We start from the raw sequence: 57,671 nt of genomic DNA on the forward strand, positions 1-57,671 counted from the left end.
AAGTAGTGACTGTTTTTCCATCAATGGTTACCGTACCATCAGAAGCAATCTTGATTTCCCAAGTAGTCTTTTTGCTTAATTCATGCCCTTCTGGAGCTTTTGTTTCTGTCAGTGTATAAGTCATTTCTTTTTGCAATTTGACATTTTCCGGAAGAGAATAGGTCCCATCACCATTATCAGTTAGTAAAGTATCAATAGAATCTCCTGTTAATTTGAAAACAGCGCCAATGAGTTTCTTTTCTCCTGTAGAGGAATTTTTCGTTATTTTTAAGTCTAACGGTGTGAATTGTTTAGTATTCTTCCATGTCAGTGCATCTATTTGTTGAGAATCATATCCTGGTACAGGTAGTTCTTTGATTGTTTGGTAACTGAATGCTTGACCTTGATTATTATATTGAGGCAGTGATAATATCTCTTGATAACTTTCTCCGCTATTTGCAGATAATTTGTCGACGTCTGCACGTTCCCACGAATTTGCAGTATCTTTAGCTGGTTTAGTGATGCGGATATATCCGTTTTTCCAAGCTGCAGCATCTGTTGTATGGTTCCGTTGGATTTCAAAAGTGACTTGATCTGGACGATTAGCTGGATTATTGTCAAATTCTTCCCATAATTTTTTGATGTGAAGATTGATTCCGGGAGCTTTAGCAGATGGTATACCGAATTCAGCTAATTCGTCAGTGTCAATACTTGGTTGGAAAGTCGTCCTACCGTTCATTTGATACCAGAAATTCGGGTGGAAGTCCTCGTTTTCTGTCTGGATCCTCACTTGGTAATGGATTTGGATTTCTTGGTCTTTTCCTAAATAAATCTGATTGCTCTTGATCGTATTTCCATCTATAGAAATAGTTGGAGTAACTGTTGTAGGGTTTGTTCCCACGCTTTTGACTGAAAGTGTACCAGGTTGATAAATAAATGGTTCTGCGATTGGATCATTTATTTGTCCATTACTTACAGTTGCAGAGATCTGTACAGCTTTTTTAGCCAGATATTCAGAGATATCTGTTGCATGATCGGCTGATTCATAATAAAGGTCACCTTTTTCATCTGCTGAAACCATTTGCCGCATACGAGACTCTACTTCTGCTTTGGATAGACCAGCTGCTGGATCGCTTTGAAGTTGGATACCAAGACCATGTATCTCGATTCCTCGTTCTTTGAGCGCCATCGCTTCTCCTATAGTTGCGATAAATGTGCTGTCTATTCTTCTGGATTGGTTGTTTTGGTCAGGTGCATCATAGATTCTTGAGATTAGAGAAGTATTTCCCGGCTGATCTTGAGTATTGGAAAACTGGGTACCGTAATAATCGTTGCTTGATTGTGCGTGTACTCGCTGTACTTTATAAGAAAATGTCGGTACACCATCCGTCAGCAAGACGATCACTTTTTTATGTCCATTTGGAACGGATAGCATGTCTCCTGCATCTCTTAGTCCTTTTTGTGTAAAAGTACCGCCATTTGTCCATGAAGGTGTGATGGATTTTACTTGATTTTTACTGAATCAAATGAACCCATCTGCACAGTACCGTTACTGTACAGATGGCCTTCGCTGGAGTAGCCGACATATCCCATATTGATTTTGTCTGTGATACCGCTATCTGCTAAAGTATCGACAAAACGATCGACACCGATTTTTACTTCACCGATCCGATCATTGTCGTTCATACTTCCTGACCAGTCTACGACCAATACGAGATCAAGAGGCGTGATATCTTTTTGTACATTTCCACGGGCATTCAAATAAACATCAAACAATCCAGGTGTAGTTGTCTCCTTTGCAAACTTACGTATCGCATAGTCTGCTTGATTGCCTGTTCCCCCGTATTCGATATACGAATGAGTCCGATCATTAGGATCTCCATCCCAAGAATTTATCCCATCCCATTGATTTGATCCATTTTTATTACCTTGGTGATCAAGAACATTTGTATTTCCTGTAGGTTGCCAATTGGCTTTAGGATAAGTGCCTTGATCATCCGTCGTATACTCTGTAGGAATCGTCTGGTTAGCTGAAACAGTCATAGCTGGCAAAGACAATGTAGGCAATGTAAAGGGACTGACAGAATTTTCATTTTCTTCTGATATTCCTTCTTTTGTTTCGTCTGTATTTGGTGTTGACACTTCTGTCTCTTTCTTGTGTTCTGTCGCATCAGTAATGTCATACTCTTTATTATCGACGATCAGCTTATTTGTCTGGCTGTGATAAAGTGTTGGATCGATTGGAAGACTTAGATTGATCGTTTGTTTAGTGTTTGGAGAGATTTCCAGCGTGGTTTTCCCGCTTTTTACCTGATAAGCATAGCCATCTCCTTCCTTTCTTTCCACATCTCTTAAGTAATTCTCAACTAGACCAATTTCTTTCTCTACCTTTTCTGTACTGTTGTTATTCGCATTTAGTTTGACGTTCAGTGCTTTTTTCCCAGATTGATCTGAAGTGATTTCAGCTGAAATGATTTCTAACATCGTTGGATTATCTGTAGCTTCTGCTGTTGCAGTTACAGGCAGAATGTTCGATAAACTCAATAATATCAGCACAAAAACAACTTTCAGCTTCTTCCCTGTGGTCGTCATTTTTCCCCTCCTTTTTATTTTTTTCTGTTTTGACGTGAATAGTGATGATTATTAAAATAAATAAACGTATTTATTCTAATATGATAATTATTATACGAAGGGCACTAGAGGGAATCACACCAATTTTCATACCAATTGGTTTCATTTATGACGTTGATTCCTTTGATTAATGAGCGTTTCATTAAAGAAAAGGGTTGAGAGAGAAAAACATATGATCAGGTTGCTGGAAGGAAACTATAGAAAGATGGAAAAAATCATTCGGATTCTATCCATTTCTGACAAGTGGATGACTAAAAAAGAACTTGCCAAACGAATCGGTAGTTCGGAATCTACGTTTGTAAGGTATATCGAAGAAATCAAAATCCGCTGGGGAACGGATGTAACGATTCAGTCTTCACAAAAATTGGGGTATCGACTTGAACATTTGAATGTACCGGCTTATTTAAATGTGCTAATGGAAATGTCACAAAGTTCTACAAATAGTCGTCTATTAAATGAAATCATTGTCAATCCGGGTAAAACGATCGAGTATTATTGTGAAAAAATCTCGATTAGTCGTTCTTCTTTTACGCGTAAGTTGAAACAATGCAATCAAATTTTAGAAAGCTATTTATTAAAAGTAATCGTCGATCAAGGGTTTCAGTTGACTAGCCTGAAAAGTGAGCTCCAGCTGCGTATCTTTGTCACCTTTTTCTTTTTAAGCTACTATGGAAGACGTACTTTGCCATTTCCAATCGAAAAAAAGAAGATCAAAGAAATTATGTCAAAGAACAATTGTCAGTTGAATTTATTCCAAGAAGAAAGTCCTTATGAGCAATCTTTCTTTATTATGTATTTTGTTGTGCATCTTATGCGGGAATCACAAGGAAATCCATTCGAATGGAAAGCTGGAGACCCATATGTAAAGTTGATAAATATAGATAAAAAAGACTTTTTGATCTTGAAAAATCTTTTAGGGAAATTGAAGTACAGCAGCTATATAAAAGTAGTGAACTATTTTGTCAATACGATTTTTTCAGAATTTTCGGAGAAAGAAAAAAATGAAATCAGTGAACAGATACGAAAAAATATATCCTACTGTTCATTTTCATCTGCTGATTGCAAAGAAAAAAACGAAGAATTTGTTGTTCGACTCTTAACTCAAATTTATTTTTTCTCACGTATTTTTCCATACGATACGACTCATTTGACGATCCGTGCCACTTTCTTTGCGGAACAGATGCAACATCGCCATATACGTCTATATGCTGGATTTCGTGCAGAACTTCAATTTTATTCCACCCTACTGAATCGAAATTTGATTTATTATTTATCTAGCTATATATTTTGGATGCTTATCGGTAATCCTGAAATACACCATTATACTTCCGATAAAAAAATACTGATCGTCAGTGACTTAAGTCTTCGACATAGTCGATACATTGAAGAATATGTCAGTGATGTTCTTGCTGTGCATAAGATTCACTCTGAAACAACTGCTATCACTGAAGATCAACTTTCGAAATACAATCTTCTTGAGTATGACCTGATCGTCACGAATCAACCAATTCCGAATACCCATGTTCCTTATATGTTGATTGATGATAGTGTGTCATTCGCAAATGAAGAAGAACTGATCCGCTTATTTGAGCTATAAACAATCAAAAAACAGCTATGTATACTCTACCATCCTGATAAAAATGTCAGGACAAATAGACATAGCTGTTTCTTTTTATTGGATACCTTTTGCAATCCAACGAGATTTATAGCGAAAATCTTTTAATAGTTCTTCTTTTGTCCAGCCATTTGCAATGAGATCCGTCAATGAGTTCATTACGAGAGACATGGAGAAGTATAAGAAGCTAACTGCTTCTTCCGACGATTGAATGGTAAAATGATTAATTTTTAGTAATTCTAGCCATTTGTCGTTCATAGGAGAATCAGCAGTTAGCTCTCTGCGTTTGGTTGTCTGCTGATCATTTCTCTGGGTCAATAAGTATAATCTTTGCCAATAGATACTATTGTGATCTAAATCGCTGCACCACTCCAAATACTTTTCGATCCCTAAAAAGAAATGTTGTTTGTTTTCACTAATGAATGTCAAGATATCTTGATGGACTATATGAGAACTGCTTTTGATCGTATACAAATAAGCATCTTCTAAATCTTGAAAATATTTATAAAAAGCGCCGCGTGACATTCCCATTTTCTCAACAATTTCTGAGACTTTTACTTGGCTGATGTGCTGTGAGCAAAATATCTCTAACAATAGGTCGTCGATTCGCTGCTTCTTTGCTTTCGGCAAATTGAAAAAAGTTTCTTTTGGCATCCACATCTCTCCTTTATCTCTGATTATACGTGGATTGCCCATCCTTGTCATGAAGTACTCATTTTTTCTCTTTCTCTTCTTCTGTCAAGTACCCATCTTCCATTCGATAAACGCGATCACTCCACTGAATCATACGGACATCATGAGTAACCATAATAGTTGCTTTTTGTTTTTCATGAGCTTCCTTAACCAGTAATTTCACGACCTCATATGCATGATCGGTATCTAAACTAGCTGTTGGTTCGTCCGCTAAGATCAAGCTCGGTTCATTATATAAAGCGCGAGCAATCGCCACTCTCTGTCTTTCCCCACCAGAAAGATCTCTAGGATAACTGTTCTTTAGTGACTGGATATCTAAAGATTGCAGTAAAGAATCGCTTTTTTTGGAAACATCTTTTTTTGAAGTGACTTGATCAACTAGTTCAAATTGCTCTTTTACCGTTAAAAAAGGAATCAGATTAGAGCTTTGGAGAATAAATCCAATTTCTTGAAAACGCAGATCTGCTCGTTTTTTTTCTGGAAGTTCAGTTAATGAATGACCGTTGATCACTATTTCTCCGGAAGTCGGTGTTTGCAATCCTCCTGAAATGGTGAGAAAAGTACTTTTACCTGAACCAGAAGGACCAATAATGCTGACGAATTCCCCTTCCTTTACATAAAAATCAATTCCTTTCAAAGCTGAGACCTTTGTATGACCAGAACCGAATGTCTTGGTAACTTTTTTCATTGTCAATATTTCTTTCATTTTTATTAACCTCCTATTGCTGTAATTGGGTCTACTTTTGTTATTGTACGGATTGAAAAGAGTCCGCCTAGCATCGCGACAATGATCAAAATCCCACTATATAGCAGCCATTGGGACCAAAAAACAGCAAAAGGCATCGCACTTGGTAAAATCAGACTAGTCAGATAAGCAAACACAAGAGCAACCAGGACGCCTACCAACCCCACAATAAATGACTGTGCAACTAAAGATTTAGCAATGAAGGAATTTTTGATTCCTTGTGCTTTCATTACTCCAAAAATAGCAGTTTTTTGAAGAGTAATCACATACATAAAAATACCGACTACGGCAGCGACTACTAAGAACAAAAAGTAGATCATCGCGTTTAAGGTCATGTTTTGGGCAGAATAGCCAGGAATGCTTTCAATGAACGTCTCAATAGTTAGTAACTGTAGTTTCTTTGATGCTTTTTCTTTCGAAATTTTAGCAGAATTCTTTGTAACGATTCCATTGATTGGCTGTTCCTCTTCAGAAGCAAATGGCTGTTTTCCATACTTCAAAGCAGTCCACGTATCAAGAGATGTATAGATGACTGGAGAAACAGTGTAATAAGTTGCAGGAAAGATTCCAACAATCGTCAAAGGATCGTTGTAACTGCCAATTTTGATCGTATCTCCGATTTTATAACCTGAATCAGCCAGGTTTTGCGAGATGATAATCTCATTCTTTGTTTTGAATTCATGCCCTTTCGTGAGTTTTGGTAATAAGAATGCTTTTTTTGACGTGCCGAAAACTGTGACATTTTCTTTATTTTTTCCTTTGACTGCACCGCTGTATAATCCAATCGGGGCTTTTTCTCCTCCTTCAATATATGTCAGATCTTCTCTTGTTAATTGTGAAGCAGCAAATACTTGATTGGCGTCCTCTGATAAAACAATCTCTTGTGCATCCCAATCATCGATTGCTTTCTTGAATTCTTCAGAAAGCCCATTTGCTAGTCCAGATAACATAAATACGACATACGCAATCAAGAACATAATCCCGATGATCAAGCCATACCGTAATTTAGAATAGCGAATTTCTTTGATAGCTAGAAACATTTGATTTTCCTCCCTATGATATGTTGATAGTGACAAAATGTCACTCGTTGAATAGTGTAACTCTAAAGTGACATTTTGTCACTTCTGTTGGATTTTTTTATCAATAAATTGTCTAAGACACCTTTCCATAAAATCTTAACATGTGTCATAATAGGATTATTTAAGTCTTATTTATGTTATCCATGTTAAACTAAAGTGACCAAATGAATGAGGTGGGAAAATGTTTAAACTATTAGTAGTAGAAGACGATAAGGTATTATCCAATAATATAAAAGAAATACTCACAACAATTGGTGAGATAACACAAGTTTATAACGGTGGTGAAGGACTGTTTGAGTTGGAAAGCGGTGTTTATGACCTTGCAATCTTGGATTTGATGATGCCGGAAATGAATGGTTATGAAGTCCTAGCAAAGTTACGGAAAGAAAAAATACAGACTCCTGTATTGATTTTGACAGCAAAAGATAGTTTGGAAGATAAGATTGAAGGATTTGAACGTGGTGCAGATGATTATCTGACAAAACCGTTCTATCGAGAAGAATTGATCATGCGCGTGAAAGCATTATTGAAACGATCGCTTGGTCTCTTTGATGAAAACATTCTGAAGTATAAGGATATCAGTTGTGATCTAAAAAGTAATGAAGTATTGTATAAAGAACAAGTTTTGCCCATACAAGGAAAAGAGTTTGAATTACTCGTTTATTTTTTACAAAATAAAGGAATCATTTTGACAAAAGAGCAGATATTTGATCGGATCTGGGGATTTGATTCTGATACGACGATTACAGTTGTTGAAGTTTACATGAGCAATTTACGGAAACATCTACGCAGTACTGGACTAGATAAAGAAATCAAAACTTTACGTAATGTTGGTTATATATTGCAAGGGGTGTGATGCAATGAATGGAGATATTACACGCAAGCAGCGTAGCCGTTTTTTTGCAACGAATGTAGCTGCATTTGCTTTGATCTTTTTTCTTCTGGGGTTTATTACTTTACAGATATTGAACCAATCTGCGTATAGAGAAACGGATCTTTCATTAGAGAAAACAGATTTTGATTCTCGGACAGTACAATTAGAGATACAAAGGTATCAGCAAGGTGATCCCTTTTTGAACCCGAATCAAATGGAACAAAACAGAACAAACATGGAACAACCATTGATGGAACCATCAAATGACCGATTTAACACTCAAGTGATCTTGTGGTCTGAAAATGGTGAGATATTGAATAAGGCAGCTATTGGTGGACGCTTCAATCAGATCAAAGAATTAAAAATGGATACAAAAAATCTGAATACCATCCAAAATATTGAATTAAATGAAGAAAACGACTCATCTACCCTCTCCTTCCGCTCGATAACGAAAAAAGCAGAGACGAATCAAGTTGGTGTTGCCTATATCCAAATTTTAGAAAATACAAATCAAATCAAAAATTCATTAGCAACTTTTCGCACAATTATGATTTTGTGTATGGTTGTTTTCTGGCTTATCTCAATTGGCATTAGTTATTACTTGTCTAGTCTAAGCATGCGCCCTATCATTCTTTCTTGGAGAAGACAAAAAGAATTTGTCGAAAATGCTTCTCATGAATTACGTACACCGTTAACGATTATTCAAAATAGTTTGGAACATCTATTTACCAAACCTGATCATACCATCATTGAGGAATCTGAAAGTATTGCTCAAGCATTGTCAGAGACGAGACGGCTCACTGGATTGACTTCAGATCTGCTGACGATTGCCCGAAATGATTCTGATCAGCAGCTACTTTCAAAACAAATGATCAATACACAGGAATATATCGAAAACCTTGTTAAACCATTTCAAGAGATGGCCACCATAGACGGAAAGGAGTTTATCCTTCATAACGAGGCAACATCAGAAGTACCAATTGACGAAAAAAAGATCCATCAAGTTTTGGTTATTTTGCTAGATAATGCCTTAAAATATACGAATCCAAAAGATAAAATCATTTTAGATTCGTCTGTTAACCATAAAGAATGGCTGATTCACGTAAAGAATACTGGCCCTTCTATCAGTGAAGAAGATCAAGTAAGAATCTTTGATCGATTTTATCGGGAAGATCAATCTCGTGCGAAGGAAACTGGCGGTTACGGACTTGGATTGGCGATTGCAAAACAGATAATCGAACAGCACCACGGACAAATTTCTGTATCCAATTATCTTCCACAAGGAGTTGATTTTAAAGTCCAATTACCGTTGAAGCCTAAAAAATAATGCTTAACTCTAAAACATACTAGGAAAAGGGCTGTGACAATAATCTTGTCACAGCCCTGTTTTCCGAATAAACGGTGTTCCAGAAGTAGCTTCTTCGGAAATAAGCCGAAATTTCACAAAAATTTGAGAAACAAATTTCGTAAACTCCTTCTTATTTCTTGAAGCTGACCACTTCTGTCACAACCTCTTTAGCTTACGCTTAAGATTTTTTATTGCGGTCTTCAATGTGTACATCACCGCTTGTGTCAATATCCAATTCTTCTCGGCTAACATCTTCTGTCACTTTTTCAACGTCTTCATGTTCTTCTTTATGAATTCCCACTTCTTCACGAACAACTGTATGCTTGCTAACATCTACTTGCTCTTCTTTGATTGGGATAGTGATTGTGTCATCTTCCAAGTTTTCGTCTGTACCCTGTGAAGATGGATCTGTTACTGGTTTGCGCTCGATGACGATTTCTTCACGTTTGACCGGTACTTCTACCGTTTCAGTATCGTTGACCATATGTTTGTGGATGTCGACTTCTCCAGTGGTAACATCATGTGTATTTACATCTAATTTTTCTTCTTTTAGTTGAATCGTATCATCATCTAGATTTGGTTTGCGATCGATGTCTTCCGTCTCTTTTGTACTCATAGAATCAGCTTCGCCAGGTACGTCCATCGGATCAGTTCCTGGTGTCATATTCAATGGATCTGTTGTATTTTGAAAGCCTGTCGTGCCATCTACGTCCATTGGATCAGTGCCAGTCCCAGTCCCTAGTCCTGTTCCCATTGTGCTTGCCGGGGTAACTGTATCTTGCGTATCCATTGTGTCTTTTGTTGTTTCTGGCTGACGATAGCCTTTTACTGTGATGACAAATTTTCCAGCAGAAATATCTCCTCTATACTGATATAAAGGATCATTTTCTGGCGTAGCCGTCTCAGAATCATAGGTATCAAAAGAAAAAGTGTCTTTTATTCTTTCCCATAAAGAGCGATCTTCTTCGCCATCCATCCGATTCTCATCTGTTTCAACATCTATACCGGATAATCCGTCGAATCCCAGTCTAGTTGCTGCTTCATCAGTAGTATAAATAACGATATCATCTCGATCATACCCTTCGTTACGCAACCGTTCGATTACTGATAATGCTTCATCCCTTGTACTGTAGCTACCGATGACTGTTAAATTTTTGTCTTCCATGTAAATTCCTCCTAGCAAATAGATTTATGATTGGTATATTTTTACTTATAAATTTATTCTATAGGAGACGATTGATTTCTACAAATATTTAGATTGGAATTAGATTAAAACATTTTAATTGAAATTTTGGAATATCTATGCTAATAGCAAAATATATATCACTAAAATAGTCATTTGTGCATTTATTCCTATAGGAAATTTTTTGAAAAAATTTCTTATATTTTCCATTTATTACGATTGTATTATTTATCCAATCCTTGAATAAGCAAGCTACTTATATAGATAAATAGACTGATTCCTAGTATAATCGTTCCTATCATAGGATAAATTCCTATGTAAGGTGATGAAGCTCCAGCTATTTCTAATATTCCTTTAAGAATCATTCCGACGATATAGCTAGCCAAACCCGTATTGAATAAATTGAAAGCCAGGCGATTTCGAAAAGTATTTAATATTTTTTCGAAAATAAAAAGGAATGCCCCTCCTACCATTGGAATAACCCAGACCCATTTCAGTGCTTGTGAAGTGACCCCGTGGCTAAAATGATGATAAACCAATTGAAAGATGAAAAGAATGACTGAACTAATAAAATAACTATAAAACGTTTTTTTCTTATTCATAATTATACCCCTTTTCTTAACCTATAAAAACGATATCGCTGACAGATCGTTCAGAGTTTCCACTTCCGCCGACTGTTTGATTAATGACTTTTCCATTGAAATAAAGCGTTGTTGACCCTCCACCATCTAAATTATATGCGGTTTTTGCTCCATGATTTTTCAATACAGTTGCTAGTTCGCTGAGACTCAACCCTTGACTATCATCTGTTCGACCTTCTGAAACAACAACGAGATAATGGTTTGTTCCAACTTGAGCAATTGCGATTCGTGGATTACTTTGCATCGACTGCGACACTTCCTCATCTTCAGAAACAGTGACTTCTCCATCTTCAACTAAAGCAGGACCAAAAGATAAAACTTGTTGTACATCTTCTTCTACTAGCTTTTCAGCAGATGTTTCTGCTTCTTTTATTATTGAGAAATCACCATTTTTATCAATTACTAAGTCTTCTTTTGTTTCATCTTCACTAGGTGTATCACGATATAGTGTGCCATTTCTAAGTACATATCCTGTATCTCTAAAACCATAATAATCTCCGTTTATCGCTAAAATCGCTTGTTGTTCTTGTGCGATCGCAGATGTAGTTTCTTTGATGTTGCGTCCATACGTATTGTTTGCCAAAGCTGTTTTTAAATAGCTAGAATCGCTTACTGTAATATCAGCAACATAAACTGTGGTTTCATCAACACGTTCTGAAGATAATGTGATATTGATATTTTCATCTTGGTAGCTATTATCTGTAATCACTGGTTCAAAAGAACTTGAGTTACTCGTATTTTTTGTGTCTGTTGTCGAAGTGGAAGTCTCATTGGATACCGATTCTACTGCTGCTATTTTCTGAGGCAAAACAAATGTTTTTAATAATATATAACTTGAACTTCCTAACAAGAAAACACTCGATAGACATGCCCACATATATTTTTTTCGTAAAAAATGTTTCATAAAGATTTCCTCCTAACAAAAGACTATGCGTCTTTGAATCGAAAAACTGACAAAAAACAATAAAATATCCACAACGGCCTTACAAAGCAAAAGCGACTGAATAATAACCGAAAGGATCGACACACTTAGCCAACTTAAAATCAGTTGAAAGAGAAACAATAAGCTGTATTTATAAAAAGCAGTATGGGCTCTTTGCTTTCTGAACACATAATGTCGATTCATTTGATAATTGAAAATTCCTGATAGTACTCTAGAAAGTATGGTAGCAATCAACAAAGAAGCCATTGTATGATTTCCAATAAAAAATATAATGGAATAGAATAGTCCAATATCCACCAATGAAGAGGAAATCGAGGAAAAAAAGAAACGAATGAACGGACGATAAACAAGATAGGAATCTTGGAATATTCGAAAATGGGAACCTTTATTTCCATCGCTATATATTGTTTTGATAGGGATCGTAGTCATTCGATAGCCGATCTTTGGTAAAACTAGCAGTTGATTGATTTCATATTCAAACCGATTTCCTTCGATTTTGAGCAGTTCAGATAAACTAGAGATAGAAAATCCCCTCAGTCCTGTTTGTGTATCCTGTAAGTGGATACCTGAGGAAAGATAATAAAAACCGCTCGTCATTCGATTCCCGAAATAGCTTCGAAAGGGCGTGTTTTCATACGAAAAATCTCTTACACCCAAAAGGAATTCCTGACCAGCTAATCGATCTACTGCCACTAGCATTTTTTGGATGTCTTCGATTTCATGCTGACCATCACTGTCTGCTGTGACAACGCCAGTAATGTCTGGATAGGAATCAAGTATAACTGAAAAGCCGAATTTTAATGCATATCCCTTGCCTTTGTTGTCAAAGTAGCTAATTTTAGTGATATTAGGATGTTCCATTCGCTGAAACAGTTTTTGATAGGTTTTCCCACTTCCATCATCAACAATGATAATCGGTACGTTTACAGATTGTGCTAATTGATTAATGAAGAATACAGTGTTTTCTGTGGGTTCGTAGATTGGAATTAATAGAATAGCTGACATATACTCACCTGCTTTTATTTGAAATTGTAGTTATTGTTGCAAGTGAAACTTAAGGGCTTCTTAAAAACTAAGAGAATCACCTCTGATTTTGTAAAGACTTTTAAAAGACAGTTACATGGATGTTCGTTATCAAAGCAAGACAAATTCCCTATCGTCATTTGAGGAAATGCGGTAAAATAAAGGAAATGAACAATAACTGGAGGGATTTGTATTGGACAGCAAAACTAGAAAACAACTGCAAGAAAAATTAAAACAACGTACACATTTGCTCCCTTCCGTCTTTCAACAGTTTTTAGAAGAAAATCGCTCTTCTTTATCATTAGGTAGTCGCTATGAATATGCAAAAGATTTCCATTTGTTTACTGATTATTTGAGAAAAGTATTTTCTGAAGAAGTGGATGATCAGCTGATTATCCGTTTAGAAAAACAAGATTATCAGAATTTCTTAGCTAAAATCTATCGACATACTCGTTCGTTCCAAACTACAGCGAACCAAGAAACGGAGCAATTGTTTGAAAATAGCTACTACGGGATTTCGAGGAAGCAATATTCATTAAATCATTTTTTACGATTTTTATATCAAAAAGGAGTAATTGAAGAAGAGATCTCTCTTTTGGGTACAAGTTTACCGGAAACAACTAAAGCAGCTCCGCGATATATCGATGCAGAACTTTTCAAAGATTTTGAGCATTTGTTTATCCCGATTGAAGGCTTTCAAACAAGCAGAGAAGCTAGCTTTGAAGAAAAGAATAGACCGAGGAACCTTGCGATTACTGCCATTCTTCTGTATTGCGGATTAAAGATCCATGAAGTAGTAGAACTTAAACGTAAAGATGTATCTTTGACCAAGCAGATTCTTAATCTGAATAGAAAAGAAAACAGATTGAGTAAAGTACCAATACCAAAAGAAGCGATGCCGTTTCTAGAGAACTATTTTAAGTTAACCGCACAAAATACGGATGAAAATTCTTTTGTTTTTCGTTCCTCGCATGATCAACAAATTTCTCCTCGGACTATTCGCCAAATTTTGAGCAAAATCACAGTGTATAAGAATGTATCACCAGAATTATGCCGAAAAACCTATCGCTATTATACCGAACTATATTTAGATGATGCTGACGCGGTAAACTATTTATGTGGTAATCGATACCTATCTTCCCACTCTTTTCAAGAAATCTGGGAAAAAATGGTTGATTTTTCTTATCACGAATTAGCGGCATTCGTTCAGGTTTCTGTCACATAGGAACCTGAACTTTTTTTCACAATAAACTATATTATTGTATAAAGGTTTATGTTACGATTATCTTGAGTTTGTATATTACTTAACAAAAGATAATGGAGTGTGAATGATGGAGACCATAACGTATTCCCCTTTGAATTTATTTACGAATTTTCAAGAAGCTGCAGCTGGCTTTTCCGAGACCCCGATTATCTGTGATCAGCCGCTTTCTGCTTTTCCTGAGTTAGGACTTGAAACAACTTACAAAAAATGCTTTGAAAGTGTGTTAGATCGAGCTTATCAATTGGCCCATCTTGGTGTGAAATCTGGAGACAAAGTCATTATCTATAAGAGTTCCGCTTTTGACACATACCTTCTCGCTGTTTCTGTGTCTTACCTTGGTGCAGTGCCTGTCATGACTTCTTATCATCTACCTACAGCGACAATGGAAGTATTTATCGACCGTTTAGAAGACCCCTTCATTTTATTTGATGATGAGACAAAAAAACGAGTGGGAGAAATTTCAAACGGGACTAAGTCAAAACAGATTCCTATTTTTTATTTACTGGAGCAACCTACTTTTCCTGTTCCCCAATCGTTTTTAGCTAAAAATGAAATTTCTTATATGACCCATACTTCTGGTACAACTGGTATCCCTAAGCTTATTTGTCATTCTGCTCATTCTATGGGTTGGCGAACGAAATGGCAAAAAACTGTTTTTGCAAAAATTTCAGAAAAGAAATTAATCGCTTTTCACATTTCCCCCGTACATTCTAGATTCAATATTGGCATCTCTTCTTTGATGTCCATGGGTTTTCCTATGATGCCTTTAGCAGATGCACAAAGTTCAAAAATTATTCGTATTTTGGAAACCCACCGACCAATCGCATTAGAGACTCATCCGAATAACTTTGTTCAGTGGAGTTTTACTGCTAAAGAACATCCAGAAGCTTTCTCTGGTATCCGTTATTATCACTCTACTTTTGATGCCATAAACAATCAGACAATGGAAACATTTTTGCGAACATCAATAACACAAGATGCGGTATTCCTTCAAGTATATGGCCAAAGTGAATGTGGACCAATGATTCTTAAGGCTCATACACTGGAAAGTTTGAAAACGAGTGATGCAAGAGATATGGGCGTTGGACTGGAAGACATGACAAGCGCTCGGATCACAGATTCAGTTGGGAATGTCCTTCCTGAAAATACAGATGGTCATATACAATTACTGTCTAAAGGACGGGCTTTGACTTATTATAAGGAAGATGCACGGTTCCAGGAAAATGTTTATGGCGATTGGTGGGATAGCGGAGATTACGGATTTATGGATGAGCGTGGTCACCTATTTTTGAAAGATCGGCAAGTAGATTTGATCGAAACGATCAACAGTACATTAGCTATTGAAGACTTTTTATTAGATTCGTTAGATTTTTTGGCAGAAGTAGTGATTGTAAGGGATAAAAATCATTCTCCACAGCCGATTATTGCTTTAGCCCCTGATAAAGAAATGGATTGGAATCGCTGGTGGGAGCAAGTCCATGAACTTCCCCGTTTGAACGCCCCTATCATCCGTGACTTTGATGCAATCCCGCGAACAGCTACAATGAAAGTTCAGCGGCTTCAAATCGAGAAAGAATTAAAAACACAAAACAACTAATCGTTTTTAAGTGGTTGTGAAAAAGCTGTCCTGCATCAAGTAATAAGAACAGCCAAATAAAAGTGGTTCCTCATATTTTGCCGTTTGTTGAGCTAATATCGAGGACCAGCTAATTGAAGACCGTTTATTGGAAAAAGGGAATGTGACACGATTTTTGTCACATTCCCTTTTCGCTTCTTTTAAAAATTGGATGAGATAAAAATATGCCAATTGGCTGTTTTTCTTTTTTGAAAATTTCGTTATACTCTTATTCATGGAGGGAAATGTTATGAAAAGAATCTTGACGATTGGTGGTTCTGATCCATTTGCTGGCGGAGGAATCCAAACAGACTTAAAAACTTTTGAAGATTTTGGTCTATTCGGGCTAAGCGCCCTGACATCTATAGGGGTACTAGATACGAATGGGCGATTTATCTTGGAATCTATTCCTTCAGAATTGCTTGAACGACAGTTGGCTTCAATTGATCAAATGACTACATTAGATGGAATCAAGATCGGGTTATTAAATTCAAGTGAAGCAATCATGGTTGTTCGAGACTTCATAAAAGCAAAACAAAATATCCCAATCATCTTAGACCCTGTTTTGGCATTCAAAGAAACTGAATCTGTGATCAATCAATTGTATATTTCACAGCTCATCGAAGAACTTTTTCCACTTGTTACGATGATTACGCCTAATTTGGCAGAAGCTGCTTTACTTTCTGGTCAAGCTCTCCCCTCTTCGTTGATAGAAATGATCCATCTCGCTAAAGAGCTCACTGCTTCAGGAGCAAAGAAAATTGTAATAAAAGGCGGCACAAGGATGGCTGGCGAACAAGCTGTGGATCTTCTCTATTCAGTTGACCATCAGGAGGTGTTTTCTCAGAAAAAAGTCGACACCCCAACAGTAAATGGTGCCGGTTGTGCCTTTTCTTCTGCAATAACAGCGAATCTTGTATTAGGATTAGATGTTTCAAAAGCCGTAGCAGAAAGTAAAAAATTTGTTGCCCATTGTATTTCCAATGGTGTGCTGATGAATGATCATACGGGAAGCGTCTGGTCTGGCGGTATCCAAAAAGGAGGAACGATAAATGAAAACTAAACAACTAACAATCTATGCGATGCTGATTGCGTTGACCGTTGCACTTTCATTAACTATTTTGATCCCTGTGCCGGCTACGAACGGTTTTGTGACATTATGTGAGGCTGGAATCTATACTGCTTCTTTTCTTTATGGTCCAATGGGTGGATTAGTTGTCGGTGCTTCCAGTGGACTATTAATCGATTTGATTTCAGGGTATCCGCAATGGGCTATTTTTTCATTAGTGATTCACGGATTACAAGGATATGTTGCCGGATCTTTCAGTAAATCTTCTACTCGCATGTGGCTATTTGGTCTTTTTTTAGGAAGCTTAGTTATGATCGTCGGCTATGGTATCGCCGGTTGGATTTTGTATGATTGGCCGGCTGGAGTGGCTTCTATCCCAGGGAATATCTTTCAAAATCTTATCGGTATGGGCCTTGCCTTTCCTATAACTGCAAGTCTTCAACGTATTCAAGCACGGAAGCAATATTAATTGAAAAGAAGGTTTTAGAGAATGAAGTTGTCAGAAAAAGAATTGAAAGTTCAATTGACTGAAATAGTTAATGACGTATTGGCTGAGGCACACTTGAAAAAAGGAGATCTCTTTGTTTTAGGGTGCAGCACAAGCGAAGTCGTCGGTGGACATATTGGAAAAAATTCCAGTGCGGAAGTTGGTCAGTGGATCATTCGTACGTTAAAAGAGCTATTAGATCCTAAAGAAATTGCGTTAGCTGTCCAAGGTTGCGAACATCTGAATCGAGCATTGGTGGTAGAACGAACAGTGGCAGAAGCAAAAAAATTCGAAATCGTCTCTGTTATTCCTGCATTACATGCTGGAGGTGCTTGTTCTGTTGCTGCTTTTGAGCAGTTCAATGATCCTGTCGAAGTAGAGCATGTAATTGGGCAAGCCGGCATCGATATCGGTGACACTTCGATTGGTATGCATATCAAACATGTCCAAGTGCCTGTCAGACCTCGTTTGAAAACCTTGGGACAAGCCCATGTGACAGCCCTTCGCTCTCGTCCTAAATATATCGGTGGTCCTAGAGCAAATTATTAAGATGGGTAAATCAGAAAAACTTCCTCGGAAAGTCCAACTATTGAACTTTAACGAGGAAGTTTTTTAATTGTTTGTTTTATACAGACAAGCTTCATAAGGTGCTAGTGTTCCTTTTTTTTCAAAGTTTCCGTTAGAAGAATTTGACAAGAGTAATGTCCATGACTGATCTGCTTCTTTTGGGAGTTCATAGTCAGCAAATGATTCTGTCAAGTTTACCATAATAAGATACTGTTCATCTTCTAAATCTCTTTCATAGACATATAGTTGTGGATGTTCATGAAGATACTCTTTAAAAGAACCGTATATCAGGCCTCTATTGATTTGTCTAATGCGGATCATGTTCTTATAGAATTGCAAGATCGAATCCGGTTCATGTTCTTGTTGTTCTACATTGATCGTTTTGGTATTTGGATTAGTGATCATCCAAGGCTCCTGTGTAGAAAAGCCAGCATATTCTTCTGAAGTCCATTGCATGGGTGTTCTGCTATTGTCTCTGGTGGTTTCACGAATAATATCCAATGCTTCTTCTCTTGTCTTATAATCCGGAAATCCAAGTAGTCTTTCGTATAGTCTTTTCGAATCCACTGCATCAACTTGATCGATCGATTCAAAAGGCATATTCGTCATTCCAATTTCTTGTCCTTGATAAATAAATGGCGTTCCTTGCAAAAAGAAATACATCATAGCAATTGCTTTTGCAGACATAGCCCAAAATTCGGGACGGGTATCTCCGAACACAGAAACGGCACGAGGAACATCATGGTTTTCCATATATAAAGCGTTCCATCCGATACCATCTAGGGAAGTTTGCCAAGCACTTAATGCATGTTTTAACTTAAGGACGTCTAATTGCCCTTCTTTTTCTTGCTGCCAAATATGGATATGATCGAATTCAAAGATCATATCGAAATAACCGTCTTTTCCTACCCATTCCGGCCCTTCTTCTGCAGTGACGCCGCTTGCTTCTCCGACTGTCATGATATCGTATTCTTCGAAAACATGTTTCAAATCAGTCAAATGTTCTTCGATTCCCGAGACATTCTGAAAGGGTGAAAAAAAAGGGTTCTCTGTGGCTTTTACTGAATATTCATCTTTTTTTACATGAGAAATCGCATCTAAGCGAAATCCGTCTATCCCTTTATCTAGCCACCATCGAATCATATTGAATAGTTCTTCTTTCAATTTCTCACTTTCCCAATTTAAGTCTGGTTGTTCTTTCGCAAAGACATGCAGATAATACTGTCCTGTTTCGTGAGAATATTCCCAAGCAGAGCCGCCGAAAATCGATGTCCAATTATTTGGTTCTTTGCCATCTACTCCATCGACCCAAATGTAATAATCTCGATAAGGGCTTTCTTTGGATTTCTTCGATTCTTCAAACCATTGATGCTGATCCGAACTGTGGTTGATGACAAGATCCATAATGACTTTGATTCCCAGTTCATGTGCTTCTTTCAGCAATAAATCAAACTCTTCCATCGTCCCGAATCGCTTTTCTATGTCTTGATAGTCACTTACGTCATAACCATTATCGATAAATGGAGATTGATAGATTGGATTGATCCAGATAAATCCGATGCCAAGATCTTTCAAGTATCCAAGTTTTTCGCGGATCCCATTGATATCTCCTTGTCCATCGCCGTTGCTATCTTTGAAACTGGCCGGATAGATTTGATAGCCTACTGCTTCTTTCCACCATTTTTGTTCTTGTATCATATCGTTTCACTCCTTTAACGGTCCCTCTTGATTATAACCGATTCTATTTTAGAAGTATCCTTGTTACCGGTAACTAGAAACGAAAAGCTCAACGAATCTGCTAAGTGCGTTCGTTGAGCTTTATTTTATCATAGATAACGGGCAATCAATTGAATCATTTGCTTGGGAAATTCATTTAGGTCAGTAATATCTACAAAACGGCTTTCACCGTAGATCGACTTGATCTCTTCTTTGTCTTGACCAATAGCTGCGGAAACAAATAATATGCCTTGACGCTCGTATTCTTTCAAAACAGACTGGATGTCCTCTTTTGCTTTTTTGCCAGTATAATCTGGCAACGCCTTTGGCTGACCGTCACTAATATTAAGCAACAGTTTGGTTGTGGCGGATTGTCTGTTTAATTTTTCTGCTGCTAAACGAAGTGCCGCTCCATCACGATTGTTTTGTCTTGGTTTCATAGTGACTAATTTTTCATTTAACCATTGAAACCCGTCTTCAAATTCTTTATAAGAAAACAAAGAAGTTTTTTCTCTTGCTGAACGGTCTGCTGTATCCCCGTAAATCAACAAGGGGATATCAACTTTCTTAGCAAATTCTGCAATAGCAATCGCTGCTTTTTTTGCCGCTTCGATCCGATCATCCCGTATCATTGATCCAGATTCATCGATCCGCACAGCTACCGCTAAGGAAGGTTGCTCATGTGGCGGGTTCTTTTTGTCAAAATTTCTCAAATCACCATATGCTACTCTACTTGCGTTAAACCGCTGTCCTTCATATTTTCCCTTTTGGTACGTCTCTGTTTGTTCATTATCCAGTAATTCTAAAATTTGTCGGCTAAGTGATTCTACTATCGGCATGACTTGCATTTGTAGCTCACGTGCTTCTTGCGTTTTTCCTTGGAAAGCTGGTCGGTGAACGATGAGACCTTCTTTTTCATGAATCGTTTCCTTCATGATTTGCCGCGCTTCTTTATTTAATTGCTTCTTGATTTCCTTATCATGTGTTTCCATGTCAGAGGCAGACATTTCTTGGGAATCCTCTTCTGTTTGTTGTTGTTCCTTCTGATTTTTCCCTTCGATATCGCTCTTGCGTTCTTTTTGCATTTGAGGAGGCATCTCGTTTTTTTCTGTTGTTTTCTCTAGTCTCTCTGCTCCCTCATTTGGTTCTTCAGCAGACAGTTGTTTCTTTTCATCTAAGCGCAAAGTTTCTTCAGCATCTTCAGTGATGTTTCGTTCGTTTGCTTCTTCGGCGCCGATAGTTCTTCCTTTTGCATGCTCAGATTGAGGTTCTATTTGAGGATAGCCCCATTTTTCTTTTCTCAAAATGTCTTGAAGTTCCAATAGCAATCCACTCTCAGACAAAGCTTGCTCAAGGATCGCCAATTCATCTGGATCAGTGGATAATTTATACAAAACTTTTGGATAAATCGACTGGAGTAAATCTTGTCCTTGCTTATAGGTATTCGCCCAATAAAAATATGAACGCATTCCTGCTACACCTTTGATGGCATTTGCTTTTGCAGTTTCATCCAATAAACGGATAATCTCTGCCATCTTCATAAGGAGTTCTTGATTTTGAATCTGGGTTTTCGCCATCGCACGTTCTGCCATGACTTCTAAGGCAGGAAGATCCATTTTTTCCGCATGCTGCATCCGATCTCTTAAGGATTCATTTAAGGGTCGATTTCCTTGATAGTTTCGATTTGTGGTAATGACAATAATACAATCTGGATGGCGACGAATGATTCCTGTTGGCAAATTCAATATCCCATTGGGTTCGAGCGCTGAGTTAAGTGCCACAAGAACAGAAGCATCACGGATGACAGTCGGCTCTTGGATCTCTAATAGATATCCTTTTTCGATCGCTCGAACGATTTCAGAAGGATAATAACTATAATGGATTGCATCTGGATAATCGGCTTCGATTCTTTGAACTAACTCTGCTAATTTTTCTTTGGCAGAAAAAGAATCAATGCCGTAATGGTTCTGGATCAGTGTCAGTACAGCTTCAAGTGTATCTGTTTGGTAAATAGCTTCCAGCAATTCTTGGTCTTGTTCTTTATCGGAATCTACTACAGGTAATAAGGCGCCGAACACATCTGATTTATCCATATCTGCAAAACATGTCACTTTTGTATAGGGAAGTTGCAAATCAGCAGATAGTGCTTTTGCTAACTGTGTCTTACCCGATCCGGCGTCTCCTTCTAAAAGAACGTTACTGATTTTCATTTCAGGATCTTGCCAATTTTCTTTGATTTCAGAGGCGATCCGCCACTCTTCTGCACTTGTCCGATGGCTTTTCGGTTTCTTCCAGATCATTTGCTTTTCTAGCCGTGAAAAGGTCCGGTTTTCTGTTAGTGAGAAATTCTCCATGCTTCTCTTCCCCTTTTGATCATCTCTGTCTATTAATATCCTAACTCATCTAAAAGACGTTTTAAAATACGGAATCGTTCCCCAATCAGTTCTCCGTCTTTTTGTAGTGTATCGTAATACAAAATAATGTCTTCATCGATCTTTGGATTTTTGGTATCTACCTCGACTGTCATCCGGTTTCCCTGCAAACCAATGATGTCCACAACTGGATTTTCTGGATCATAGAATTTTTCATAACGATAAGCATCTTGAAAGTATAAACTTCCTTGTGCAGCTAAGATCGCTAAATCTAAAATACGTGTAATTGGTAATTCTTCTGATTGTCGAGACCATTTTTCTCCAGTATGTCGCCATACTTTGCCTGATATGTCGACTTTTCCACGGTCATTCCATTGAGCGAGACCCAAAGAAAGACCTTTTGCGTCCGTATTCAATGCATTTCTTCCATCAACTTTATCGTAGTCTTCTACAACGAGCACTGGTTTATGTTTTAAATTTGTAGGTATTTCCATGATTTTAATTCCTCGTCTTTCTATTTTTAGTAAATTAGTAAATCAGTAGTTTACTAATTTACTAAACTATATGCGACATTATAAATGACTGAAGAGAGAAATGCAAAGAAAAAGAGCCTGTTTGTTAGAAATACATAAAAACATCATCTTGCTCTTCTGCACGTTCATTTATCGCGTGAATAAAGAGCAAGATGATGTAGAATATTTTTGGTTTGTTTTTTGAATAAAAGGAATTATTGCGCTGAAATGGCGATGCCGATGGCTTTTTCGCCTAAATGTGTACCAATGACTGGTCCAAAATGACCAACTTCGATTTCTGCATTTGGATATTTTTTCTGCAATTTCTCTTTTTCCGCAATCGCTACTTCTAAATTGTTTGCATGTATCACGTAAAGTTTGACTGGCGGTTGTATTTCGTTATTTCTTTTGCCAATGATTTCTTCAGCCCGAGCAAATGCTTTTTTACTTGAACGGATTTTTTCGAATAAAACAATTTTTCCTTCAGAAAATGTCAGGATCGGTTTGATTTTCAATAGGCTACCAATCAGTGCAGCGCCATTGGTCAATCGCCCTCCCCGTACTAAATTGTTCAAATCATCTACAATTAGATAAGCGTAAGTATTATCTCGAATTCGATCGACATGCGCAAGTATCTCATCAAGGGGCTGACCTTCATCATTTAAGTCTAAGGCAGCTTCTACCATATGTCCCATCGGCATACTAGTGATCTTAGAGTCATAAGGAATGACCGTTACTCCACTGATATTGTCTTTCATCGCAAATAAGGTGTTGACGAAACCAGAAATACCTGAAGAAAGATGGATACTTAAAATCGTGTCATACCCTTTCTCTTTCAATTCCTCATATAAAGCCAAAACTTCCCCTACGACAGGTTGTGAAGTAGTAGGAAAATCTTTACTGTTTTTTAAAAGTCCATAATATTCATCCGCTTCGATATCGATTCCTTCGTTATAAATTTTCCCATCCATAATCAAAGGGATTGGAATCACGAATAAGTCGGGATGGTTCTTGATACGTTCCGGCAGATACGCCGAACTATCTGTAACTACTGCAAGTTTCATGTGTTTAATTTCCTCGTTTCAAAGAATTTTTCCAGACCTCATAACTATATCATAAGTAAGATTAGATATGAAACTAAAATTGGAAAATAGAAAAACGACAAGCGTAATCATACGAATTGCCGTTTTTCTAGCGACAGCAAAAAGACGACTAGTTAGCCTATTCTTTGCTTCCGCTACGATGTTTAACATTTTTCAACATTCGGAACCCATTTTTTCCGAATTGAGAAAATAAAAATACTAAACCCCCAATACTTCCTAAAGCCACACAATAAACCATTGCATAACTTTTTGATTCCATTGACAATCGCTGATTCAGCAAAAAGAAAATGATAAAACATACCGCAAGCATAATCAAGGTAGATCGGAAAGTTTTTAAGAAAAAACTGCTGATTTTTGCTAAAGGTGCTATTCGGTATTCTTTGCACATAAAGTGATAACCACGAACAAAGACGATGCCGAATGCCAAGCCATTTGATAAGCTCATCCCGTATCCGCCAACTAGACCTAGTCCGATTACTTGGAAGATGACTTTCAGGATAATTGCTTCTACAGTTAGTCGAATCGCAAAACGATGGTGGTTCAGAGATTGAAGCATCGTAGACAGAATCGTGAATAAAGAGAAAAACAAAGAAGCTAACAAAGCCATTTGGAAATAACCAACACTTTCAGGATCATAACCAAAAAACAATGTGTATAATGGACCAGCTAATAAAGACATCCCGGTCAATGAAGGAAGAAGGATCAATAACGCAATCGAAAAACTGTCTCCTACTGTCTTTTCGATTTGTAAACGATCTTTTTTCTTCATTGTGCTTAGTATTGGCAAACTACTTATAGCAACTGTTCCTACCATGGAAATCAGGATCAATGTCAGTTTGTTTGGATTAACAGAAGCACGACTGAATAAGAATTCCAGTTGCTGATCTGCAATATCTGGACGGAAAAAGTGAAGCAGTGGTTTCATCGTTACTTGGTCGATCATCTGAACGATAGTAATGACGGAGCCGACAAAAATGAACGGTAGTGTTTCCCGAATGATAGAGACAGAGGCAGATCGGTTTTCTCTTTCGAAGTAACGGCTGGAAATCAAAAAGTCTTTAAGTTCAAAGAAGTCTTTTCTGCGTCCGACGATATACATATGGATAATCGCAGCTAACCCGCCAAAGAAAGAAGCAACTGTACTGATCAATACAGCTTCTAATATGGTTCCGTCAGTCAATACGCGCAAGTAATAAGTACCAGCCAAGATAACGATCACTCGTACAGCTTGTTCAATAATCAAAGAAGTTCCATAAGGTCGTAAATCGTTTTTCCCTTGGAAGTATCCTCTCATTGCACTCAAAATCGGGATAGCAACCAAAGATGGGCATAAACTTCGGATAGCTAGTATCCCGTTGTTAACGTTAGCGATTGGACTGATTCCGGCTAATAAAGGAGCAAATAAATACATCAACGCAGCAGAGGCGATACCGATGACGAACATAATATTGATCGTACTTCGAAAAATCAGCCGACAAGCAGCGTTATCTCCTTCTTTTGTTGCTACAGCTACTTTTTTTGCAATCGCATTTGGAAATCCGACTGTACCAAGCATCAGGAACAATCCATATGGAAGATAGCCAACATTGTATAATGTCGTAGCAAGCATACCATCTTGATTGTTCCCCATCATACTTAGCCAGGGAATCAAATAGACTACCCCTAAAACTTTACATAGAAGATTAGCAAAGGTTAGCCAAAATGTTCCTTGCATCAATTTTTTATTCATCTAATTTCCCTCAACTATTCTTTCATAAAATAAACATCTTCCCTATTATAGCAAAAAAACATAGAAGGACAAATCCCTCTTTAATTCTTAAAACAAAAAAGAGCTTGCATCATAAGTCAACACTAATCTTTTTCTCCGAATAAATGAACTTGCATCCACAATTGGCTGATGCAAATGCAGTTTGGATAGATCAGTTTGAACAACTTATGTCGCAATCTCTGTTTTTTTAGGGAATAAAACAGTTTAAAGCATGGACAGTAAAAAGACAGACGCAAGTCCTGTCAAAACTGACAATGCCATCGAACGTGTTTTGTAAGCCACACCTGCTACTAGAATCATTGCAGCTATTTTGATATTCCAAGCAATATCCAGATGTTCATGAGTAATGAAGACATCTTTGAAAGCTAACGCCGCAAACAATGCTACTGGTACATACTTCATCCAGTCACTAAACCAAGATGGCACTTTTCGATGAGTAAAATAAAGCATCGGGAACAAGCGCGGAATATACGCAACGATGAACAGACAAGCAACTAAAAACAGCAAATATAGTTTAGTCATGATGGTTGGCCTCCTGTTCCGGGAAGTTGAAGAGCGGTTCATTGACATCTTTGCCGCGATCCCTTAGTTTCTTGGCTTTTTCTTTTTTAAATGCCTTCTCCAACATAAATCCGGCAAATGAAGCAATAACAGTAGCTGCAATCAAGCCGAATGTGTTTTGGAATAATACCATGAAGATCACTCCTAATACACCTGAAAACAAACCTGTAAAGATCAGTAGTGCGTTTTTCATTTGCATGACAAACATAAATATGAACATAGCAGTCAAAGCAAAATGGACAAGGTCAGCATCTACACGAATCACCGAGCCAAAAAAATTACCGATCATGTTGCTACCGGCCCATGCAGCCATTGAGAACCAATTGACATATAAAGCCTTTCTTTTGTTCCAAGAGGGGTCAGTTGAGAACTTTAAGTAGTTCACCGCATAGTTTTCATCATTCAGGGATTGAGAAAAGACAGCTAAAAACGTCCGCTTTTCTTTTTTCATAAAACCGGCAAGACTTGCTCCTAATAATGTATAGCGTAATTCTAAAAAGAAAACCATCAATAATGTCGTTGCAAATGATGCTTGCGTCGTAAGCATAGATGCAACTAAAAACTGCGCGCCGCCGGAAAAGACCAGAATCGATAACAGCCCTGATAAGAGAGGATCAAATCCAACTTTTTGCAACAATACTCCGCAAGCTAATCCCACTGGTATATAGCTTATACAAAGCGGCATCACTGCATGCAAAGCTTGAAGCCATGGCGCACTTTTCTTTTTGTTCATTAAAATATCTCCTTTAATTACAACAAATAAACAGCGGACTCATTGTAACATAAATTCGCTAAATTGTAGCCGTTTTATTTAAAAACAAGATTATATTTTTCTCATTTTTGCTTCAATTCATGAACATACGTTTTATTTGTGAGAATAATTTGGGTCATATTTATCTGTTTCAATGTATATATACATCTTCTTGTCAGGAAGAGACTGACGCATATTTTTTTCAATATCATTGATGATCGAATACGTTTCATTTTCTTTGTTTCCAACAATATCTGCTTTTGCAGCGACTAAAATTTCCGTTGGACTTAAATGAACGGTTTTGATATCAATTAGCCGACTGATCTCAGGTCGTTCAAAGGCTAACTTGATTTTTGATAAATCGCTTGCTGTCACACTTTCACCAATGATCAGACTATAAAATTCTTTTGCTAGGAAAATCGCAGCTCCCATCAGTAAGAAACCTATCAGTAATCCGCTGATAGCATCAAATGCAGCAATCCCGGTTGCATAAGTCAAGATTGTTCCCACTAAAGCCAAGACCAAACCGATTACAGCACACAAGTCTTCCGTAAATATAATCAGTATTTCACTATGTCGACTTTCGCGCAAAAAGCGCATCGTGGAAAGATTTTCAGTATTCAATTCTTTGATTTCCTTCATTGCGACACGCAAAGAACTTCCTTCGATTACCAAACCAAATAACAAAATGGCAATGACAATGATTGGATTACCAACTTCATGGGATGGATGCGTCAATTTTTCAAAAGCTTCCATCACCCCTAGTGCTCCCCCACCGAAGAAAAGCATCATTGCGACGATCGTACTAAAAAAGTATTTTGCTCGGCCTTCACCAAATTGATGCAAGTCGCTCTGACCTTTATTAGCTTGTTTATCGCCAAATAGCAGCAAAATCTGATTACTACAATCAACGATACTATGGATGCTTTCATTCAGCATGGCGGCACTGCCACTGATTGCATAGCCGACAAATTTGCTGATAGCGACTAGAATATTAGCCCCTAGAGCAGCAATTACGGAAAACATTCCGCTTTTTTTAAAATTTTCCATATTCTTTTCCTTCTTTCATCAAGTGAACTGGCTAAAGTGCGGCAATATCCGCCCTTTAACAGTTTTTATGAAACTTATAGTTTAGATAAATTGAAAATGACCGATTGTCCATTGTTCAATTCGATCTCTTTTGCCCCAGTAGTAGCACTTTTCCCATCCACAGTAAACATCCAATAGGTTTGATTCTTTTCATCCTGAGAATGCCCTTCAAGCGAAGTGATGAAGCCATCATTTTCCTCGACTTCAAAATTTTGTTTCAAAATAGTCAGCAAAGTTTCTCCTTTTTTGAAAGTCACTTCTTTTTTCAAAAAGTTTTGACCATTTTCTTGTAACGTGATCGTTGCTTTTTGCGATGTTTTTACTTCCTCCTTTTGGTTGGAAGTCGATGGTGTGTTGGTTGTACTACAGCTTGTCAACATGAGTACACTGACACTCATTGCAAGCAGACTATAAATTATTTTTTTCATTTTTTCCTCCTGAATGATTGTAAAAACGTTTGACGACTGGCAGAAAAACAAGGAAGAACACAACATTACCTATACTGTGCATCAGATCAAACGACACCCCTTGAAGGTAATAGACCCAAGGTTGAGGTAAATGATAGAGGAGCGTATCGAAAACAGTCATCCCTATTCCATAAACTATACCTGCTAGAAAAAAGCAGGTTCCTTTTAACCAGAGATTCCTTCGGATTGTTCTTCTCGAGCAGAAAATTGAAAACAACGCCAGAACGACGGTATAGCTGAGCCACTGACCGAAGACCCATGGCCCCACACCAAAATAAAAACTGCTGATTGCGATAGAAAGACTCATGACAATTAGCGCATCTTTCAAGCTTAAGTAAAGAACTATAAACAAAAAAATAGCAGTCATTGGCTGGAAATTCGGAATAAATTGAAAAGCGATCCTACCTGCTACACAAGCAGCAGACAATAAGCTAAGCTGGGCGATTTTATTTGTGGACATTCTTGATGTAACTCCTCCTTCACCAGCAGATGATTCACGTTCATTCAGTACATACAGAAAAGACTTGTGACAATTATTCTGGATAACTGCCGCAAGTCCTTTGGAACAGAATTATCTGAATGACCTCTGGTAATCCAACTTATCCAATCAGGACTTTCTCACCATTAACGGAACCAAGAATTCGTAATTGATAAAGAAATCAATGACGGATCGTGGGTAATCTCCAGATGAGATCGACAAGACCGTTTGATCTTTTTCGTTTGTTGCTATCGTTAAAGACTGTCCTTTATCTAATCGTACTTGATAAGTAGTTTCGTTGATCTTTTCCATATCATAGGATGGATTTTTCATCGCCACGATAAAAATATCATCCAATACTTCATTCGTCAATTCAAATTCGCTCTGAAGGTTCAAACGAAGTGGCTTCGTATTGTCTAGTAGTGTCTGATTAACTGTAAAACCAAGTGTTCTAGCGTGGGCTAATAATTGATTCAATTTGTGATTGAAAATCGTGATCTGTCCTGCTGAGAATACTCGATCAACTGACCAGTATCGGATCAAAGAAAGCACTCGATCATCTTGGACATCGATTTCCATCGTCTCTGGTGATACATTTAGAAGACTCATCGATTCCACTTGGTATCGTTGATCGATGGTCGGTAATACAAAGGAAAAGACTAATTCGTTTTGTCCATTCAACGTATAATTGATAGAGAAATGTCTTGTTTTCCATGTGTCATAAGCTGAATTTGATCGTTCCAGACCAATATCATTCAACGGTTTCAGTAATTCATATGTGAAGTATTCGATCAGACTTGTCTTTCCAATCGTTGAGATCGGTTCTTCATTCAATATAAAGCGGTCATATGATTCTAATAATTCGGGAAAATCTGATTCAATCAAATATTTTCTCATACGTAAATCCGCTAATTCTGCTTCCGCTGTTTCAATCAAACTGACGATATCTTGATGATCTTGCTCTTTTCCTTCTAAATACCCGGGATTTTCAGATACTTCATAAGCATGCGTGTTTTCTGAAGTATCCATATTCGTCGGAGTTACTTTTTCTTTTTCATGGATTTTTGTTTCTTCTGGCATAGGGACTTCTTCTGTGTCATCCAGTGGCTTACTTGTTTGTTCCTCTAATGAAGTGTTCGTTTCTTCATGATCTTCTGTCTGTGCTTCATTTTTTGTCCATTCTGCTTCATCGTGTTCATTCATACTCGGAACCTCCTTCATTAGATTGATTATTAGGATTTTCATTACCAAGATAATTCATCAAGAATTCATGGATTGCTTGACCAAACCCCTCTTTGCTACCGAAATAGCGACTGATTTGCCGTTGCTCTTTTTCTACGATGGCTGCGCGAAGTTGGTCCGCTCTTGCTTCTTGTTTCAATGCTTCTTTTTGCTGCTGGATTGTTTCAGGTGTCTCGATATAAGGAAGCCAGCCTAATTTTTCATTAGATAGCACTTGCTTCTTCTTCTCTAATTCTTGAATTTCTTCCTCGATTTTCTTACGATTCAAGAATCCTTTATTATCGTCCAAATCAGTCATCTGCCGATTGATTTCTTTTATCTGTTCGTCTAGACGTTCGATCTCTGTCTGGGCTGTGATCACCTTCGCGTCTAGCTCATTGATTTTTTTGTCATAGTCCGTTGTCTCCGGTTGGGAATATTTCTCCCACTCTTCATCGATCCTAGGCAAAACAAAAATTTCTGGCAAACTTGCATCGATACCAATTGTAGGGCGATCATGGTAATAAGTGCCGATTTTGTAATAGCTCATCGTTGGTGAGATGCTTTCTACTTGTTCCATAAAAGGAAATTCTTGCAAAAAACGATCATGGATCTTACGCATCAGCAATTGGTCAATCTCGTGATTTTCATTTGAGCTTCGTTTTAATTCTTCGTTCAATCGGCCGTTGTACAAACGGTAGATCTCAGGAATATCTTCTTCGCGGACAGCTTTTTCAAAAGCCTGTAAATCTTCTAATAATTGGGAAAGATTCATGCTTGCTTTTTCTTTGATATCATAAAAAGAAGACGATTCTTTTGCTGTATCCTGATTCGTGCTCGTCTCCTCTAGTTCGCCTTGCTCATAATTTGTGTTTGTATCTGGCTCTTTCATACTACTTGCCTCCTCTTACTCATCTGATTTTCACTTATTAATACTTCAATAGTACCATTTTCTGTAAAAAATTGTTATAAAAAAGAGCGGGCAATGCTCCATAAAACAGGCTGCACCAAAATTTGGCACAGCCTTTTTTTCGATCAACTAGTCTTTGATATCTGATTCATCTGATAGGACAGAATCGAATGCAATGACTTTTATCATATTCTTTTATTTACTAGGCAGATCTCTTGTTGTGAAATGAATGCGCTGATGGTCATCACGAGTTAGTTGCGTTTCTTCGTTTAAATAAGTAAACGTCAATTGTTCTAATTCGGGATCTTCAAGCATTTTTTCATAACCGGTAAAAATCGAACGGATATAGTGTTTATATGCGTTTTTCTTTTTCTGTCTTTTTTTCATGTAGCACCTTCCTTATCAAAAACTATCATACCAATGAATAACTATCTAGACAAGTTGGTTTAAACCATTTTCTTTGTTTTTTTGAGGAATTTTGCTCTTCCAGTTGACGAATCCAAAAAAAAATGAAAAAATGCTTTAGTACTTAAGGAGGGAACCCAGTGAAAAAAATTGGTTTTGATTCAGAGAAATATATTGAAGAGCAGTCCGCGTATATTTTGGAACGAGTGAACCACTATGATAAGTTATATTTGGAATTTGGTGGAAAGCTAGTGGATGACAAACATGCAAAACGTGTACTTCCAGGATTTGAAGAAGATGCGAAAATCAAACTGCTACAAAAATTAAAAGATCAGGCTGAAATACTGATTTGCGTCTATGCCGGAGACATTGAACGTAATAAGATCCGCGGTGATTATGGGATTACTTATGATATGGATATCTTGCGGCTGATTGATGAATTACGTGGTTATGGATTATTGATCAACAGTGTCGTTATCACTCGCTATAGCGGCCAGCCTGCCACGAAAGTCTTTATCAATAAACTAGAAAGACGAAATATCAAAGTCTATAAACATTCAGAAATCGAAGACTATCCAGTCAACGTAGAAAAAATCGTTTCAGAAGATGGGTTTGGGAAAAACGAATACATTGAAACAACTAAACCAATCGTTGTAGTGACAGCTCCTGGACCAGGAAGCGGAAAACTCGCTACTTGTTTGAACCAACTGTATCATGAAAGCCAAAAAGGACATGCAGCTGGTTACTCCAAGTTCGAAACTTTTCCAGTATGGAACGTTCCGTTGAAACATCCATTGAACATTGCCTATGAAGCAGCCACAGTCGATTTGAAGGATGTCAATATGATCGATTCCTTCCACTTTGACGCCTACAATAAAGTAGCTGTAAATTATAATCGAGATGTTGAAACCTTCCCTGTAATCAAACGTATTATTGAAAAAATTACTGGTAAAGAATCTGTTTATCAATCTCCTACTGACATGGGTGTGAATCGTGTAGGATTTGGTATCGTGGATGATGCGGTTGTCCAAGAAGCTTCTAAACAAGAAATCATCCGCCGCTATTTCCAAACAGAGTGTGACTTCAAAAAAGGATTGATTGACGAAGAAGCAGTTAATCGAATCAAACTGATTATGGAAGAAGTCGGATTACGCCCTGAAGACCGAAACGTTGTCGTTCCTGCCCATGATTATGCAGATAAAATTCAAGAACAAAGTCCTACAAAAGATCCTTCTGCTGTGATTGCAATCGAATTACCAGACGAAGTCATTATTACCGGACGTACAAGCTCATTGATGGATGCGTCAGCGGCAGTCATCTTAAATGCAGTAAAACATTTAGCGCATATTGCAGATGACATTCCTTTATTATCACCATTAGTTCTTGAAACAATACAAGGATTGAAATCAAAGACACTTCATTCCTCTTTGGATGCACTAAGCATCAATGAAGTCTTGATCGCTTTATCAATCAGTGCAGTAACGAATCCAATCGCTCAAGTTGCTTATGATAAACTAGCTGAACTTGAGGGAGCACAAGCCCACTCCACTGTGATGGTCAATAAAAATGATGAACAAACATTGAAAAAACTAGGAATCGATATTACTTGCGCACCTGTCTACCCTTCAGAAAATCTATACTACCAATAGAAAAAATTCACTTATAAAGGATGAAAACGAAACTATTAGCATTAGCTTAAACAATAGTTTCGTTTTTTTATAGCCATCACTAAGTGGATACACTTCTTGTCCCTTCTTGAGAGATATTCAGTTTGAAAGAAAAAACAAGAGTGTGATAAATTTTATTTCTCATACTTTAACTTGCTTTCTCTCTCTATTTGAAATACGAAAAAACAATGGAACATCAGTTTTTTTAGCGTCTTTTATCTGTTTTTTCGATTTATTTTGGTTGCTTTATATTCTAATGGAAAATGAATGCGTTTTACTCTAAAAAAGTAATGAAAATTTCACTAAAGATTAGTATTTTATTTACAAAACAGGTAAAATAAAACGGAATTTGGAATAGGAGTGATTATTTGAGTTATTTATTAGGTATTATTGGTTTATTTGTCACATTAGGTCTTGCTTTTTTGATCAGCAGCAACAAAAAAGCAATCAAATTGAAACCACTAATTGTGATGTTCGTTTTACAGCTTGTTCTTGGTTTCGTATTATTACGTACAACTTTTGGTACAGCGGTTGTTTCTGTATTGGCAAAAATGTTTGATCATCTTCTTGCTTTTGCTGGGCAGGGTGTTGACTTTGTTTTTGCCGGTGTAGCAAATAAAGGAAGTGCACCTTTCTTTCTTTCCGTATTGATGCCAATCGTATTTATTTCTGCTATTATCGGGATTTTACGCTACATCAAAATTCTTCCATTGTTTATGAAAGCTGTTGGTCTTGGGTTAAGCAAAATCAACGGAATGGGCAAATTAGAATCCTACAACGGAGTAGCTTCTGCTATTTTAGGGCAATCGGAAGTATTTATTTCCATAAAGAAGGAATTACCTTTCTTATCTGAGAAACGTTTATTCACCATGAGTGTCTCGGCTATGTCTACCGTGTCTATGTCAATCGTCGGATCTTATATGGCACTAATCGATTCTAAATATGTGATCACTGCCCTTGTTTTGAATTTATTTGGCGGATATATTCTGGCTTCGATTGTGAATCCCTATGTATTAGAAGAAAAAGAAGACGAACTAATTATTGAAGAAAACAAAGAACAGACCTTTTTCCAAATGTTGGGAGAATACATTCTTGATGGTTTCCATGTGGCAATCACGGTTGCTGCCATGCTTATCGGTTTTGTTGCCTTGATTGCTATGATCAATGCTATCTTTCACGGGATATTCGGTATTACTTTCCAAGAGATCTTAGGTTATATCTTTGCCCCTCTTGCCTTCATCAGTGGAATCCCATGGAAAGAAGCAGTGGATGCTGGTAGTATCATGGCGACTAAATTGGTTACAAATGAATTTGTTGCTATGACAGAATTAGCTAACGGTCATTTCCATTTTACTGAACGCACAACAGCGATCATATCTGTTTTCCTTGTTTCATTTGCCAACTTCTCTTCTATCGGGATCATTTCCGGTGCGATGAAGGGGTTAAACGAAGAAAAAGGAAATCTTGTTGCAAAACATGGGTTGAAGATCTTGTTAACAGCGACTTTAGTCAGCTTTTTAAGTGCTATTGTGACTGGATTACTGGTATAATAAACAAAAAAGCAACGTTGCTTTCAAAAGCTTTGGAAATATTTCCAAAGCTTTTTCAGTTGCTCAAATATCAAAGGAGAAATGATGATGAATTATTGCTATGTGTTTATCGGTCCTTCTGGTTCTGGGAAAACTTCGCTCGCAGAAGCTGTTTTTCAGCCGGAACAAAAGATCATTACTTACACGAATCGATCACCAAGACCTGGAGAAAAAGATCAAGAGGATTATTATTTTGTATCTGACGATACATTCAATCAGATGATCAAGCGAGACGAATTTGCAGAGTGGGATCAATATGCTCAACATAAATATGGTTCCAGCAAAGCAGAGATTACCAAAAAACTGAAGGAAGGAAATTGTTATGCCGTTTTGACGGCAAATGGTTTTTGGCATTTATACGAGTATTTTGGCACGGTAGTCCGTCCGATCTTTATTACGATTTCTAAAGAAACACTACAATCACGCCTGAAAAAGCGTGGAGATTCACCCGAACAGATTTCGGCCAGAATGGCAGTTTATGTAGAAGACTTAGCTCAACTGGAACGGTTGGCAGCTATTCCCACACTTTTAGTCGTGTCAAACGATGGAGCGTTCCAAGAAGCAGCAGATAAAATAAAAAAAGGATTATTGATAGAAACAGATTAGCTAAATATCCATAAGATAAGCTGAGAGGCCGCGACAAAAATGGTGTCACGACCTCTCGATGAACGGTGTTTCAGAAGTAGCTTCTTCGAAAATTATTTCTTGAAGATCACCACTACTGTCCCACTCTCTTAGCGATCAGCTAGTTGTTTTTCGTATTATTAAGTCTTCATCCTTGTGAAGATGCTTTTATACTCACTTGATTATTTTTTGATACGCTTTTCTTTCACCATGTTCAAAAGGGAATTCAATCATCCCTTGATAAGTGAATCCAGCAGAATAGATGGTCTTTTCCATCGGTTCATTAGCTGGATAAGTATCGATACGGACATCTTGGATATCTTTGCTGGCTGCAATCGTCAACAAATGTTCTAAGAACGGTTTTGCTAGTTTTTTCCCTCGAGTACTTTCTGCTAAAGCAACACGATGAATCGATAAATAAGGACCAGTTGATTCTTTCCAACTACCATCTATTTTTGTGTAAACGGGATCCACGCCTGAGACTAATGCAGCTGTTCCAACAATTTGATCTTCGACTATTAATACATAGCTTTCTTTTCTTTCAATATCGTTCAAAATCGTTTCTTTTGTTGGTTTCTGCCCGTTCTGCCATTGGGGAGAGCCTTGCGAAGCAATAAATTCCGCTGCAGCATCAATAATTTTTACCACTTCTTCTACTTCTTCTTTTCTTGTTAGCCGAATATACACATCCAGTTACCTCTTTTCTGTTTCTTTTTCATTTATATTCTCTAATTTTTGAATCACTTCATACAGTTCAGGAACTTTTGAATAACTTCTAAGCCAATTTTTTGGATGATCCAGTAGTTGATTGATAAGTTCCAAATGATGCATTAGCGACCATTTTTTCAATACTCCGAGTCCTGGAAATTTTTGTTGCTGGTAGAGAGCCAGTAATTCAATCATTCCTGAAGTGATTAAGAGCTGATGATGGTGACGCATGATCCATTTTTTCATTTTATCTCCTGCTTCAAGAAACTTCAATGCTTGATCTTTAGCGGAATCATTACTGTCAGAGACAAAATGCTTTACGCGGATATTACCGTAAGCATCGATATACGTTAGATGGATAGCAAGCGCTCGGCTAGGAAACCCTTTATCGAAATAACGGCTGCCTTCGATCGTGAAATCAGAAAATCCACTATATCCGTCTTCGTGGAAAAAAAGATAGTCATCGCTAAAAAAGTCGTCCGTTTTATCTGCATAACTTTCAACATGCTTTCTCGTTTGAAAAGAGTCACGGATCACAATTTTGTTTTCGGGCAGCCAGATGCGAAAGCGACTAGCATCTGGTATCAAGAATTTCGAATCGACTCCTGCCAGCTGTTTCCATACCTCTGCGTCTTTTGGGTAGTGTTGTCCATCGAAAATCAGAAACGTTGGAGGTGAATCCAGTACGTCGTTAAGATTTTCTGGCGTTAAAATCTGTGCAGAGACGACAGAGCTATGTTCCTTGACTGTCCAACTGTGCACATGCTGATCGAATAATTTAAATTGTCCTACTTGGGGATTTTGGATCACAGCGATTGGATGGTGCTTTTTTTGAAATAATTCGATCACGTTTTTAAGCGTAGCGGAATCACGTACTGGTTCGATCACCGGTTGGATTTTATTGGAGAGCAATCCTCGCGACAATGCTTCTTTTAATGCTAATAGGTCAAATTGTTTTCCTCTTAAATAAGGATAGTACATATTTTTCACTCCAATGGCTCTGTGGGCAACCGCCGGATCTGCTGTTGTTGCCTTAAGTATTCATAATCATGTTGAAGCGCCGCAACTTCTTCTTGCAACTCATTGATTGCCTGACTAGCTATTTCCTCTAAAAACCGTTCATAATATCGTTCGTTAGAAAATGGATCTTGGTTTTCTGAACGTCTTTTCAATTCTTTGTACAATTGATCTGTTGGAAAATATTTTACGCCTCGCTCCATTTGCTTTGCTTTTCTTACTTCTCTGAATAAAGAAGCCATAAAACGGTTTGTCAAAGCTTCTTCCGGTACAGCAAGCTCCTTCTTTGCTGCTTTTTTTGCAATCATAAATGTACCAGATGCAGGCATTTCCTCTTCGATCGTGTACGGGCGATATACTAGTACACCTATTCCTGTAGGGATCTCTGTTTTCACTTCTTCATATAGTTTACTTGGCAAAACAAAATAATTATAATGCCCGACAAATGACAGTTTGGCTGTAGAACGAAAATCTGCTTTTGTCACTTTCAGCTCATAGCATCGCCATTCTCGGCTTCCATCAAATTTTGTCAAGCAGCTAAGCGTATCTACAATTCCTTGGTCATCAGGCATCGTGACTTCTTCTACGACTAAGCCGCCCTGCTCGATGCAATATTGGTATAATGAGGATTCTATTTCGATGGTTTGCGGGGTTTTCATGTTTTTACCTCCGAACATATTTTCGTCTTACATTTTACATGAAATGATTTTAAAATACTAGACAGAATACACAAGAAACAAAAATAGAAATGATGCTTGCCACGCTAGCACCATTTCTATTTTTCAGATTGACTGATGGACGGAACGTTTTTCTAAATACTGTTGCACTTTTTCGATCCCGATACAAATGATCCAATAAATCAGTGCAACTAAAATATAAAGAGAAAAATAGTCGAATGTCCGACCACCTATGATCTTTGCTTTTTGAAATATTTCTGGCACTGTGATCGTTGCCGCTAATGAGGTACCTTTCACTAAATCCATAGCTACGTTACTGAGTGCCGGTACCGAGATTCGAAAGGCTTGCGGTAAAACGATATATTTCAATACCCCAAAGAAAGAAAAACCAGAAGCTAAACCAGCGTCCCACTGACCTGAAGAAACGCCTGCTAGTGATCCTCGATAGATTTCACCAATAAATGCACTGCTGGTAATCGTGAAGCAGATGACTGAAGCCGTTAAGGCACTTAATTGATAAGGTAACCCGAAATATAGCAAGAACAGCAAGACTAGTGCTGGAATACCTCTAAAGAACGATAAATAAAAACGAATAAATACATTCAGAGGTAGCCAATCCAAAAGACCTAGAACTGTCAAAAGCAATCCTACCAAGTTTCCTAAAACAAAAGACACGAAGCCAATCCCTAATGTGTATACCAAGCCTTGCAGTACGAAAGGAAGTGAAGTCCACATGAGGGAAAAATCAATGAGAGGAAAGTACATCAATCACTCACCGACTCAGTCATCGTTTCTTTCGGTTTGACTGAAACATCAGTTTGAAAATATTTTTCAGATATTTTCTTTGTCGTTCCATCTTCTTTCATCTCTTTTAATACGCCATCGATTTTCTTTTTCAAAGCATCATTTCCTTCTTTCAATAAAAAACCACTTTCGTTTTCATTGAAATAAACGTTCTCCAAGATTTTTACGGGGATATCTGGTAAAGCAGATACGGCCATTTTCTGCAAATAATAATCATTTAGAATAACGTCTGTTCGACCGTTTGCTACATCGCTTAAATATTGATCATTCGTGGCGTTATCGTAAGTGACTAGTTTAGCTCCGTGTTTTTCCGCTAAACGCATATAGCTAGTATTGGGTTCGCCAGCTGCTTTTTTTCCTTTAAGATCATCAAGTGAGTGGATTCCTGAATCATCTTTTTTTCGTACGATCATACTGTCAAATGAATATTTGAAAGGCTCTGAAAGGGAGAATTTTTTTTCTCTTTCTTTTGTGATACCAAAATCGTTCGCAGCAAAATCTGATTCTCCTTTTGAAACAGAAGTGATTTGTCCATCCACATTGTATTCTTTAAAGGAGATCTTGACATTTAAACGTTTGGCTACCTCTTTCGCCAAGTCTACGTCATAACCAACTAATTCATTTTGATCATTATAATAAGAAGCGGGAAATAGTGTGCCAGAAGTTGCTACTACCAATTCTTTCTTTTTTTCCACATTACTCCAGCTGTGATCTTCTTGGTTAGCGGCAGCTGTACCGCAAGCGCTTAAAATAAAAAAGACGCTAGTTATTAGAGCAAACAATCTTTTTTTCTTCATTTTTTCTTCTCCTTGTTTCTGCTATTTCCATGGATTTGGTAAATGGAACTGGTGACTTGCTTCAAATAGATAGCCGATTTGAAGCAGCAAATCTTCTCTTCCTCTGGCGGACATAAATTGAATCCCGAGAGGCATGTTTTCTTTTGTCAAATGAGTAGGCAAGCTGATTGCTGGTTGTCCAGTCAGATTAGCCAATTGTGTATAAGGTGTGATCTTCAAGCTTTCCTCAAACATAGAAGAAACAACTTCTAAAGCTTGTACTTCAGAACAATCATGGATGTGTTCCATCTGTGCTCTTATCGTATCACTTTGCAAATCTTCGCTGATTTTAGGGGCAGTAAATGCAGTCGTTGGTGAAAGGAATAAATCATATTCTTGATGCAAGTGTTCCATGACAATTGCTGCTTCATCCCATACATGCAGAGAATCAATGTAAGTAGCGGCAGAAAGTTTCTGACCATATTGGAACAAAGTCCAAGAGATCGGCTCAAGTTCTTCTTTTCTGACAGTTCGCTGGATGCCTGCTTCAATCGAGTGGATCATTGCTGCTGTCTCTGCGCCATTCATCTGATAATAAGACCTAATCAGTTTACGACCATCTAGTGGGTAAGGAATCTCCGTCAAATCATGTCCTTCTTTTTCAAGGAAATCTACAGCTTTTTTTACAGCAAGTACTGCCTCTTCACTAATCTGTGAGTGGATCGGTGAATCAACACAAAAAGCTATCTTCAAATGTTTTTTTCTTGGATGTGTTTGCCACTCAACTGGCGATACTTGATATGGCGCACCGGAATGGATGCTTCTCATCCCATAAAATAAAGCCTCCGTGTCTCTCATAGAAACCGTCAAACCGAAATCAATAGCAGCTCCTTGCCATCCTCGCCAAGCATATGGACCAACTGGCATCGTCCCTCGCGAAGGTTTCAGCCCAATCAATCCGCAAAACGAAGCGGGTATTCTAATAGAACCACCACCGTCACTAGCGCCACCTAAAGGAACGATTCCCGCTGAAACTGCAGCAGCAGCGCCTCCACTTGATCCGCCAGGTGTACATTCAAGGTTCCAGGGGTTTCTTGCTGGGCCATAGATGACGGGGTCTGTAATATTTTTGAAACCAAACTCTGGCGCATTGGTTTGTCCAAAAGGAACTAGCCCTATCGCTTCTGCTTGCTGTACATAATTGGATGTATGAGAAGCTCGATGTGTTTCAAATAAACGAGATCCTGAAGTAGCTAGCCACCCCTTTTTTTCTTGACCGAGCATTTTTAAAGGGAATGGAATACCTGCCAATGGTCCTTTTTCTGACTGGGGAATCAATCGTTCAGTGGAACTATTCTCGAATGGTTCAAGTGCAACAAACGCATTCAATTCATGATTTTGTTTTTTTATTTTTTTCTGTACATCCTCAGCTAATTCTTGAAAACTAAATTCTTTTTCTTTAAGTCCTTTCGCTAATTCTGTTGCATCTTTCATAGTATCCTCCTTTTTGCCCCTGTTATTTTCCCACAAGTTCGTCTAACATACAATGAGTACGCTTGCACATGAATGAACAGACGAGTGTTTTTTATAAAAAAAGACGAAGATCAATCATGACCTTCGTCTTTTTGCTATGAAATGTTGCGTAATTTGCCTTTAAATTCGTCAATTGACGTATATCCTTTTTCTGACATAATCTGCGTTAATTCTTTTATGATTCTAGAAAAAATTTCCGGCCTTTCTTTATGAAGCTCGGTACCAATCTGTAACATGCTTGCGCCACATAGCAGATGTTCAAATGCATCTTGTCCTGTCCGAATCCCACCTGTACCAATGATTTGGATTTCTGGTTTCAAACGCGTATAAAAAGCGCGGACATTTGCTAAAGCAGTCGGCTTGATATACTCTCCCCCAATGCCGCCGAACCCTTCTTTTGGTTTGATGACCACTGCTTCTTTGTCTGTATCGATATACAACCCGTTACCCACACTGTTGATAGCATTGACATATGTCAACGGGAACTGATTCAAGATATCTGCCATCTGATCAAAATGAGCAAAATCAAAATAAGGAGGCAATTTGATCCCTAACGGCTTAGAAAAGATGCTGAATACTTCTTTCAATGTTTCATAAGTGGCCTCAAAATCGTAAGCTAGTTGTGGTTTACCAGGCACATTTGGACAAGATAAATTTAGTTCAGTAATCCCCTTGAATCCACTTTTTTCTATTTCCCCAAGCATTTCCAAGTTTTCTTGGACACTCATCCCGGCGATCGAAAAAAATAATGGTTGATTTGGTTTTTTCTGCGCTTTTTCATACGCAAGAGCATACTCTAGATAATAAGAAAAGCCTAAGTTTGGAAGCCCCATAGAATTGATACTGCCTAAAGGAACATCAAAATAACGTGGTTCGGGATTTCCTTTTCGTTCATTGATTGTACAGCTCTTAGTGATAAATGCTCCTGCTTCTGAATGAGCCAGCTCGTCTAATTCCTGGGTAGTCATGCAGTGTACACCAGATGCATTCATAAAAGGGTTAGCAAAGGTATGATTGGCAAAGGTCGTTTCTAAACTCAAGTAAATCGCTCCTTCAAACAAGTTATTTTATCTAGTGTATCATGACTAAAAGAAAAATCAACTCTTGTTTTTCAACGTATTTCTTAATCACCCTGTTCGGTTGATAGCACTTCCCCTGTTTCACTATTAATCTTGACTGATGTACTTTGATTACCATTTTTTACTTTGACTTCCCAATAAGTAGTACCTAGATCTTTATCCAGATCCCAATCTGTTGCTGTACCGCTTCCTACTTTATCGACAGCAATCTTTGCTGCTTCCTCAATTGTAATTAATTTATCAACAGCTAGACCATCTTCTTTTTTCTTTTGACCAGTTTGATCCTCTCGATCTAGCGTTTCTGGATTCTCTGTTTCCATTTTTTCATTCTGAGCATCAATTCTTGCTTCATATTCTTTTTGATCATCGACACCTTCTATCTTGTAGAAGTAAGATCCCCAATCACTATCTAGTTCCAAACTAGTAATAGCAGTATCTGGATACTTATCTTTAAACAATTCAATCGCACGAGCTGCAGACACTTTGATAGCTGACTGGCCCATTGCCTCGCTCGAATTCTTTGTTTGGCTAGACGAAGATGTACTTGCGTTTGTTGAGGATTCCGATACCTGAGAAGAGCGTTGTTCACTACTTGAAGATGTATTCCCAGATGTTCCTTGATTGGTGTTTGATTGACAAGCAGCTAAAAACAAAGCCGCAAATAAACTAGTATAAATAACAGTTTTCTTCATTGATTTTATCTCCTTTATTATAAAATAGTATTCTATACAAGTATAACGAAGAAAAAATTTTCTGTCATGTTTAAAAATTAAAGAACAACGTTATTATTATGAAAATAAAAAAGAAGCTAAGCTTTAGAGACAACCCTAGAAGTTAGACTAAAATCTCACTTCGGGAGCATCATAAAACTTAGCTTCCATTTATTAAATAATTAAATAGCTTTTAAACTGCCTTTTTATATCAATTATGCACGATGCATTGGGATATCATTATTTCCAGGTTGAACAAGCAAATATTGAATTACATCGATATTGCTTGACTCAAATGACGCTGCACAAGCTTGTAAATATAGATCCCACATTCGATAGAAGGAATCACCCATTTCTTTCGTGACTTGATCTTGGACTTGATGGAAATTTTTTGTCCAATGCTCTAATGTCAATTGATAGTCACGACGCAAACTTTCTAAATCGATCAATTGCAAATCGTTTTTTGTAATATTATCAACTAATTCAGTAACCCCAGGAACATAACCGCCAGGGAAAATATATTTATTGATCCAAGCATTTGTCGCACCGCCTTGTTGTCGACTGATTCCATGGATCAAAGCTGTTCCTTTTGGTTTCAATAAATCTTTTACGACTTTGAAATAACCTTCAAGATTTTCAGAACCTACATGTTCGAACATACCTACACTTGTGATATGATCAAACGTTTCGCCTTTTAGTTCACGGTAATCCATTAATAATACACGGCATTTATCTTCTAAATGTTCTTCTTTGATTTTTTTTGTGATCAAATCGTATTGTTCTTCACTTAGAGTAATCCCAGTTGCTTTGACGTTATATTCTTTGGCAGCAGTGAACATCAATGTTCCCCAGCCGCAACCGATATCAAGCAACGTTTCGCCTTCTTTGATAAAGAGTTTGTCTAAAATATGATGGACTTTATTGATTTGTGCTTGTTCCAACGTATCTTCAGGTGTGTTGAAATAGGCACAAGAATAAGTCAAAGTTGGGTCTAGCCAAAGTTTATAAAAGTCGTTACCTAAGTCATAATGCGCATGGATATCTTCTTTGTTTTTTTGTTTTGTATGTTTTTCTTTCTTTGGCAGCCATTTTAGATAATCTTTTCCTCGTAAAAAGCTGTTTGATTGCTGATAAGCATCGTTGATTAATGCTTGGATACTTCCCTCGATCTCGATTCGATGATCCATATAGGCTTCTCCTAGTGCCAAAGAAGCGTTGCTTGTAATCTCTTTCATTGGGATTTCTTCATGGATATTGATTTTGATTTGGGGAGGAGTGTCCGTATCTCCGTATTGTTTCGTTGTACCGTCCCAATAATTTACTTCGACAGGGAGCGAGAAAGAACGTGAAAATAATTGGTTGTATAAAGTTTTCTCTAACATGATTTTCCTCCTTAAAAAAACTACCCTATTACGTTAATACTAAAAAAGAAAAGAATCAACTAAGAAGTTTAATTTTTTCAGAAATTTTTCAAAAACTACTTTATTTTTCATTTTTTTCACATTCATTGTCGCACAAATCACTTAAACTTGTCATTCGACACGCTTATCTTTGAATTTTGTCTTAGCAAAAACCCATAAAAGCAGCAAGACAGTTATCATTGTTTGGACACTTAGCATCAAGATAAAGTCAAAGTGGATAAACCCTACAACTGCTGCTACCATGGATCCTATCCCCATCACATTCAGCATCAAATTTGCACTCTCTTTGAATGTATGAATGGATGAGAGTTGGCTTTTTCTTGTCATCCACAAGAAAAAGGAAGCACCGAATAAAATGAGACTCGTCATGATAAATAGGACAAGACCAAGACTTAAACTATAAGATAAAATGATTGTTGGACGATTACTGGCATAAAATTCTCTTTCTAAAAATCGTTGGAAATCTTCCGGCGTACGTACAGAATCCGGTTGGAAAGATGGACTATAATTCATCGTATAGCGGCGTATACCAGATTTATCCTTTTGTTGGATCACCCATTGTTCCTTCTCAAAATCAATAAAAGTTCCATGATCGGATTGTTGTTTCTCAGATAAAGACACACCTACCAAAATTTCAGGGGTCACAGCTATCGTTTGTTGCGATGATTGTAACCCAGTTTCAGATAATTCAAGTTCAGAAAATTTTTTGGTTCCTTGTTCATCGATCAACGAATGAACGGATAGAAATTGTTCTAATGGAATCCCTTGGATCTGATTGGCATAAAAAAGAGTCACAGGCATGACCATCAAGGAAACTAAAAATACAAATATCAAGAAAAATTTGGGCCATGATAATAGTTTGCGTCCCGCAAACACTTGAGTTGGCGTACGTAAAGTGGAAAAATAATTTAACGGAAATGTTTGCATGATCCTCTGCTCCTATCCTTTTGTCCCGCCAGATGTCAGGCCGGTTACAAAGTTCTTTTGTAAAAAGAAGAATAATAGACAAATCGGTAAAGCAATCAAAATTGCTCCAGCAGCAAAGAGGGAGACCCTTTGATTTGTCACGTCAGAAATAAATGTTTGCAGGCCGACAGCAACAGTCTGATTTTCAGGTGTTCGGAGCAGGAACTTCGCTAGCATGAAGTCGCCAAAAGGTCCCATGAATGCCCATAATGCTTGAACGGCGAGCATTGGTTTGACAAGAGGTAATACAATCTGGAAAAAAATCCTGAAATGCCCTGCCCCATCAAGTTTAGCAGATTCATCTAAATCTATTGGTACTGTGTCAAAGTATCCTTTCATCAGCCAAGTATTCATTGGAATCCCACCGCCTATATAAATCATCGTCAAGAACCAATACTTATCTAGTGCCTCTAATAAGAAAGCCATGACATAAAAGGCAGTCAATGCTGCCATAGTCGGTACCATCTGAATCACTAAAAAGAACATCAAACTTGATTTGCGGCCGATAAAACGATAACGGCTATACGTATAACCAGCTAAAGTTACTACAGTTACTTGTACGATCATCGTTAGGACAGAGATGATTAACGTATTTTTATACCACGTCCCGTAAAGTGTTTCACTGAACAGCCGCGTGAAATTCCCTAAAGTCCAGTCGCTTGAAAAATCCAAACTGAAAGCCGCAATGTTTCCTGACTTGAAGGCAGTACTTGCTGTGATCAAAAGTGGATAGATAATAATGACTGATAACAGTAAAAGAAAAAAGTAAGTAAAAAAGTGAGAAAGCCGTTTTTGGAATCGTGCACTCGAATGAAATTTTTTCATTGTTTAATCCCCCATATTGAACGCATTTGTCTTTTTGAACACTAGCAAAGATACGCAGATAACGATGATGGAGATAATCAACGTAATGGCTGAAGCCATAGAATACTGTGGAGAAGTTCCAGTCGTAAGTTTATAAATCCATGAAATCAGGATATCTGTAGAACCAGCTCCTCCACCCACGCTTCCGGGCCCTCCATTGTTAAATAGGTAGATCATAGAAAAATTATTGAAATTCCCAGTATATTGGGTAATAAACGTTGGTGCCGCAACTAGAAATACAGCTGGCAGTGTGATATTTGAGAAACGTTGCCAAGCATTTGCTCCATCGATTTTTGCTGCTTCATACAAATCTTCAGAAATCGACTGTAAAATCCCTGTAACCATTACATAGATATAGGGAAATCCTAACCATCCTTGAACTAAGATGATTGCCACTTTAGTCCAGTTCGGGTCCGTTTTCCAAGAGATTGCACTGATATCTACAAATGGAAGCTGGTTTATGAAAGGAATAACTTGAGTATTGATGGCACCTACGCTATCGTTGAATATATTCGAAAAACTCATGATAGTAATAAACGCTGGGACCGCCCACGGTAATAAGAAAATGATACCGAAAATACGTTTAAATTTAATAAATTTTTGGTGAGCAACAACCGCTGTGAGAATACCAAGGGTGATTTGTAAAGTTGTTGCACATAACGTCCAGATTACGGTCCATGAAAAGACTGCAAAAAAAGTATTGCGATATGAACTCAAGAAGAAGATGCTAAAAAAGTTTTTAGCCCCTACCCAATCAATCAAACTGGCTGGTGGAATATGATTAAAGTCATAATTGGTAAATGCAGTAAATAATGTGACTAAGACTGGGAAAATGATGGTAAAAATCATGAGAAGATACGCGGGAAGTGTCAATAGATAAGGAAAACCTTCATCACCTATATTATGTATGACTTCCTTCATCGTTCGATTGATTTTTTTCCCTTCTTTACGCATCCTTGCTACTCGATAGGCGTCTAGAAGATTCAAAGCGTAAAAAATCAAGAAAATGATTGTAATGATGAATTGCAAAGTGCCTTCAATCAAAATAAATAATGAATGATCTTCCATTGGTATACTTCCCAAAGTAACCAATCCTATCAATGCATGAAATCCGCCCAAGAACATCTGACCAATGAATAGGACGAATATTGCGAAAAAAACGATACCTTTAAAAGTTTGGCCATTTACAAACTGCCCCATACCCGGAATAAGTGAACAAAGCGTGATTTTTTTTTCGTTGATCTGGCTTGTTTTATCTTGCTGCATCTGAATGCCCCCTCTAAACTTGCTAAACCGCAAACTACTTTTAAGATAATGGCAACAAGAACAAGATAATTTTCCATCTCGCTCTTGCCACCTCTATCTGAAGCACCTGTTCCATTTTTTTATAAAAATGGACGGTTATCATTTTAATCAGTATTTTTGTTCTATGGCTTCACTGATTGTTTTCACTGCTTCATCTGCGGATTCTTTTGGTGTTTTTGAACCTGATGCTGCATCGAACATCAAGTTTTCTGCACCTGTCCAAACTTCACCCATTTCTGGGATGTTTGGCATTGCTTGAGCTGTTTCATATTGTTCGATCACAGCTGTTGTTAATTCATCGTTTTTAGCCTTGGCTGTTTCCCGAGCTTGTTGATTTGCAGGGATTTCATTTACCATTTCAAAGAATTTCTCTTGATTCTCCTGATTCGTTACATAATCGAGCCATTTTTGAGAGAGATCTTTATTTTTAGCATAATTGCTGACTACCCATCCTTTTCCTCCGCCAAATGGTTGATAAGGCTGTCCATTGTTTAGAGTAGGAATTTTTGCAACACCATAATTGATATTGTTTTCTTTGTATGTTTGCGCTTGCCATGGGCCGTCAATAATTGCTGCAGTTTTGTTGGACATGAATTGCTGGCTGGCGAAGTCTCCTGCACTTTTTATGTCTTGCATTCCCTTAGGCCAAACATTTTGGAACCAATCTGTTGCATAAGAAATTCCTTCTACAGCACCTGCATTATTCAAACCGATATCAGAAGGATCTGTACCATCATCACCGAATACATAGCCACCGTAACCTGCAATCAAACCATAGGAATAATAAAAGTCAGTCCATTTAGCTAAAAATCCTGTATTTTTTCCTGCTTCTGACTCAAAAGCAAAACGACTGTCTTTGGATAGATTTTCCAAATCTTTAAACGTCGCTGGTGCTGTATCGACTAAATCTTTGTTATAGTACAAAACAAGGGTCTCGATTACTGCAGGTTCTCCATAGATTTTTCCATCATAAGTCACTTGGGCTTTGTCTGTTTCATCGTAAGCTGATTCATTTCCCAGTTTTACTTCCGCCAGATGTCCTTGCTGTCCTAACGCACCGATCCGGTCATATGCTGCCATCATAACGTCAGGTCCCTTTCCAGCAGGCCCATCTAACGCTAATGATTCTAACTGATCGAACATGTCCTTTTCTACCAGCTTGATCTTCACATCGTTTTCTTTTTCGAATGTATCTTTTATTTCGTTTATATAATCTTTATATCCAGAATCAACGGAGACTGTTAACGTTTTCCCTTCTTCCGCTTCCCCTTCTGCTGAAGAATTACCATTGCCACAAGCCGCTAATCCGCCTAAGATTCCTAAAGAGACTAACCCTAAACCTAACTTTTTCGCGCTTCTTTTTTTCATCTTCATTTCCTCCTGTGTATTCAACGTGCTGTTACACCACTATTATAATGGGCACAAATCTTTATTTGCAAACGCTTTCTTTCTGTTACCGGTAACAGTTTTCAACACATAATCAAAAATCCGTATTGCTGTATCTCTGCTTTCCCATCTTCTAATAACTGACAATTTTGACTAAGAATAACCTCATTTTCCTGTTCTACTATCCAAGGTTCTGCTGACTGATTGAAGTAAATATGGATAATCTGCCCCTCTAGTTCACGTACAAAATAGAGCTTATCTTCACGATCATTTACTATTAACCATTGGGTAGCCCCTTCAGAAAGAATCTTAGACAACTGTTTCCTAAGAGAAACGAGTTCTTTTATAAAACCAAACAGTTCTAGATCTTGTTTTTCTTTTTCCCAGACCATACATTTTCGACAATCCGGGTCTTCTCCACCAGTCATCCCTACTTCTGTCCCATAATAGATACATGGAGATCCTTTTTGAAGAAACATAAAAGTCATCACAGATTTCATCAATTCCTTGTTCCCATTACAAAGAGTTAAGATCCTTGCAGTATCATGAGAATCTAATAAGTTAAATGTCCCTTCGTTCACCTGATCTCTGTAAAGCATTTGCTGATGATTCATTCCACTGACCATTTGCGAAGCTGTAATTTTCTTTTTTGCAAAATAATCTTTAATTGAATCTGTAAATGCGTAATTCATTACTGCGTGGAATTCATCCCCTTGCAGCCAGGCCTGTGAGGAATGCCAGATCTCTCCCAGGATATAGATATCAGGTTTGATGACTGTAACTTCTTCTCTAAATTTTTTCCAAAAATGATGATCCACTTCATTAGCAACATCTAGTCGCCATCCATCAATATCGAATTCTTTTATCCAATAGGTGGCAATATCTAATAAATATTTTTGAACCTCTGGATTTGCTGTATTTAGTTTGGGCATGAATGGAGTAAAAGCAAAAGTATCATATGGGATATTTTCAGCAGTTTCTGGCACATCAGTCATCTGATAGGAATCTACTGGGAAAAAGCGGATATGGAACCAGTCTTTATAGATTGATTTTTCTCCGTTTTCGAGTACATCTTGCCATTGGGGCGAATGGATTCCCATATGATTGAATACAGCATCAAACATGATACGTATCCCTCTTTTATGTGCTTCATCAATTAAATTTTTTAAAAGTTTTTTATCTCCAAACGCGGGATCGACTTCATAATAGTCGATCGTGTCGTACTTGTGATTGGATGTAGCTTTAAATATGGGACAAAAGTATATTCCGTTGATACCCAGGTCTGTCAAATAATCCAGATGATCCATCACACCTTGTAAATCCCCGCCAAAGAAATCTTCACGATCTGGATCTTTGCTTCCCCAAGCCAAAGTATGATCGGGATCATTTGCTTTATCCCCATTTGCAAATCTTTCAGGAAAAATTTGATACCATACTGTTTCTTTCACCCATTCTGGTACAACGAAGCGATCAATTTGATGGAAATAAGGCATTCGAAAATAAAAATTTGGTTCAACAATCACATTTTTTCGATAAGGAAAAACACCTTGATCACCATAGAAACAATCCGTGCTGTCTTCTCCAATAACATGGAACGCATATTGTAATCGTCTTGTTTCACTTGTCAATTCAACTTCCCAATAATCATGAACATTTGTACTTAAACACTTTTTAATTGGTCGTTCTTTTTGATACCATTTTTCAGTTGTTATGGTATACGGATCTCCGCTTAACACATATACTTTTTTGATATCATTCTTCCGAGTACGAAGCCGGATACGGAATTTTGTATTCGTATATAGAAATGCATATTCACTTTCCGGTCGATGATAAATTGCAGCTGTGTCCATTGATTTCCTCCTTGCGATTTAATATTACGTCCTCACTATAAGTGATAGAGATAGAAAAGACAACGTTTTCAAAAATGTTATCGGTAACAGTTTTTTTGGCACTTTTCTATTACTTTTTAAGCGAATTCAACAGATAGATTCAAAAACTTTTAAAAGTTTTTGAATCTATTTTCTACCTATTTCGAGTTCTATAATTATCTTAGTTTATCTGTTTCTCTGCTCTCTATATTCGATCTTCCTAATCGAAAAAGTTTTTTAAGAGTTTTTGTTTGATCGAGTGATTTCAGATAAGATGAGTTTCCTAAATTAGCCAAGCCTAATTTTTTTATTAAACGAAGTTAACTTATAGTGAAAAATAAGTTATAATAAGATAAGAATACTATTAATCAACTAAAGGAAGTGGATAAATGAAAGAAACAAGACAATATATATGGACATATGCCAAAATTATTTTTGCCCTCTTTATATTAGGAGTCGCTATAAATATGTTTTTAGGGCCTCATCATATCGCTGCTGGTGGTGTCAGCGGACTAGGAATATTACTGGAAGCTGCTTTCGGTTTTGACCGTGCTATAGTCATTTTAGTATTGAATATCGCTATGTTAGTGCTAGCTCTTCTGTTTTTAGGTAAAAAACCTTTTTTCAAAGTGCTTTTTGGAAGCTTAGTTTTTCCTTTGATCATCGCGGTAGTACCAGAGATGATGATTACTTCAGATCGGTTGTTATCTGTCATTTTTGGAAGTGCGATTTTTGCTTTAGGAGTGGCCATCTTATATAAAAATAACTCTTCCAGTGGTGGCACGACGATCCCTCCCCTCATTTTTAAAAAATATTTCCACTTGAACACTTCGATCGGCCTGTTTCTTACAGATGCTTTCGTCGTTTCTCTCAATCTGTTTGTTTTTGGAATAGAAGAATTTCTTTACGCTATCTTATCTATTGCAATCACTTCAATCGTCATGACCTATATCGAAACAGGGATCAATCGGAAGAAATCCGTCATGGTTATGAGCGAACATTCTTTGGAAGACATTCGCCTTCGCTTAAGTGCTGAAATCGGACGCGGGCTTACCTTGCTGGAGGCAAAAGGCGGCTATAACCGAAAGTCAAAAGAAGTGTTATTGATCGTTGTGACCGATCATGAATTCTCTCGAATGAAACCTCTGATAGAAGAAATTGATCCAAGCGCCTTTGTCATTGTCAACAGCGTAGCAGAAGTAATGGGACGCGGATTTACTTATCATCCAATCGAATGAGTTGGTAAGTAATCAACCCTATTATTTTGAATGCGTTTTCTTTAACTGGTATAATAATAGAAGAAATAAGTAAATGTTCGATTGAAAAAGAGAGGAGAATTTTATGCATAAAGGAACAGAAATCGATTTTGTATTAAATGATAGTTTGAAAGCTCTAAAACTTTATCAAACGATCTTTGATGAAATAGAACTGATTGAGGCAACAGAGTATCCTAGAGGCAATAATGAAGTCATTTTTTCCTTGTATGGCACGCGGTTCCATATGCTGGATGACAATCCGCCCATTGGTCTGACTGCCCCTACTGCTGAACATCCAAATACGATCTGGTTCAATATCATCGTCTCTGACATTAAGGACACACATAATAAAGCATTACGAAATGGCTGTGTAGAGATCCAAGAAATGACAGAAATGATGGACTTTGGTGTGACCAATTCGATGTTCAGGGATCCTTTTGGTTATTTATGGATGCTTCATCAGGTTCATCGTGAAGTAAGTTTTGAAGAAAGAAAACAACTTTTTGAAAAATATATGTAAAGTTTATGATGGGATTAGTTCTTGTCACTGATATTTTTTTGTAAATATTCTTATTAGAGGAAGCAAGTTTGTTCCATGTGCTTTCTCTTTTTTCTTGAATAATCAATTTCTTTGCTTTTTATAATTAAATTGTGTACAATCTAATTGCATCAAATATAATAAAAGGTGGTAATCTTATGAAAAAAATGTATTCTACAAAAATGATCAACACAGGCGGACGTTCTGGAGAAGTCCATAATCCTGATCACACATTCGAATTAAATATTGCAGCTCCTGGTAAACGTGTTGAAAACGCAACAAATCCTGAACAATTGTTTGCAGCTGGTTTCAGTGCCTGTTTCAACAGTGCATTGGAGTTGATTAAACAACAAAAAAATATTTCTGGCGCTTCTACTGTCAGCGCACAAGTTTCTCTTTATTCCGAAAGTGAAATGAGCTTTGTCTTAGGCGTAGAGATTGAAGGATCTATCGAAGGCCTTTCTCTAGAAGAAACCCAAGAATTATTAGAAGCTGCACATAAAGTGTGCCCTTATTCAAAAGCGACAGCTGGAAATATCGAAGTTACTCTGAAAGCTGTTAGTGAATAGACTTTTTTGTGTAAATCCGCTATGATACACTATAGTGAAACAGCGGAGGTGGAAAAATGGAAGATCTATATTTAGCTAATCAAGTATGTTTTCCTTTATATGCCGCCTCTAAGGAGATCATCAGGCACTACACTCCCCTTCTCAAACCGCTGGATCTTACCTATACCCAGTATCTTGTGATGCTAGTTTTATGGGAAAAGAAAAAGACTACAGTGAAAGAGCTAGGAAATGATTTGTGTCTGGATTCTGGTACGCTAACCCCCTTACTGAAGAAGTTAGCAGAAAAAAATTATATCAAGCGTCAGCGTGAAACGGATGACGAAAGAATCGTAAATGTTACGCTCACTTCTCAAGGAGTTGCGTTGCAAAAACAAGCAGAAGGTATTCCACAAAAGATCAAGTCTTATCTTCCGCTTGAACAGGAAGAATTGGATACACTGCAACATCTGACCCGAAAAATGATAGATAATTTTCATCAAGACCAGAAAAAGGGCTGAAACTGCTAGATGAACGATTTTATGAGGAAAACCAACTCATAAGATAACGTCATTTAGCGGTTTTTCTTTTTGCTCTTTCCCTTTCTTATTTTCGTATTCCATCATATAATGAATAACGTGTTTATTTTTGTTATTTGGAGGTTGTCAAATTGTCCGTTTATCAGCGTTTTTTGGCGAATGAAAAAATACGCCGCCTCACTGTTTTATTATCTGTCATTTTTGTACTTTTCTTAGTAAGAAGTATGATTACAACCATTTTACTCACATTTATCTTTACTTACTTGATGATCCACCTTGTTCAAATCATTCAGCGATTTGTCCGAATCCCTACAGGTATTTTAGCCATCATGATTTATACATTGATCGTTTATCTTATCTATCTGGCATTCACAAAGTATATCCCGATGCTTATTCATCAAACATTCGATATGATCCAATCTGTTATTGATTTTTACGAGCATCAACCAAAAGATGCAGATCCAGTTTTACAGTACATCCACAATTATATCGAGCGGAACGATTTCTTTGAACAGCTTCAAAATGGCGCGTCAATTGCGCTTGGCTATTTACAAGATATAGGAAAACTGGCAGTGGCGTTCGCTATGTCGTTCATCTTAAGTTTCTTTTTTATGATTGAAAAGCAAAAAACGATTTTTTTCTCACGGTTATTTCTAAAAAGTGAGTTTTCTTGGTTCTTTCAAGATCTATATTATTTCGCCGATAAGTTTGTCAATACATTTGGTTTAGTATTAGAAGCTCAATTTATTATTGCTCTTTTAAACACCCTGCTCACAACTATTGCCTTGGCCGCATTTGGCTTTCACCAACTGCTGAGCTTAGCAATTATGATATTCATTCTAAGTCTGATCCCAGTAGCAGGCGTTATTATTTCTTGTATTCCTCTATCTTTCATTGCTTATTCACAAGGAGGAATCAGAGATGTTGTTTACATCCTGATGACGATTTTGGTTGTACATCTGATCGAATCTTATGTACTGAACCCAAAATTAATGTCTAGCAAAACAGACTTGCCGATTTTTTATACATTCGTGGTCTTGCTTGTTAGTGAACGATTCTTTGGCGTTTGGGGATTGATTGTCGGCATTCCGATCTTCACCTTCTTTTTAGATGTGCTGAAAGTGAAAAAGATTCCGAATCATTCACCAAGAGAAACAGATCTCCTTTAAATTAAAAATGAAGAAAGATAAAAATTAGAACGACCCTAAATATCAGATTTAGAATCTGCTATTCAGGGTCGTTTTATTAATATTACTTTTTCGTTTGTAAAAATGTGTTCTCCGACATTCTTCAAATGTCAGTGTCATCTATTTTGTTTAAATCTTTTTACAGAAAACATCATTGTTATGCCTAATAGAATGATTCCGCTCCACAGTATGACTTTATTTTGTGCTTCTCCAGATTTTGGCAGCTGTTTATTTTTCGTATCAGGACTAGCAAGGATTGTATCTTTGCTACTTTTTAAAGTCTCAGCTGGGTGAGGGTTATCAAATCGTTGTGTTTGTGTATTCTGCTTCTCTTTATTTATTTGTTGAATGGTTGTATCTATTTTTTGACTCTCTTTCTTTTCATCCTTTTGGGTGCTTATCTCTTTTGCCGTTATATTTGTTTCAGGTGTTTTTTCTGGCATTTCTGGGGACACATCTGGCTTTTCTTCAGGAACCCTATTTGGTGGTTCTGGAGTCACATCTGGTTTCTCTGGATTCTCGGTTTCATTATCTGTGCCTGGTTTTTCTTCGGGAGTTGTTTCAGGTTTTGATTCATTGTCTGGCTCCGGCTTCATTTCTGTATCAGGCTCTTCACCAGATTCTATTTCCGGTTGCTGTTCTCCGTCTGGATTTTCTGTAGGCGGTATATCAGGCTTGTTTTCATTTTCTGGTTTATCCGTTGGTTCCCCAACAAGATCTCCTCCTCCTGAGTCGATTGCTGAATCTTGCTCAACTGTCTGCCGTTGACTATACGGCGTCAAATAATGAAGATCGTTCGGTAAGCCATCTGCTACTTTGACAGTAAACAGTGCTGGTTTTAGCAAGTCCTGATTTAATGTGACGGTGAAAGTAAATGTTGCTTGCTTGTGTTGGATAGACAAAGTATTCTCGTCGTAACTGATCAATAAAGCAGGGTCAACATTCTCAAATGTAACAGCTGATTGTCGTATCGGTGCTAAGTCTCCCGAATAATCAACTGTTGCTTTGATGGTCGCTGTTTGTCCTTTTTTCAATTTTGTGACACCTGAATTGAAGGAAGAAAATTCATCTTGGAAAGTAATTCGATTAACATTGGCCCATTTGGTTTCTGCCCAATTTGCTGTTCCTATCTCCTCTGTATGCACTGTCTGATTTATAGTAAGCGATAAGCTTAAGGCTGTAAATGTTGAGATTAAGATGGTTGGATATCTCATAACTCTCTCACTCCTTGATTTTTTTGTATGCAAGAAATAAGATAGTAGAGATTGTGCCTATATGTTTACTGTCTTTTTGTCTAGATTCATGAAAAAAACAGTAATATTTTCAAGTTTTAACAATTTAAGTAAAAAGGAGCGCCCTTCATGCAAACCCAAGAAGCGATAAAAACGTATCTTTTAAAGAAAAAAAGCAATACAAAATTAGATATTTTTCTTTTCCTGTCTGAACATCGTTTCTTTATTACTACACAATATTTAGCAGATCATTTCCATATGTCTGAATCAAATTTTCTATTATACATCAAAGAATTAGAACAAGATTTTGAGCGTCTAAATCTAACAGAATTGCATATTGATAAACAAAAACCTTTTTTGAAGTTGAATTTTGAAGGAATTGATCCGGCTTATTGCTACTATCGTCTATTTGGAAGGTACTGCAACGAATCGGTCAGTTATGAGATCTTGACTTCTTTGTTCAGTTGTCAGACAAATTCGATTATCAGTTTAAGTCAGCAAACGAACTATAGTGCCTCTTATCTGTATACGAAAATGAAAAAAATCAATGCATTTTTAGCATTGTATGGTTTGTCTGTCTCCTTTTCTAATAATGGAAGAAAGTCCTTTTCTGGAAAAGAAGTACAAATCCAATATGCAGCATTAGATATTTATTGGAATATCTTTTCAAGTACTGCTACAGATTTTTATGATGAAGAACCACAGGTAGTTGCTTTTATGATGAATACTTTTTTTAAAAAAGAGGTACTTGACCGACTGAATAGCGGTATGATGGATAAATTATATTTGCTGTTGAAAATATGTAAAGAGAATTTTCCGGCTACTTCTGTGAAAGGTGTGCAAAGAGAGTTTGAGGAGTATGAATATATTGACTTTTTTATTGATCCCTCTGTCGATATTTTGCGTCCCAATCTGCCAATTTGTCGCGAACAACGCATCCTAGTGAATATTTTAGCTCGGCTCTCTATCACGAAAATCGAATCAGAAAAAACAAGTTTGGAGCAATACGAACTTTTAAGAAAAGCAAATGTTCCTCATGTTCTTTATTCAAGAAAAATGGTGGAATCCTTTTGTACTGTATTTGATTTGTTTATGCCTGAAAAAGAAAAGATTCTTTACTCGTTGGCGTTCGCACGAAATAAACTTTATAATGGATTTCTTAACTTCAATCAACCAAATACGCCCCTTCCTACTTTTATGCTTTATCAAGAGCATAACGTATTGAAAGAAATCCAAACAGCTATTGAACGATTTTACATGGATTTCAGAGAACAAAATCAACATATGCTGCCAGATATTTTAGAAAAAGAAAATGTGCTATGGATGGTCGAAGATCTAGTACATTTATATGATCGTTACAAAAAACAACCGCTGATCGTGATTGGTGTGAACTATACGCGTGATTTTTATATCAGTAAAGATTTGATTGTTAAGATAGAACAAATTTTTTCAAATGAATCGATCAAAATACAAAACGATTTTATGGAGAACTGTAACATCGTTATCAGTGACTGCCCTTTGAAACAGTTGCCTTCCCACATCAAAAAATATATATTTTAAAGGGAATCATCACACCAGAAGATTGGAAAAAAGTGATTATGAGGATTTCAGAATATATTTTTGAATTAAAAGAAGAGGCTCTTATGAACCAATCGGAAAAAGAAAATCAAGATAACCTCTAGTTCCTAGACCAAAGAAGTGACATAAATCCGTATACTGTTGAAAAGCATACGGATTTATGTCACAAAAATTTGAATATCTTTTTCTTTTACATAATAAAATTATAAATTATTTACTGGTTTTCTTTACGTTCGTTTCCTTTTTCAATTGCTTCCCATAATCCATTTAGATATACCGCACCTAATGCTCGATCATATAAGCCATATCCTGGTCTTCCTGTCTCATTCCAAATCATTCTGCCATGATCAGGGCGGATGTATCCGTCAAATCCGTTGTCATACATTGTTTTTAGTATACGGTACATGTCTAATGAACCGTATTCTGATTTATGCGGTGCCTCATAGAAATCTCGATTATCTAAAAACTTGATATTTCGAACGTGAGCAAATGGGATCCGGTCTCTTTGGCAAAATTCTGCTAAAATTTCATACACATCATTTTCTGGATCTTCTGCAATACTTCCTGTACAAAGAGTGATTCCGTTAGAAGGACTGTCTACTACTCGGCACAACCAATCTAGGTCTTCTCGATTCTTTACGATTCGAGGTAATCCAAAAATCGAGTACGGCGGGTCATCTGGGTGTACAGCCA

The 57,671-nt window shown here is 37.3% G+C and carries 52 protein-coding genes and 2 pseudogenes (1 of these 54 running past the window's edge); 17 read left to right on the forward strand and 37 right to left on the reverse strand.

All coding sequences use genetic code 11. From position 1 onward, the window contains the following. Positions 1-2,571: pseudogene (locus KFO35_RS03755) on the reverse strand (VWA domain-containing protein); the annotation flags it as partial. 211 nt (positions 2,572-2,782) lie between these two features. On the opposite strand from KFO35_RS03755, the gene KFO35_RS03760 reads away from it, so the two are divergent. Continuing rightward, complete coding sequence (locus KFO35_RS03760) at positions 2,783-4,207, forward strand: AcpB/EbpR/MafR family transcriptional regulator (RefSeq protein ID WP_461401759.1); 1,425 nt, start codon at positions 2,783-2,785, stop codon at positions 4,205-4,207. A gap of 75 nt (positions 4,208-4,282) precedes the next feature. On the opposite strand, the gene KFO35_RS03765 is transcribed toward KFO35_RS03760, so the two are convergent. From KFO35_RS03765 to KFO35_RS03775, 3 genes are read right to left on the reverse strand one after another with little or no spacing between them, the layout of a single operon-like run. Then, the gene (locus tag KFO35_RS03765; RefSeq protein WP_002315018.1) at positions 4,283-4,930 is read right to left on the reverse strand and encodes a TetR/AcrR family transcriptional regulator; all 648 of its coding nucleotides are present in this window, start codon (positions 4,928-4,930) and stop codon (positions 4,283-4,285) included. Positions 4,931-4,937: 7 nt separating this feature from the next. Beyond that, positions 4,938-5,624: an ABC transporter ATP-binding protein gene (locus tag KFO35_RS03770; RefSeq protein ID WP_002329199.1), complete on the reverse strand. Its 687-nt coding sequence runs from the start codon at positions 5,622-5,624 to the stop codon at positions 4,938-4,940. A 5-nt stretch (positions 5,625-5,629) separates the two neighbouring features. Beyond that, a complete protein-coding gene (locus tag KFO35_RS03775) occupies positions 5,630-6,703 on the reverse strand; it encodes an ABC transporter permease (protein WP_070704597.1) in 1,074 nt (357 codons plus the stop codon). A gap of 220 nt (positions 6,704-6,923) precedes the next feature. Here KFO35_RS03775 and KFO35_RS03780 point away from each other — a divergent pair, with 220 nt between their 5' ends. Beyond that, entirely contained in the window at positions 6,924-7,598 is a 675-nt protein-coding gene (locus KFO35_RS03780; protein WP_002315015.1) for a response regulator transcription factor, read from the forward strand. Between the two features lie 4 nt (positions 7,599-7,602). Beyond that, positions 7,603-8,943 carry a sensor histidine kinase gene (locus tag KFO35_RS03785; RefSeq protein WP_002290385.1) on the forward strand — a complete coding sequence of 447 codons (1,341 nt, stop codon included), beginning with the start codon at positions 7,603-7,605 and terminating at the stop codon, positions 8,941-8,943. A gap of 199 nt (positions 8,944-9,142) precedes the next feature. Here KFO35_RS03785 and KFO35_RS03790 read toward each other — a convergent pair whose 3' ends face one another. The 4 genes from KFO35_RS03790 to KFO35_RS03805 form a co-directional block, all read right to left on the reverse strand. Beyond that, a complete protein-coding gene (locus KFO35_RS03790) occupies positions 9,143-10,129 on the reverse strand; it encodes a DUF2382 domain-containing protein (protein ID WP_002315014.1) in 987 nt (328 codons plus the stop codon). Between the two features lie 242 nt (positions 10,130-10,371). Further along, the gene (locus KFO35_RS03795) at positions 10,372-10,749 is read right to left on the reverse strand and encodes a hypothetical protein (protein WP_002292434.1); all 378 of its coding nucleotides are present in this window, start codon (positions 10,747-10,749) and stop codon (positions 10,372-10,374) included. A 16-nt stretch (positions 10,750-10,765) separates the two neighbouring features. Then, complete coding sequence (locus tag KFO35_RS03800; RefSeq protein WP_128492047.1) at positions 10,766-11,692, reverse strand: phosphodiester glycosidase family protein; 927 nt, start codon at positions 11,690-11,692, stop codon at positions 10,766-10,768. Between the two features lie 12 nt (positions 11,693-11,704). After that, a complete protein-coding gene (locus KFO35_RS03805; RefSeq protein ID WP_070704591.1) occupies positions 11,705-12,736 on the reverse strand; it encodes a bifunctional glycosyltransferase family 2/GtrA family protein in 1,032 nt (343 codons plus the stop codon). Positions 12,737-12,947: 211 nt separating this feature from the next. Here KFO35_RS03805 and KFO35_RS03810 point away from each other — a divergent pair, with 211 nt between their 5' ends. The 5 genes from KFO35_RS03810 (at position 12,948) to KFO35_RS03830 (ending at position 17,738) form a co-directional block, all read left to right on the forward strand. Next, positions 12,948-13,979 (forward strand): tyrosine-type recombinase/integrase, encoded by a 1,032-nt coding sequence (locus KFO35_RS03810; protein ID WP_002315011.1) that lies wholly within the window; start codon positions 12,948-12,950, stop codon positions 13,977-13,979. A gap of 103 nt (positions 13,980-14,082) precedes the next feature. After that, entirely contained in the window at positions 14,083-15,615 is a 1,533-nt protein-coding gene (locus KFO35_RS03815) for an AMP-binding protein (RefSeq protein ID WP_002315010.1), read from the forward strand. Between the two features lie 268 nt (positions 15,616-15,883). After that, complete coding sequence (locus KFO35_RS03820; protein ID WP_002315008.1) at positions 15,884-16,696, forward strand: hydroxymethylpyrimidine/phosphomethylpyrimidine kinase; 813 nt, start codon at positions 15,884-15,886, stop codon at positions 16,694-16,696. After that, entirely contained in the window at positions 16,686-17,171 is a 486-nt protein-coding gene (locus KFO35_RS03825; protein ID WP_002290784.1) for an ECF transporter S component, read from the forward strand. Before KFO35_RS03820 ends, KFO35_RS03825 begins: the two co-directional genes overlap by 11 nt. 21 nt (positions 17,172-17,192) lie before the next feature. Further along, a complete protein-coding gene (locus KFO35_RS03830) occupies positions 17,193-17,738 on the forward strand; it encodes a TIGR01440 family protein (protein WP_002290783.1) in 546 nt (181 codons plus the stop codon). A gap of 63 nt (positions 17,739-17,801) precedes the next feature. On the opposite strand, the gene KFO35_RS03835 is transcribed toward KFO35_RS03830, so the two are convergent. The 13 genes from KFO35_RS03835 to KFO35_RS03895 form a co-directional block, all read right to left on the reverse strand. Continuing rightward, positions 17,802-19,454 (reverse strand): glycoside hydrolase family 13 protein, encoded by a 1,653-nt coding sequence (locus KFO35_RS03835; protein ID WP_002315007.1) that lies wholly within the window; start codon positions 19,452-19,454, stop codon positions 17,802-17,804. A gap of 128 nt (positions 19,455-19,582) precedes the next feature. Continuing rightward, positions 19,583-21,826: an AAA family ATPase gene (locus tag KFO35_RS03840; protein ID WP_002315006.1), complete on the reverse strand. Its 2,244-nt coding sequence runs from the start codon at positions 21,824-21,826 to the stop codon at positions 19,583-19,585. A gap of 32 nt (positions 21,827-21,858) precedes the next feature. Then, on the reverse strand, positions 21,859-22,338 hold the full coding sequence (locus KFO35_RS03845; RefSeq protein WP_002290778.1) for a DUF6530 family protein: 480 nt from the start codon (positions 22,336-22,338) through the stop codon (positions 21,859-21,861). 233 nt (positions 22,339-22,571) lie between these two features. Continuing rightward, entirely contained in the window at positions 22,572-23,420 is an 849-nt protein-coding gene (gene fakB / locus KFO35_RS03850) for a DegV family protein (RefSeq protein ID WP_002315005.1), read from the reverse strand. A gap of 157 nt (positions 23,421-23,577) precedes the next feature. Continuing rightward, positions 23,578-25,188, reverse strand: a complete 1,611-nt coding sequence (locus KFO35_RS03855) for a polysaccharide biosynthesis protein (protein WP_002315003.1) — start codon at positions 25,186-25,188, stop codon at positions 23,578-23,580. Between the two features lie 243 nt (positions 25,189-25,431). Beyond that, a complete protein-coding gene (locus KFO35_RS03860; RefSeq protein WP_002290769.1) occupies positions 25,432-25,749 on the reverse strand; it encodes an AzlD domain-containing protein in 318 nt (105 codons plus the stop codon). Further along, on the reverse strand, positions 25,742-26,521 hold the full coding sequence (locus KFO35_RS03865) for an AzlC family ABC transporter permease (RefSeq protein ID WP_002306712.1): 780 nt from the start codon (positions 26,519-26,521) through the stop codon (positions 25,742-25,744). The genes KFO35_RS03860 and KFO35_RS03865 overlap by 8 nt, the downstream gene beginning before the upstream one ends. A gap of 132 nt (positions 26,522-26,653) precedes the next feature. Beyond that, positions 26,654-27,589, reverse strand: a complete 936-nt coding sequence (locus KFO35_RS03870) for a cation diffusion facilitator family transporter (RefSeq protein ID WP_002315000.1) — start codon at positions 27,587-27,589, stop codon at positions 26,654-26,656. A 74-nt stretch (positions 27,590-27,663) separates the two neighbouring features. Continuing rightward, positions 27,664-28,056: a DUF4430 domain-containing protein gene (locus tag KFO35_RS03875; RefSeq protein WP_002329215.1), complete on the reverse strand. Its 393-nt coding sequence runs from the start codon at positions 28,054-28,056 to the stop codon at positions 27,664-27,666. Then, positions 28,037-28,555, reverse strand: a complete 519-nt coding sequence (locus tag KFO35_RS03880; protein ID WP_002290764.1) for a hypothetical protein — start codon at positions 28,553-28,555, stop codon at positions 28,037-28,039. The genes KFO35_RS03875 and KFO35_RS03880 overlap by 20 nt, the downstream gene beginning before the upstream one ends. A gap of 147 nt (positions 28,556-28,702) precedes the next feature. Continuing rightward, positions 28,703-29,776 carry a hypothetical protein gene (locus KFO35_RS03885; protein ID WP_156271871.1) on the reverse strand — a complete coding sequence of 358 codons (1,074 nt, stop codon included), beginning with the start codon at positions 29,774-29,776 and terminating at the stop codon, positions 28,703-28,705. After that, positions 29,769-30,686, reverse strand: a complete 918-nt coding sequence (locus KFO35_RS03890; protein ID WP_002290761.1) for a coiled-coil domain-containing protein — start codon at positions 30,684-30,686, stop codon at positions 29,769-29,771. Before KFO35_RS03890 ends, KFO35_RS03885 begins: the two co-directional genes overlap by 8 nt. 213 nt (positions 30,687-30,899) lie before the next feature. Further along, on the reverse strand, positions 30,900-31,091 hold the full coding sequence (locus KFO35_RS03895; protein ID WP_002290760.1) for a hypothetical protein: 192 nt from the start codon (positions 31,089-31,091) through the stop codon (positions 30,900-30,902). Positions 31,092-31,249: 158 nt separating this feature from the next. On the opposite strand from KFO35_RS03895, the gene KFO35_RS03900 reads away from it, so the two are divergent. The 3 genes from KFO35_RS03900 to KFO35_RS03910 all read left to right on the forward strand — a co-directional run bounded on the left by KFO35_RS03900 (position 31,250) and on the right by KFO35_RS03910 (position 34,971). Next, complete coding sequence (locus KFO35_RS03900; RefSeq protein ID WP_002314997.1) at positions 31,250-32,758, forward strand: DUF1846 domain-containing protein; 1,509 nt, start codon at positions 31,250-31,252, stop codon at positions 32,756-32,758. A gap of 386 nt (positions 32,759-33,144) precedes the next feature. After that, a complete protein-coding gene (locus KFO35_RS03905; RefSeq protein ID WP_002314996.1) occupies positions 33,145-34,326 on the forward strand; it encodes a NupC/NupG family nucleoside CNT transporter in 1,182 nt (393 codons plus the stop codon). Between the two features lie 87 nt (positions 34,327-34,413). Next, complete coding sequence (locus tag KFO35_RS03910; RefSeq protein ID WP_024635212.1) at positions 34,414-34,971, forward strand: guanylate kinase; 558 nt, start codon at positions 34,414-34,416, stop codon at positions 34,969-34,971. A 192-nt stretch (positions 34,972-35,163) separates the two neighbouring features. Here KFO35_RS03910 and KFO35_RS03915 read toward each other — a convergent pair whose 3' ends face one another. From KFO35_RS03915 to KFO35_RS03980, 14 genes are all read right to left on the reverse strand, one after another. After that, positions 35,164-35,676 (reverse strand): GNAT family N-acetyltransferase, encoded by a 513-nt coding sequence (locus KFO35_RS03915; protein WP_002335053.1) that lies wholly within the window; start codon positions 35,674-35,676, stop codon positions 35,164-35,166. A 6-nt stretch (positions 35,677-35,682) separates the two neighbouring features. Beyond that, positions 35,683-36,678, reverse strand: coding sequence for a sce7725 family protein (locus tag KFO35_RS03920; RefSeq protein ID WP_156271873.1), 996 nt, complete (start codon positions 36,676-36,678; stop codon positions 35,683-35,685). Positions 36,679-36,683: 5 nt separating this feature from the next. Further along, positions 36,684-37,373, reverse strand: coding sequence for a hypothetical protein (locus KFO35_RS03925; RefSeq protein WP_025477249.1), 690 nt, complete (start codon positions 37,371-37,373; stop codon positions 36,684-36,686). Between the two features lie 123 nt (positions 37,374-37,496). Beyond that, positions 37,497-38,156, reverse strand: a complete 660-nt coding sequence (locus KFO35_RS03930) for an amino acid ABC transporter permease (RefSeq protein WP_002306693.1) — start codon at positions 38,154-38,156, stop codon at positions 37,497-37,499. Next, a complete protein-coding gene (locus KFO35_RS03935; RefSeq protein ID WP_002306692.1) occupies positions 38,156-38,992 on the reverse strand; it encodes a transporter substrate-binding domain-containing protein in 837 nt (278 codons plus the stop codon). The genes KFO35_RS03930 and KFO35_RS03935 overlap by 1 nt, the downstream gene beginning before the upstream one ends. 21 nt (positions 38,993-39,013) lie before the next feature. Then, on the reverse strand, positions 39,014-40,465 hold the full coding sequence (locus KFO35_RS03940; protein ID WP_156271875.1) for an amidase: 1,452 nt from the start codon (positions 40,463-40,465) through the stop codon (positions 39,014-39,016). 134 nt (positions 40,466-40,599) lie between these two features. Then, the gene (locus tag KFO35_RS03945; RefSeq protein ID WP_002314991.1) at positions 40,600-41,544 is read right to left on the reverse strand and encodes a dihydroorotate oxidase; all 945 of its coding nucleotides are present in this window, start codon (positions 41,542-41,544) and stop codon (positions 40,600-40,602) included. An 83-nt stretch (positions 41,545-41,627) separates the two neighbouring features. Next, positions 41,628-42,275, reverse strand: coding sequence for a PepSY domain-containing protein (locus tag KFO35_RS03950; RefSeq protein ID WP_156271877.1), 648 nt, complete (start codon positions 42,273-42,275; stop codon positions 41,628-41,630). 233 nt (positions 42,276-42,508) lie between these two features. After that, positions 42,509-43,675 carry a class I SAM-dependent methyltransferase gene (locus tag KFO35_RS03955; protein ID WP_002314989.1) on the reverse strand — a complete coding sequence of 389 codons (1,167 nt, stop codon included), beginning with the start codon at positions 43,673-43,675 and terminating at the stop codon, positions 42,509-42,511. A gap of 150 nt (positions 43,676-43,825) precedes the next feature. Continuing rightward, complete coding sequence (locus KFO35_RS03960) at positions 43,826-44,641, reverse strand: maltodextrose utilization protein MalA (protein WP_002309215.1); 816 nt, start codon at positions 44,639-44,641, stop codon at positions 43,826-43,828. A gap of 12 nt (positions 44,642-44,653) precedes the next feature. After that, positions 44,654-45,505, reverse strand: coding sequence for a sugar ABC transporter permease (locus tag KFO35_RS03965; protein WP_002290731.1), 852 nt, complete (start codon positions 45,503-45,505; stop codon positions 44,654-44,656). 3 nt (positions 45,506-45,508) lie between these two features. Further along, on the reverse strand, positions 45,509-46,810 hold the full coding sequence (locus tag KFO35_RS03970) for a carbohydrate ABC transporter permease (RefSeq protein WP_002290728.1): 1,302 nt from the start codon (positions 46,808-46,810) through the stop codon (positions 45,509-45,511). A gap of 147 nt (positions 46,811-46,957) precedes the next feature. Further along, positions 46,958-48,217 (reverse strand): extracellular solute-binding protein, encoded by a 1,260-nt coding sequence (locus KFO35_RS03975; protein WP_002306680.1) that lies wholly within the window; start codon positions 48,215-48,217, stop codon positions 46,958-46,960. Positions 48,218-48,318: 101 nt separating this feature from the next. After that, a complete protein-coding gene (locus tag KFO35_RS03980) occupies positions 48,319-50,085 on the reverse strand; it encodes a glycoside hydrolase family 13 protein (protein ID WP_002314987.1) in 1,767 nt (588 codons plus the stop codon). A 407-nt stretch (positions 50,086-50,492) separates the two neighbouring features. Here KFO35_RS03980 and KFO35_RS03985 point away from each other — a divergent pair, with 407 nt between their 5' ends. The 5 genes from KFO35_RS03985 to KFO35_RS04005 all read left to right on the forward strand — a co-directional run bounded on the left by KFO35_RS03985 (position 50,493) and on the right by KFO35_RS04005 (position 54,150). After that, entirely contained in the window at positions 50,493-51,341 is an 849-nt protein-coding gene (locus KFO35_RS03985; RefSeq protein ID WP_002314986.1) for a YitT family protein, read from the forward strand. Between the two features lie 103 nt (positions 51,342-51,444). After that, positions 51,445-51,879, forward strand: a complete 435-nt coding sequence (locus tag KFO35_RS03990) for a VOC family protein (RefSeq protein WP_002314985.1) — start codon at positions 51,445-51,447, stop codon at positions 51,877-51,879. A 176-nt stretch (positions 51,880-52,055) separates the two neighbouring features. Beyond that, positions 52,056-52,466 (forward strand): organic hydroperoxide resistance protein, encoded by a 411-nt coding sequence (locus KFO35_RS03995; protein ID WP_002290719.1) that lies wholly within the window; start codon positions 52,056-52,058, stop codon positions 52,464-52,466. A gap of 56 nt (positions 52,467-52,522) precedes the next feature. Continuing rightward, positions 52,523-52,963 carry a MarR family winged helix-turn-helix transcriptional regulator gene (locus tag KFO35_RS04000; RefSeq protein ID WP_156271879.1) on the forward strand — a complete coding sequence of 147 codons (441 nt, stop codon included), beginning with the start codon at positions 52,523-52,525 and terminating at the stop codon, positions 52,961-52,963. A gap of 149 nt (positions 52,964-53,112) precedes the next feature. Continuing rightward, entirely contained in the window at positions 53,113-54,150 is a 1,038-nt protein-coding gene (locus KFO35_RS04005) for an AI-2E family transporter (RefSeq protein WP_002319949.1), read from the forward strand. A gap of 134 nt (positions 54,151-54,284) precedes the next feature. Here the strand turns inward: KFO35_RS04005 and KFO35_RS04010 are convergent, their stop codons facing one another. Continuing rightward, positions 54,285-55,382 (reverse strand): LPXTG cell wall anchor domain-containing protein, encoded by a 1,098-nt coding sequence (locus tag KFO35_RS04010; protein WP_002319950.1) that lies wholly within the window; start codon positions 55,380-55,382, stop codon positions 54,285-54,287. Positions 55,383-55,529: 147 nt separating this feature from the next. On the opposite strand from KFO35_RS04010, the pseudogene KFO35_RS04015 reads away from it, so the two are divergent. Then, positions 55,530-57,082: pseudogene (locus KFO35_RS04015) on the forward strand (helix-turn-helix domain-containing protein). Between the two features lie 110 nt (positions 57,083-57,192). Here KFO35_RS04015 and uxuA read toward each other — a convergent pair. Beyond that, positions 57,193-57,671, reverse strand: partial view of a mannonate dehydratase gene (gene uxuA, locus KFO35_RS04020; RefSeq protein WP_231401909.1) — the 3' end only. 565 nt of this gene lie beyond the right edge of the window; the window shows 479 of its 1,044 coding nt (coding positions 566-1,044); its start codon lies beyond the right edge, outside the window — the gene reads right to left on this strand; its stop codon occupies positions 57,193-57,195.

The sequence above is a fragment of the Enterococcus lactis genome (assembly GCF_015751045.1).
Taxonomy (GTDB): domain Bacteria; phylum Bacillota; class Bacilli; order Lactobacillales; family Enterococcaceae; genus Enterococcus_B; species Enterococcus_B lactis.

What these genes read in the sequence shown, in the direction of transcription:
- KFO35_RS03855 (WP_002315003.1), bottom strand. Translation starts at nt 25,188, where the DNA reads ATGAATAAAAAATTGATGCAAGGAACATTTTGGCTAACCTTTGCTAAT.
- KFO35_RS03765 (WP_002315018.1), bottom strand. Translation starts at nt 4,930, where the DNA reads ATGACAAGGATGGGCAATCCACGTATAATCAGAGATAAAGGAGAGATG.
- KFO35_RS03760 (WP_461401759.1), top strand. Translation starts at nt 2,783, where the DNA reads ATGATCAGGTTGCTGGAAGGAAACTATAGAAAGATGGAAAAAATCATT.
- KFO35_RS03785 (WP_002290385.1), top strand. Translation starts at nt 7,603, where the DNA reads ATGAATGGAGATATTACACGCAAGCAGCGTAGCCGTTTTTTTGCAACG.
- KFO35_RS03995 (WP_002290719.1), top strand. Translation starts at nt 52,056, where the DNA reads ATGAAAAAAATGTATTCTACAAAAATGATCAACACAGGCGGACGTTCT.
- KFO35_RS03975 (WP_002306680.1), bottom strand. Translation starts at nt 48,217, where the DNA reads ATGAAAAAAAGAAGCGCGAAAAAGTTAGGTTTAGGGTTAGTCTCTTTA.
- KFO35_RS03840 (WP_002315006.1), bottom strand. Translation starts at nt 21,826, where the DNA reads ATGGAGAATTTCTCACTAACAGAAAACCGGACCTTTTCACGGCTAGAA.
- KFO35_RS03910 (WP_024635212.1), top strand. Translation starts at nt 34,414, where the DNA reads ATGAATTATTGCTATGTGTTTATCGGTCCTTCTGGTTCTGGGAAAACT.
- KFO35_RS03830 (WP_002290783.1), top strand. Translation starts at nt 17,193, where the DNA reads ATGAAGTTGTCAGAAAAAGAATTGAAAGTTCAATTGACTGAAATAGTT.
- KFO35_RS03890 (WP_002290761.1), bottom strand. Translation starts at nt 30,686, where the DNA reads ATGAAAGAGCCAGATACAAACACAAATTATGAGCAAGGCGAACTAGAG.
- KFO35_RS03795 (WP_002292434.1), bottom strand. Translation starts at nt 10,749, where the DNA reads ATGAATAAGAAAAAAACGTTTTATAGTTATTTTATTAGTTCAGTCATT.
- KFO35_RS03935 (WP_002306692.1), bottom strand. Translation starts at nt 38,992, where the DNA reads ATGAAGAAAAAAAGATTGTTTGCTCTAATAACTAGCGTCTTTTTTATT.
- KFO35_RS03875 (WP_002329215.1), bottom strand. Translation starts at nt 28,056, where the DNA reads ATGAAAAAAATAATTTATAGTCTGCTTGCAATGAGTGTCAGTGTACTC.
- KFO35_RS03815 (WP_002315010.1), top strand. Translation starts at nt 14,083, where the DNA reads ATGATGGAGACCATAACGTATTCCCCTTTGAATTTATTTACGAATTTT.
- KFO35_RS03885 (WP_156271871.1), bottom strand. Translation starts at nt 29,776, where the DNA reads ATGAATGAACACGATGAAGCAGAATGGACAAAAAATGAAGCACAGACA.
- KFO35_RS03990 (WP_002314985.1), top strand. Translation starts at nt 51,445, where the DNA reads ATGCATAAAGGAACAGAAATCGATTTTGTATTAAATGATAGTTTGAAA.
- KFO35_RS03865 (WP_002306712.1), bottom strand. Translation starts at nt 26,521, where the DNA reads ATGAACAAAAAGAAAAGTGCGCCATGGCTTCAAGCTTTGCATGCAGTG.
- KFO35_RS03805 (WP_070704591.1), bottom strand. Translation starts at nt 12,736, where the DNA reads ATGTCAGCTATTCTATTAATTCCAATCTACGAACCCACAGAAAACACT.
- KFO35_RS03880 (WP_002290764.1), bottom strand. Translation starts at nt 28,555, where the DNA reads ATGTCCACAAATAAAATCGCCCAGCTTAGCTTATTGTCTGCTGCTTGT.
- KFO35_RS03775 (WP_070704597.1), bottom strand. Translation starts at nt 6,703, where the DNA reads ATGTTTCTAGCTATCAAAGAAATTCGCTATTCTAAATTACGGTATGGC.
- KFO35_RS03780 (WP_002315015.1), top strand. Translation starts at nt 6,924, where the DNA reads ATGTTTAAACTATTAGTAGTAGAAGACGATAAGGTATTATCCAATAAT.
- KFO35_RS03860 (WP_002290769.1), bottom strand. Translation starts at nt 25,749, where the DNA reads ATGACTAAACTATATTTGCTGTTTTTAGTTGCTTGTCTGTTCATCGTT.
- KFO35_RS03985 (WP_002314986.1), top strand. Translation starts at nt 50,493, where the DNA reads ATGAAAGAAACAAGACAATATATATGGACATATGCCAAAATTATTTTT.
- KFO35_RS03940 (WP_156271875.1), bottom strand. Translation starts at nt 40,465, where the DNA reads ATGAAAGATGCAACAGAATTAGCGAAAGGACTTAAAGAAAAAGAATTT.
- fakB (WP_002315005.1), bottom strand. Translation starts at nt 23,420, where the DNA reads ATGAAACTTGCAGTAGTTACAGATAGTTCGGCGTATCTGCCGGAACGT.
- KFO35_RS03970 (WP_002290728.1), bottom strand. Translation starts at nt 46,810, where the DNA reads ATGCAGCAAGATAAAACAAGCCAGATCAACGAAAAAAAAATCACGCTT.
- KFO35_RS03820 (WP_002315008.1), top strand. Translation starts at nt 15,884, where the DNA reads ATGAAAAGAATCTTGACGATTGGTGGTTCTGATCCATTTGCTGGCGGA.
- KFO35_RS03925 (WP_025477249.1), bottom strand. Translation starts at nt 37,373, where the DNA reads ATGAAAACCCCGCAAACCATCGAAATAGAATCCTCATTATACCAATAT.
- KFO35_RS04010 (WP_002319950.1), bottom strand. Translation starts at nt 55,382, where the DNA reads ATGAGATATCCAACCATCTTAATCTCAACATTTACAGCCTTAAGCTTA.
- KFO35_RS03845 (WP_002290778.1), bottom strand. Translation starts at nt 22,338, where the DNA reads ATGGAAATACCTACAAATTTAAAACATAAACCAGTGCTCGTTGTAGAA.
- KFO35_RS03960 (WP_002309215.1), bottom strand. Translation starts at nt 44,641, where the DNA reads ATGCAAACATTTCCGTTAAATTATTTTTCCACTTTACGTACGCCAACT.
- KFO35_RS03870 (WP_002315000.1), bottom strand. Translation starts at nt 27,589, where the DNA reads ATGGAAAATTTTAAAAAAAGCGGAATGTTTTCCGTAATTGCTGCTCTA.
- KFO35_RS03980 (WP_002314987.1), bottom strand. Translation starts at nt 50,085, where the DNA reads ATGGACACAGCTGCAATTTATCATCGACCGGAAAGTGAATATGCATTT.
- KFO35_RS03965 (WP_002290731.1), bottom strand. Translation starts at nt 45,505, where the DNA reads ATGAAAAAATTTCATTCGAGTGCACGATTCCAAAAACGGCTTTCTCAC.
- KFO35_RS03770 (WP_002329199.1), bottom strand. Translation starts at nt 5,624, where the DNA reads ATGAAAGAAATATTGACAATGAAAAAAGTTACCAAGACATTCGGTTCT.
- KFO35_RS03930 (WP_002306693.1), bottom strand. Translation starts at nt 38,156, where the DNA reads ATGTACTTTCCTCTCATTGATTTTTCCCTCATGTGGACTTCACTTCCT.
- KFO35_RS03835 (WP_002315007.1), bottom strand. Translation starts at nt 19,454, where the DNA reads ATGATACAAGAACAAAAATGGTGGAAAGAAGCAGTAGGCTATCAAATC.
- KFO35_RS03955 (WP_002314989.1), bottom strand. Translation starts at nt 43,675, where the DNA reads ATGTTAGAGAAAACTTTATACAACCAATTATTTTCACGTTCTTTCTCG.
- KFO35_RS03920 (WP_156271873.1), bottom strand. Translation starts at nt 36,678, where the DNA reads ATGTACTATCCTTATTTAAGAGGAAAACAATTTGACCTATTAGCATTA.
- KFO35_RS03790 (WP_002315014.1), bottom strand. Translation starts at nt 10,129, where the DNA reads ATGGAAGACAAAAATTTAACAGTCATCGGTAGCTACAGTACAAGGGAT.
- KFO35_RS03800 (WP_128492047.1), bottom strand. Translation starts at nt 11,692, where the DNA reads ATGAAACATTTTTTACGAAAAAAATATATGTGGGCATGTCTATCGAGT.
- KFO35_RS03950 (WP_156271877.1), bottom strand. Translation starts at nt 42,275, where the DNA reads ATGAAGAAAACTGTTATTTATACTAGTTTATTTGCGGCTTTGTTTTTA.
- KFO35_RS03825 (WP_002290784.1), top strand. Translation starts at nt 16,686, where the DNA reads ATGAAAACTAAACAACTAACAATCTATGCGATGCTGATTGCGTTGACC.
- KFO35_RS04000 (WP_156271879.1), top strand. Translation starts at nt 52,523, where the DNA reads ATGGAAGATCTATATTTAGCTAATCAAGTATGTTTTCCTTTATATGCC.
- KFO35_RS03895 (WP_002290760.1), bottom strand. Translation starts at nt 31,091, where the DNA reads ATGAAAAAAAGACAGAAAAAGAAAAACGCATATAAACACTATATCCGT.